The sequence below is a fragment of the Rathayibacter tritici genome (assembly GCF_002932875.1).
GTDB classification, from domain to species: Bacteria; Actinomycetota; Actinomycetes; order Actinomycetales; family Microbacteriaceae; genus Rathayibacter; species Rathayibacter tritici.
The window spans coordinates 1-47,683 of sequence record NZ_PSWS01000025.1 but is presented as its reverse complement, the minus strand read 5'-3'; the positions used below and the strand labels follow the sequence as shown (position 1 = coordinate 47,683).

Genomic DNA, 47,683 nt, shown 5'->3' with positions numbered 1-47,683 from the left:
GGGCAGCGGGGGGCGGAGGCGGGCGGCCTTACCTAGCGGGCGGATGGCCTGGTTGCAGAGCCGAGCCTCTCGCGCCGGTACGGGGTCACGCGGATCAGCGCCTGTCCCCCGATATGCCCCCAAGAAAGGGCAGAGATTTGCCGAGCCAGCAGCCGCTAGACTTGGCCTCTTTAGAGGAGAATAATGTGAATGATAAAAGTCGCATGAGACTGGCTATAATTATTGCATTGCCATTGTGCGCCTCGGGGCTCTACGTGTCACCTTCCGCATTCGCGAGCGAAGTGAAAAGCGGAGACCTCATTGTCGAACTAGAGGCGACCGGCGCCAGCGTCGCCACTTCACATCCCGATAAAGCCGTCGAAATGGTCGAGGGTGAAGCACGTGAGGGAGAGACTGTACAACTCGTCGACGTGGATGGTGAAGCCGCTCTCGTTACTGTGCAGTATCGTCCGATCGGAGATCTAGCGGGCAGGGCCGAACCCGCCTCGAGCAATCAGGCCGACGACAGTGGCACAACGACAGCTCCCGCACCAAGCATGACGACCATCGACGGCACCATCTTCTCCTCCGGAAATTTCGGTGGCACCGTCGATCGCGGCGAGCGACTCGAAGCCGCACCGGATTTTGCCTCGGCAATCACTCCAGAGTCGGCGAGTTTCGATTGGGACAAATCGGGAAGTCCGGAATATAGCGTGCTTCGCGACGGTGACGAGATCGGAAGCTCTACTGACGGCAAATTTACCGATTCCAGCTTGCAGCCCGGGCTCTCATACGATTATCTTCTCGAGGGAGAGGCGGACGAGTTAGGTAACGTTGCCAGCAGATCACTAACGGTCAGAACTCTTGGCGAAAGTGACAATCGAAGCGATCAAGTTCTCCAGCCGCTAGGCTATCAGCCGTACACAACAGCGTACGACTATAAAACCTTCATCCCGAATGACAAAGTTAATAACTTCGCAGCCCAGCTTGGATGCGGGCTTGAAAGCGATGAGTTTTTCATGGGGGACAACAGGAATTTTATCGGCCCCGGCGCAGGAGCGCCATACAGCACTCCATCGTACCGGACACAAATGTTCCTCAACGTCAATTGGGACAATACGGCTCCCTACGATCTAACGTACGTCAAGAGCGTCGGACCGACCAGGAAGCTCAATTCCAGCGGAGATGTGATTGAGACTCGTACAGCGTCAGACGCAGGAATGGTGTTTCAGAATCCTACCCGCTCCGGCAACCTTGTGACCTTCGGAGTCTCTCACGAGGTCGGAGATCCCTTCTGCGTCGCCGGCGCTGTGCGCTATTCTCTGACGTGGGTCAAAATATATCGTAGCGGATCGGTTTCGATTGAGGGCTCTCGTCAGCCGGTGCCCTCCCATGAGGCGTACGCTCGATTCTCCAGCAGCGATGGAAGCGAATCATGGAAAACCCTTTATCAAGCCACTGGAACTAACTTCAATTGCCTCCTTCCGGCGATCTGCACGTCCGAAAATATCAACGAGACGGTATCAGGCTAAGAGCAATCAATGAGTAGAGTCGTAAGTTATCGAAGATTTCAATGGCTTGCAGTCTGCATAGTTGCGGGGTTGCTCGGGTGTCTGCCCTTCTTTATAGGTGGGGTATTCAAAGATAGTGAAATCGCGACTTCTGTTATATCGTCAGTGTTCGCAACAGTGGTTGTGCCAGCGCTGCTATCAGCTCCGCGACTTGCTTCAGCCAAAAATGGGCGTCAGCAAGGCGCGGAGCTTCCCTGGAGACCATGTGCGCGCGCGTCAGTTATTTGCTCGATTCTGACCTTTGGGATGGGCTTTGTCTTTGACCACATCATGCCCGATCGGTACTGGGTTGACGGTGTCGGTATTGCGATCAGTGTGTCGATTCTTCTTTTTGCGACTATGCTTGCGACGCGAGGGTTTCGGACGCAATTTTCGTGCCAGTTGGTCGTATACGGGACTGCATCGATTACTGTGGTGTATGTGCTCTGGCAGGTATCTCAGCTGATAGTTGCTTCGTGACTTTATAGATGGAGCGGGTAACTGGCCGCAGCGCCGGGATCTGCGGCATCACCCGCTCGACGACGACGCCCCAGCCCGCCTCCCCCGTCAGGGTGCCCCAGGAAGTCAGCCCGCCCGCGACGAGGAGCGTCCAGCCGGTGGCGGTGAACGCCGCCCAGCGCACGCCGGCCGCCGCGAGCGCGGAGGCGCCGACGAACAGCGGGAGGTCGAGAACCGCGACAGGACGGGGATCGAGGCTGCCGAGCGTCGCCGTCTGCAGGGCGGAGACGACTGCGCCCGCGATGCACCACCCAGCGCCTGCACGGCGAAGTACGCGCGTCTCCAGAGCCTGCCTGCACGGTACTTCATAGCGGAAGCAGAGGAACGACCCAGGGCGCTGACGGGCTCCGCGGCCTAGGCTCGGAATCAATTTCCGCCGCCTCCACGAGAAGCGGCCCACCCCGACGCCAAGGACGACGCCGATGAACCGCACCACCGTGATCACCGCACTCGCCTGCGGACTCCTCCTCACCGCAGCCACCCCCGCTGTCGGCGCGAGTTCGGACACCGCCGACAACTCCGCCCGCTCGACCGACGAGCTCGCCGCCACCGACGAGGACACTCTGCTCATCAACGGGCGCGCCTTCCTCCTCGAGTAGTCCCGTACCGCGGCCAGGATGGCGGGATGGACATCACGATCCGGCCCTACCTCGAGTGTGACGCGGCCGACACTCTGGCCGTGTTCCTCGCGGCCGTCACCGAGACCGCTGCGGCCGACTACAGCCCGGAGCAGATCACCGCCTGGGCCGGCCGTCGCGACCTGCCGACCTGGAACGCTGCGATGCAGGCCAGGAACGCCGTCGTGGCAACGATCGGCGATGAACTCGTCGGCTTCTCCGATGTGAGCGCCGCGGGCTGGATCGACATGATGTTCGTCTCGCCCCGCTTCCTGCGCCGCGGAGTCGCCTCCCGCCTCCTCGCGCATCTCCTCGCGCGCACCGAGGCCGCCCCCGAGCTCGCGGCCGACGTGAGCATCACCGCGCGCCCCTTCTTCGAGCGCCACGGCTTCGTGGTCGTCGCCGAGCAGCATCCCGTGCGCGCCGGCGTAAAGCTGACGAACTACCGAATGGCAAGACGCCTCCATCCCTCGCGCGGACCGTTGCGTTGAGTCGCCCGAGAAGGCTCGTTCTCACGCCCGAGAACGAGCCTTCTCGGGCGAGTGAGTGATGCGGACGGGAAGAACGGAATGACCCTGCCGCTGCTGGCGGTGTCGCTCTTCGGAACCACGGAGACGGATCCGTTGCCCTCCGCGACACGGTCCTTCTCAGGCGGGTCCGGGCGCTGCGCGAGGTGGCCGCAAACTTCCGCGTCAACCTCGCGATCGTCACGCGCTACGACGCCCACGCCTTCGGACAGTCGCGCCGGCGTCACGATGCGGCGATGTCGTAGCCAAAGCTCGGCACTCCGGTCCTCAACGAGCCGAAGAACCTTGCCGACTGTGCGGCCTTGACTGAGGATGCGATCGGCGAGGTCGGGTCTGAGTCGCGACGCCAGTGGCCGTCCTCCCGAAGAGGAATGTAGCCGTCAGCCCCGGTCTGCGCGTCGGGAGATCTCGGTGATAACGACCTTCTCGCCCGCGTTCACGTCTCCGTCCACGGCCACCACCCGCCGAGCCTCGTCGAGCACGTCCGAGAGGTCGCCGTCCGCTGAGGCCGTCTGCTCCCAGACGCGCTCCGGGTCGATGTCGACGACACGGGCCAGCCGCTCTTCTATCGCCTCGCGCGCCTCCCGCACCAGGCCGACGAGGTATCGATCAGGAGGACTTCGTCATCGGAGACCTTCTTATCAGCCGTGATCACGAGCCCGGCAGTCCAGAGCATGAGCTGCGGGTGGCGGGTCCGTTTACTCAGCTCTGTCGCGACCTCAATCACCCGCGCCTCGTTGCGGAAGACGGCCTGAGCGTGACGACCGGCGAGGACGGTCGTCCAGAGGTTCAGGCCGACTGCGAGTGGGACGCCGACCGCCGGGATGGCAATCTTGATGACGTTGCGCTGCAGGAGGTGCTTCCCGACGACCGGAAGTCTTTTGGCCGCGGCGAGGGCAGGTCCGGAGTAGAACCCTTTGACGAACGGTTGGATCAAGGCCGGTGCGGCCTTCAGCACTCCCTTTCTGACGACCTCGCCACCTTTGATATTGGAAAGCTACCCGGATGAGCTTCCACAGGTCCTCCGGGTCTGTCGGATTGAGACGCATCCCACAGAGGACGGAGATTTCCCAGGCCAGATGGAGTTATAGCTGAGGGAGAAAGGCGACGTCGACCAGGACACTCGTCACAGCGGCGGGGGCAGTGAGCGGGCTCGCTCCTCCAAGGCTGCCGATCGTCGGGGCGACCGTCGCGGTATAGGCGCCCGCCGACAGTCCGCCCTCGATGGCGGCGTAGTTCGCCGCCGTCTGGATGCGCCGGTCGACGATCCCGTCCGCCGGGACGCCCCTGTACTTTTTCTGGAAGTACTCAAGGTCGACTTTGTCGGTGTCGGTCCTCAGCGACTGGGCAATCAGCATCTCGAACCAGTTGCAGGACTTCACGTCGTCCGCGGTCAGGCTCGACAGGAAGTCACGCAGATTCCCCGTCTCCTTCTCACCATCGGCGCGCAGCCTCGTCCTCCTCGGTCGGTACATCAGTGCTCGGATTCTTCGGCATGTGGGCTTGCCCAGGAGTGATTGACAGATGTCCATCAAACTGCCACGGACCGGAGACATCGGGCGTACCCGCGGGTGCGGCGTTCTTGCCGTCGAGTAGGAGCTGATGGTATTGGCAAGCATCTCGCTGGTCGAGGCGTTCTGCGCGTCGATGATCCGCACTGCGCCATTGCCGTTGCCCGAATACTCGGCGCGGAGGAAGGCCCTAGGAGAGGTGGTGGACCCGTCATTCTCCGTTCAAGGTGATCAGTCGCGGTGGCGCTCGAGTACGAGGTCGAGTCCGCTATCGGGTGGTAACCCCAGGAGGCGTCCAGGTCGTCCCAGGACGCCTCCTGCCGACCGTCGAGCGCGCGGGTGCTGTCGACGCGAGAGAGGATGCTGTCGGGCACGTCGACCCTGGCAAGGACGCAGGCGACGTCCGCGAGATCCTCTCCGGGGCTCTCCGAACCTTCGGTCTGCATCGAGAGGGTCGTGCCGTCGTCGCCGAGCACGAAGTACGCGCCAGGGGTGACGTCACAGGTGTCGAGGGCACTCTCGATGGCGGTGGGTCCGGTCGAGCCGACGACCTCGCCGACCGCGGGCAGGACCCAGAGTCCGAGAACAACTCCGATCAAGAAGCCGCCTGCCGCCGTCCGTAGCGGGAGCGAGGCGGTCCGGCTCGGGAGCGGGACGTTCGAATTCGGGAGCGGAATGCTTCGGCACGGTGCCGATGTCGTCGATCACGGTCAGTACCCCCGGCGGCGAGAGCAGGTTGTCGGACTCCACGCCGTTGGACGTCGTCGCGATGTACCGATCGCCGACGGTGGAGCGCCGGGTGAGGACCGCGGCCTCGGTGCCGGTGCGGTCGTTGTGAGAGTGGAAGACCGAGCCGTTGTCGATGCGGGCGACGATCGTGCCGACGGGCTCGGAGGGCAGGAGGCCGGTCGGCTGGACGGAGTACTGGACCGGGATGATGTGCTCGTTGCGGGCCCGTGTGCGGTGACGGAAATGCGGCGGGTGTAGGGCACGGTGCCTCCTCGGCGATGGAGCCGGCGGCGGTTGCTGCTGCGGTGCTGTGCAGACCGGCAGTAGAGCCAGTCGACCTACATCGGTACAGCGATAAGGCCCCTTATCGACAAGGGCTACGCGGTCGGTACTCGACAAGCTAGTTTCGACTCATCAGCCCGGATGGGCACCAGACGAGGAGGCGAGATGATCGATACCCTGTTGTCCCTGTCCGACATCGCCGCGCTCGCCGGCGTCACACGCCCGACCGTCTCCGTCTGGCGCTCTCGCGGTCGCGGCGGCACCGCACCGTTCCCCGCGCCGGTATCGGGCCGCACCGGTTCGGAGCGCTTCGCCGCGAGCGACGTCTCGGAGTGGCTCGCCGTCACCGCGAAGGGCAACAACCCCGAGGCGTCCGCCGACGCCCTCTCCTTCGGCCGGACCGCGAACCGCGAACCCGATGCCTTCGACGCGCTCGTGGCTCTGCGGGCGCAGCTGGGCGAGGAGCTGAGCGCCGTTGACGACCTCCTCGCTGCAGCGCGGGCAGTCGACCCCGGCGACGCCTTCCTCCTCTCCGAGATCGAGGCCCTGGGGGCCCGACTGGAGCCGGCCGCGCAAGAAGCCGATGCCGCTGTCGAGGCCGCCTGGACGCCCGGCACCGCCTTCGATCGGGCCCGACCGGCTGCTGCCGACCGCACGAATCTGGCTCCGGAGGCGGCGGCTCTCGTCGCCGACATCGCCCTCGTCCTCGCAGGAGGCGACACCGCCGGGACCGTGGTCGACCCGACCGGCGTTTGCGGAGCGCTCGTCCTGTCCGTCGTCATCCGCGCGGGCGACGGGGGCGAGGTCGAGGTCGTCCTCGGCGCACCGTCCGACGCCGGCGCCGGACGCAGCGCCCGCCGGCGGCTCTCCTCCCACGGCGTCCGCTGGCGCGACCGCAGCCGCGACGAGGAGTTGAGCGGCAGCGCGGTGGAGACGCTCGTCGCGCAATTCCCGCACGAGGGCGCGATGACGACCGCGGCCGGCCCCGTCCTGGAGGCAGTCGACGAGCTCCTCCTCGGCATGCCGACCACTCAGCGCGGAGTGATCATCGGGCCGGCGGCCGCGCTCTGCGATCGCCTACCCGCCCCCACCGCGAATCTCCGGCGCTCCGCTCTGCGCGACGGACGGGTCCGGGCGGTAGTGCGGCTCCCGGAGGGCCTCCTGCCCGCCCATCCGCGCCAGGCTCTCGCCCTCTGGATCGTGGGCCCCGCCGACGGCAGGGTCGAGGAGGGGCGGCAGTGGACGCTGCTCGCGGACGTCGGCGAGCAGCCCCTGGACGCGGCGGTGCGGGCGCTCGTCGTCGGCGATGTCTACGCCACGATGGGCCGGGCCGCCGACCTGAAGGCACGCGCCTTCGCCGTCGGACGCGTTGAGCCTGCTTCCGCGGTGCTCGCCCGGTCCGGCTCCCTCCTCACGCAGCGAAGTCGCGGGCCGAGGGTGGGCCGCGTCCCGTTCGACGCCGCCGCGGCACGAGCCGTCCGCATCGAGCAGCTGCTGGCGATCATCGGCGAGGACGCCGCGGACCTGGCCGCCGAACCGGTGGCGGCCGACACCGAAGTCGCGGCGCTCGCTTCCGACTCGATCGGCGGCCTGTGCACCTCGAAGTCCCTGCGCTACCGCGCGGGCACCCGCCTCGCCGACACCGAGATCGGCACCACGGGCCACGTCGTGCTCGGCGTGCCCGAGCTCCTCGGCGAGACCGGTCGGGGCTCGCGGCGTGTCGGGATCCTCGAGTTCGAGCGAGCCCACGCGCGATCGGTGCGCACGCAGCCGGGCGACGTCGTCTTCTGCACCTCGCCGCTCGCCGCAATCGTCGATGACGAGGGCGGCTCCGTCGTCGCCTACCCCGCCCGCATCCTCTCGATCGTCGACCCCTCATCGGGACTGGTCCCCGACCTGCTCGCAGCCGACATCGCCGCCCGGCCGCCGGGCTCCCGCCGATGGCGCGACTGGACGGTGCGCCGGGTCTTCCCCGAGCGCATCCCGCCCCTGGTATCGGCGCTCTCCCGCATCATCGAGCTGCGGACCGAGACTGAGCGCCGCCTCCGGGCCCTCGACGAACTCGAAACCCTGATCGCGGACGGCGCCGTGCACGGCAGCATCCGCCACCCTCTTCTTCCCACCCGCACCGAGACCGCCGTCGACACTGTCGACGGCACCGCACAGAAAGGCAGCTGATGGCACCCCGCATCGCCAAGACCGCCGTCCCCCTCGCTCCATCGACGATGAAGGAACTGAAGGACACGCTCTGGAAGGCCGCCGACAAGCTCCGCGGGTCGATGGACGCTTCGCAGTACAAGGACGTGATCCTCGGGCTCGTTTTCCTCAAGTACGTCTCAGACGCCTTCGAGGAGCGACGCGCCCAGATCCACGCGGAGCTGACCGCCGACGGCCTCGATGACGACCAGATCGCCGAGCTGATCGACGACGTCGACGAGTACGTGGGCCGCGGAGTGTTCTGGGTGCCGTCGGAGGCGCGGTGGGGTCACCTCGCCGAGAACGCGAAAGGCACTGAGGCGTACGGCTCGACGACCGCGCAGTCCGTCGGCGAGCTCATCGACGGTGCCATGGGGCTGCTCATGAAGTACAACGAAGGACTCACAGGGACGCTCCCCCAGATCTTCAACCGCGACAACGTCGACCAGCGCCGCCTCGGCGAACTCGTCGACATCTTCAACTCGGCGCGCTTCACCGGCGAGGGATCAACGCGCGCTCGCGATCTGCTCGGCGAGGTCTACGAGTATTTCCTCGAGAAGTTCGCCCGCGCCGAGGGCAAGCGCGGCGGCGAGTTCTACACGCCGTCGAGCGTGGTTCGGGTGCTCGTCGAAGTGCTCGAGCCGCACGAGGGCCGGATCTACGACCCGTGCTGCGGGTCGGGCGGCATGTTCGTGCAGACCGAGAAGTTCCTCGAGGCGCACGACCGCGAGGGCAGCGACCTCTCCGTCTATGGGCAGGAGCTCAACGAGCGGACGTGGCGGCTGGCGAGAATGAACCTCGCCATTCACGGGCTCAACGGCAATCTCGGCCCGCGCTGGGAGGACACCTTCCGCCGAGACCAGCACCCGCAGATGCAGGCCGACTTCGTCCTCGCGAACCCGCCGTTCAATGTGAAGGACTGGGCCCGCAACGAGGAGGACCCGCGCTGGACCTACGGGGTGCCGCCGGCGAACAATGCGAACTACGCGTGGATCCAGCACATCGTCTCGAAGCTCGCGCCCGGCGGCAGCGCCGGCATCGTGATGGCGAATGGATCGATGTCGTCGAACTCCGGCGGCGAGGGCGCCATCCGCGCGCAGCTCGTCGAGGCCGATCTGGTGCAGTGCATGGTCGCTCTGCCGACGCAGCTGTTCCGGAGCACTGGCATCCCGGTCTGCGTCTGGTTCCTGGCAAAGGACAAGACGCCGGGGCCTGGAGGCGTCACCGATCGCCGCGGCGAGGTGCTCTTCATCGACGCGCGGAATATGGGCTACATGGTTGATCGCGCTGAGCGGGCGCTGAGCGACGAGGACATCGCGACGATCGCGGGGACAGTGCACTCTTGGCGCGGGACACGGTCTGCCGGCGGAGTCGCTTACGAGGACAAGGCCGGATTCTGCTACTCGGCGAAGAACGCCGAGATCGCGGCGAACGACTACGCGCTCACGCCAGGGCGCTACGTTGGAGCGGCCGAGCTGGCCGATGACGGTGAGCCGCTGGAGGAGAAGATCGCGCGCCTGCGCGGTGAGCTTCTTGCGGCGATGGACGAGTCCGACCGCCTCGCGGCGGTCGTGCGCGAGCAGCTGGAGCGTGTGCTGTGAGCGAGTGGTCCACAAGCCCGCTTCACGAGGTCCTCGAGTTCCGCGAGGGCCCCGGAATCATGGCAAGCGAGTTCCGCGACTCGGGGACGCCACTGATCCGTCTTGCTGGGCTGAAGTCAGGCGCGTCATTACTCGCTAGATGCAATTACATCGATGACGAGCTCGTCGCGCGACGCTACCCGCACTTCCGACTTGAGCGCGGTGACGTCCTCCTGAGCACTTCGGCCTCGCTCGGCGAGGTGGCGACAGTGAAGGACGAAGGCGCCGGTGCGATCGCTTATACGGGAATCATCGCCTTTCGCCCAAAAGGCGAGCTGATCGACGCGCGCTTCATCGAATGGATCCTAAGATCACCGGGTCTGAAAGACCAGATTGAATCGATGGGTGTCGGCAGCGTTATGAAACACTTTGGCCCTTCGCACCTTAGATCGATGCACGTGACATACCCAGATAAGCCATCGCAGCGAGCGATCGCGGAGGTGCTGGGCGCACTTGACGACAAGATCACGGCGAACCGGAACGCCGTCGGTCAATTTGATCAGCTTGTCGCTTTCCTCTTCAAACGCGCCTCTGAGGCCGGGCCTCACATCACACTCTCGAGCCTGGCGTCCTTTGTGAATGGTGGCGCGTATACGAAGGGTGCCAGTGGAAGTGGCCGAGTCGTGGTTCGAATTGCCGAACTGAACGGAGGCATTGGAGGTTCTACCGTGTTCAGTGATGCGAAAGTGCCCGATGATCAGACCGCGCGATTCGGCGACCTGCTTTTTGCCTGGTCTGGATCGCTCACAATTCATCGTTGGTATCGAGACGATGCAATAATCAATCAGCACATCTTCAAAGTCCTACCCAAAGACGAGAACCCTCGTTGGCTGGTGCATCAAGCCCTTCTCGCCGCACTCCCCTCGCTTAAGGCAATTGCGGCGGATAAAGCGACGACGATGGGGCACATCAAACGCGAACATCTCGACACGTTGGTGCAAGTGCCCGATCCACAAGCGACGACGTATATCGGCCCGCTCCTCCAAGGCGCCTGGGACCTTGCTCTGGCGACGGAACAGGAGAGTCTTCGACTCATCGCACTCCGCGACGCCCTCCTCCCCGCCCTCATGTCCGGCAAGCTCCGCGTCAAGGACGCCGAGCGCGCCGTCGAGGACGTGCTCTAATGGCCGGGTTCTCTGAGGCCCAGTGGGAGGATCTCGCTCTCGACCGGCTCGGCGAGGAGCACCTGATGTGGCACCCGCTCCGCGGGGAGCAGATCGCTCCGGGGACGGGCGAGCGCGACTCCTGGGCCGAGCTGCTCATCCGCTCGCGCCTGATGACGGCGCTACAGAAGCTGAACCCCACGATCCCGCTCACCTACCTGGCGCAGGCGGCGGCCGAGATCGCGACGCCCTCCTCCCAGGACGCGATCACCGAGAACCACCGGATCCACCGGTTTTTCGTCGAGGGGTACCGCCTGTCCTATCTCGAAGCGGACGGCAGCGAACGCAACGTCACGGTGCGGCTCCTCGCCGCGGAGGCCGACGACAACGACTGGCTGGCGGTCAATCAGGTCACGATCCAGCAGGGCGACTACAAGCGTCGGTTCGATCTCGTCCTCTACCTGAACGGCATGCCGGTCAGCATCCTCGAGCTCAAAAGGGCCGGCAGCGACGCCACCAAGGTAGCCGCCGCACACGCACAGCTGCAGACCTATCTACGCGATTTCCCGCTCGCGTTCCGCTTCTGCGTCTTCACCGTCGCCTCCGACGGGCTCGAGGCACAGTACGGCACCCCGTTCACTCCGCTCAACCACTTCGCGCCGTGGAATGTCGATGAGGAGGGCAAGCCCGTCGGCCGCGACGAGCGCGAGGACGGCAACGTCGTCACTCCGCTCGAGCGCGCACTCGACGGCCTCTACAACCAGACGCGGTTCCTGCAGATCCTGCGGCACTACACCGCCTTCGACCAGGGCGCCGAGGGCCTCGAAAAGCGCATCGCCAAGCCGCACCAGTACTTTGCGGTGGCGAAGGCTGTCGGCCGCACGATCACCGCGGTCGACAGCAACGGTAAAGCCGGCGTCGTCTGGCACACGCAAGGCTCGGGCAAGTCGATGGAGATGGAACTGTATACCAACCTCGTCGCCCGGCACCCACGCCTCAAGAACCCGACAGTCGTCATCATCACCGACCGCACCGAGCTTGACGGGCAGCTATTCTCCGGATTCGAGCGGAGCCTCCTCCTGCCTGAGAAGCCGAAGCAAGTGACCAGTCGAGCAGAGCTGCGTGAGCAGATCGGTAACCGGCTCACCGGTGGCATCTACTTCACGACGTTGCAGAAGTTCGGCCTCAGCACGGAGGAGAAGCGCGCGAAGGCTTCGCATCCTCTCCTCTCCGATCGCCGCAACGTGATCGTGATCGTCGACGAGGCGCACCGCAGCCACTACGACGACCTCGACGGCTACGCCTGGCACCTGCGCAACGCCCTCCCGAACGCGACCCTGATCGCCTTCACCGGAACCCCCGTCAGCTTCGACGACCGCGACACCCGCGAGGTCTTCGGCGACTACATCGATATCTACGACCTCAGCCGCGCGGTCGAGGACGGCGCCACGGTGCCCGTCTCGTTCGAGCAGCGCCTGATCAAGATCGAGCTGGCCGAGGGAGTGAGTCAGGAGCAGATCGATGCGGCCGCCGACGAGGTGACCATCGGACTCGACGAGACCGAGCGCGCCCGGATCGAGCAGAGCGTCGCCGTCATCAATGCGCTCTACGGAGCCCCCGACCGCATCGACACCCTCGCCGCCGACATCGTGCAGCACTGGGACGAGCGCAGCGAGCGGATGAAGGCGACCATCGCCTCCCCCGGCAAGGCGATGATCGTGGGAGCGACGCGGGAGATCTGCGCCCGCCTCTACTCCGCGATCGTGGCGCTGAAGCCAGAGTGGCACGGCGACAGACCTACCAGCGGTCGCATCAAAGTGGTCTACTCCGGCACGCCCTCCGACCTTCCGCCGATCTCCGAGCACGTGCGCCGCGACTCCGAGAACATCGTCATCAAGAAGCGAATGAAGGACGTCGACGACGAACTCGAGCTGGTCATCGTGAAGGACATGATGCTCACCGGCTTCGACTCGCCACCGCTGCACACCCTCTACCTGGACCGGCCGCTCAAGGGCGCGCTACTCATGCAGACGCTGGCCCGCGTGAACCGCACCTTCCGCGGCAAGCAGGACGGGCTGCTCGTCGCCTACGCCCCCCTGGTCGACAACCTGACGGCGGCTCTCGCCGAGTACACGGCGGCGGACCAGGCCGAGAAGCCCGTCGGCCGCAACATCGACGAGGCCGTGGGCATCGCGCTCGAGATGGTCGCCGAGCTGCGCACACTGCTCGCCGGCCACGACTGGCGAGCCGAGCTCGCCTCGTCGCACCCGAAGGCGTACCTCAACGCCGCCTCCGGCGCGGTGAACTTCCTCCGCTCGCGGTCGAAGTCCACCGCCGAGGGCCAGGAGGATCCGGCCGCGCGGTTCCGCGCGCTCGCGAGCAAGCTCTCGCGGGCGTGGGCGCTCGCCTCGGGCGCACAGAACCTCGCCGCGCTGCGGCCCGAGATCTCGTTCTACGAGGACGTCCGCATTTGGATGGCGAAATTTGATGCCGACGACCGGCATGCGAAGGGCGAGCCGATCCCCGCCGAGATCGAGCGCCTGCTCAGCCAGCTGCTTGCCCAGGCGACCGCGACCGGCGAAGTCCTCGACATCTACGACGCCGCCGGCATGCCCAAGCCTTCCCTCAGCCAGCTCACCCCTGAGTTCGTCGAGAAGACGCAGAAGGCGCGCAACCCGCACCTGGCGATCGAGGCGCTGCGCACACTCCTCGTCGACGAGTCGAGCGCAGCGACCCGCAACAATGTGGTGCGCAGCCAGGCATTCTCTGCGCGCATCGCAGAGCTGATGACGAAGTACACCAACCAGCAGCTGACTTCGGCCGAGGTGATCGCGGCGATGGTCGATCTGGCGCGCGAGATCTCGAACGAGGCCGACCGCGGTAAGCGGTTCGATCCACCACTGAGCAGTGACGAGGTCGCCTTCTACGACGCCGTTTCACAGAACGAATCCGCTCTGACGCTGCAGGGCGAGGACACGCTCGCGCAGATCGCGCGCGAACTAGTCCAAACGATGCGCCGCGACGTGCGCACTGACTGGACCGTCCGTGATGACGTCCGCGCGAAGCTCCGCTCGTCGATCAAGCGGCTCCTCGTGCGCTATCGCTACCCGCCCGATCAGCAGGCCGGCGCGATCAAGCTCGTCATGGAGCAGATGGAGTCAATGGCCCCTCGGTACGCGACGGAGCGGGAGGCGGCACTCTGAGCGACTTCTCGCGGGCGGATCCTGCGGGACCGGTGGCCCTCGCGTTGGCGTAGGCCGACGCACCTTCCGAGATCCTTCGCAAAGAAGGCATCGATCATTCATGTCTCGGTGCGGCCCGTGAACGTGACGGGCAAATGGGGGTCACGAATGGTCGTTGGATAACGAGACCGCGAACGCCGCAGCGCGATGCCGCCCGCGCGACGCCCGGCATCAATCACGACGCGCGGGTCAGGGCGACGATGACGTACCTGGCATTCGAATTACCGACAACACCCGAAGTCTCGTCGCCGAATCAATCGACGACGAGGTTCGACGGGCAAGGTCCTGCCCGGATGCCCGAATCATTGAGATCGCCCACGCACGTCGGCGGACGTGAGTCGCCCGAGAAGGCTCGTTCTCCGCACCGAGAACGAGCATTCTCGGGCGACTCAGCGGGCAACCGGTTGCCACGCGGTGAGCAGCTCGCGCTCTCGCTCGTTGGGCGGGACGGCGCGGCGGCCGGGCTCGTGGACGGCGGCGCGAAGCGTCTCGGGCAGCGGGCGGCGGGCGCGCGTATTCCGCGCCAGTCAGGGTGTCGGATCCACAGCGGCAGCGAGCCGGGTCCCGACCACTGCCCGACTCCGCGCGCCAGCAGCCACTCCTCCGCCGCGGCGACCGGCACGGCGGACGACTCGCCCCGCGCCACCGCGAGGTGCTCCCCCAGCGACACAGGAGTCCCGCAGACATTCATCACGCCCGCCTCCGCCGACGACACCAGCCACCGCGCGAGGTCCCGCACGTTCAGCACCGATGTCAGCAGCGCCACAGCGCCCAGCACCACCCCAGGTACAGCCGGATGCGCGAACCGCCACGGCCCGTACGACGAGCGCCCGGTCGCAGGGCCCGCCGATCAGGCCGGCGCGCGCGATCAGGGCGGGCGCCGCTCCCGCCAGGACGGCCTGCTCGCAGGCGACCTTCGCGGCGCCGTAGGAGGCGGGGTCGTCGGAGGGGGCGAGCAACTCCGCGTCCTCCATCGCTCCGATGACCGAATTCACCGCGGAGACGCTGGTCGTCGAGACGAGCACGGACAGGCCGCAGCGCAGGCCGCGGGCGGCGCGGTAGACGTGCGCCGGAGTCGAGGAGAGGTCGATCACGGCGTCCCAGGACGTGCCGCCGAGAGCGCGTCGCCACGATCGGCCTGCACCGACACGGCACCCGGAGGCACGCCCGAGCCGCGTGCGACGCAGGTCACCTCGTGCCGCAGCGCCTCCGCGGCGCGGTGCCCGCCGAGCCAGCCCGTTCCTCCGAGGATCAGCGTTCCCCGCATGCTCGCACGAGCGCGCCGAGGCGCCGGGCACGGGCACCTCCTCACACCACGACGAACGCGTCCAGGATCAGCGTCGTCCCGGTCGAGGCCGGGTTCCGCGTCGACCCGCGGCGGATCGTCACGGTGTGCTCGCCAGCGGCCAGCACGGGGCTGGTCCAGACGGTGCGGGCCGAACGGATCGTCGCGCTGTAACGGTCGACGGTCGCCACCTGCACGCCGTCGAGCAGCACCTCGTTGATCCCGGACGAGGGGGTCAGCCGACTCAGCCAGCTCACCCTCGTGCCCGAGAAGAGCAGCGTCGCGGAGGCGTTGGACGTGCTCGAGTACGCGATGCTGCCGCCGCTGTCAGCAGCTCCCGAGAGCGTCGACCACGTGCCGACGGTCGTGATCGCGGCGGCTCCGTTCTCGTAGGTACCCGCGGCGGGAAGCGCGGTGGGCGTGGGCGTGGGAGTAGGAGTCGAGGTGGCGGGAGTCCCCGCCGTCACCACGAACGCGTCCAGGATGAGGGTCGCCCCCGTCGCCGCCGGGTTCCTGGTGGATCCGCGCCGCACTGTCACTGTGTGCTGACCGGCGGGCAGGGCGCCGCTGGACCAGACCGTCACTCCCGAGCGGGTCGTCGCGCTGTAGCGGTCGCCGCTCGCCACGACGACGCCGTCGACCAGCACCTCGTTGATTCCCGAGGACGCCGTGAGGCGGCTCACCCAGCTGACGCCGGTGCCCGTGAAGCGCAGGGTCGCCGAGGCGCCGGCCGAGCTCGAGTAGCCGATGGCGCCTCCGCTGTCGCCGCCGCCGGAGAGGGTCGACCAGGTGCCGGTCAGCGTGACGAACGCGGAGTCGTTCTGGTAGGTGCCTTCGCCCGGAATCACCGGCGCGGGCGGATCCGGCAGCACCACCACGGGCTCCTCGGCGAGCCAGCGCCGGAAGGTGTCGAGCATGTCCTTCTGCGTGAAGCTCGGGACGATGTGACCCGAGGGAGCACCCTCGGACGAGTGCAGGGTGAGCACCGACTCCTTCGCCACCGGCTGCGCCAGCGCGTGCAGCTTGCCGCCGTGGGCCGCGATCGGCACGAGCTGGTCCTCGGGCGATCCGGTGATGCGCAGGCGCGTGCCGGACCACGATGCCTGCGGGAGGAGCGCGGGGTCGGTGGCGGGGATGGTGGCGGCGTCGAAGCCGTAGGCGGGTAGGGTCCGCGTAGGTTCGCGGGTGGCGATGTCGTTCATGTCGTAGACGCCGCTCGCGTGGTACGCGCCGCGGATCTCGGGGACGAGTCGGTTGCCGTATGCCCAGCAGAGCAGTGCGCCGCCGCCGGAGTTGGAGCGGAGGAAGCTCGCGCCGATCCGCCAGGTCTTCTGGAACCAGGCGACCGCGTTGGTCTGCGCAGTGATCGCTGCGCGGCTGGTCCAGACGCTGCCGCCGTAGTTGGGGCAGATGCTGATCACGCCGTCGTCGACCGCCTGGTCGGCCGTGTACTGGAAGGCGCCGGACAGGGCCGCGTAGGAGCTGCCGTTCGCGTGGTAGTACCAGTAGACGACCTGGCCGACCCGCGCCGAGGGCACCGCGGTGTGCGGCACGAACAGGCGGGTGCGGTCGCCCGCGATCGACACGTCGATGATCTGGTACGGCTTCCGGCCGAAGCGCGAGGAGGCGGTGTCGCTGCGCCCCAGCTCGCCGGGCAGCAGAGGGATGACGCTGTAGTCGGGAGCGGCGGAGGCCGTCATGGCGGAGGCGACGGCGGCTCCGAGGCCGAGCGCGGCTCCGGTGAGGACAAGGCGACGGCTGTGCCGACGCCCGGGTGCGGACGAACCGCGTGCGGAAGAACGCGGTGCGGAAGAACGCGGTGCGGAAGAACGAGGTGCGGACATGGGAAGACCCCCGGGGGAGGAGAGGCGACCCGGCCGGGCGGGCGCCGGACCGGAAGGATCAGGAGGAGCGAGCGGTCACCGGGGACCGCCGGCGCCGGAACTGCGATCCGGAAGGGACCGCTGAGGGCAGGCGTGGCGCCCCGAAGCAGGAGCGGACCAGGACCGGACCAGGAACGACCCAGGACCGGACCACGGTGCTCGGGCACACGCACGGGCATCATCACCCGTACCTCGCCTCCGGCACCAGCCCTGGCTCGAGGACAGCGGGCCGATCGGACACGATATCCGCATGGCGCCGCGTAGGGGACCCTTTTGGGGGGTAACCGCGCGCCCCCGCGCCGCAGCGCGCCACGAACGATGCCACGGGAGAGCGCCATCTCGCGTCACTACCCTGCCGTTCTCCGCCAGCACCCCTCGGGGTCGCCCCGAGCGGTGCCGGTGACGCGCACGCGCCATCCCCGACACCCAAGAACCTCGACATCGCAATCCAGCAGCGGAATGCGCACGTCAACACGCCATCTACAGCCTCGCCTTGTCTGAAAGACACCTGATATCCGGTCCCCAGCTCGCTGTTCCATCCCTGCACGTCTGCCCAAAAAGGAACTCGTCGGCCTCCTCGGACGTCCCGCCTCAGGGGGACAAGGCACCTCCCGAGCCCGATCTATCGTGATCTCCGCTCCACCCGGAAGGCCCGGCGAAGCGCTCCGGGGGGAGGTCGATCAGCGATGACTACGCACGTTCTCGACCGTTCTCGCCCGCCCCTCGCACTCGCCCTGGTCCTCCTCCTGCTCGCCGCCGCCCTGGTCGTCCTGCCGGCGTCGAGGGCCCAGGCCGCGACCGTCCTGGTGCAGGAGGGGTTCGGCGGCACCAGCGTCGCCGACTCCGCCTGGCAGCCGCTCGACTCGGGCTGCATCACCCGCGCCACGGTCGCTCCGCCCTCGAGCGGATCCCGCCTGGGCGTCTGCGCGAACCGGACCGCGGCTCCGGCCGCGAGCACCGACCCCGGCTTCCTCCAGCTGACCGACAACCGCACGAACTCCAAGGGCGGCGCGGTGCTCAACCGGCCCATCCCCGCGACCGGCGGGCTCGACGTCCTCTTCGACCAGTACCAGTACGGCGCGAGCCTCTCCCTGGCCGGCGCCGACGGCATCGGCTTCTTCCTGACCGACGGCTCCAGGAGCCTCACGATGGCCGGAGCCGCGGGTGGCGCGCTCGGCTACGGCCAGAACACGACGACCGGTTCGAGCGTCGACGGTGTGAACGGCGGCTACCTCGGCATCGGCCTGGACGCCTTCGGCAACTATTCGAACACCGCAGCGGGCGGCAACGGTCTGGGCGCGGGCTGCCCCACCACCCCGACCGCCCCGGGGCAGCAGGCGAACCGGATCGTCGCCCGCGGTCCCGGCCAGGGCCTGGTCGGCTATTGCTATATCCGCGGCTCCGCGCCGCCCTCCTTCGGCAACCTGCGGCCGACGACCGTGCTCGCCAACACCGCCAATCCCGCCGCCTCGGTTGGTCGGACCATCCGCATTACCGTGTCGCCCGCCACCTTCCCCGAGGTGGTCGTCTACTACGGCGGGTCGGCGGGGACGCCTGCGGCGAACCTCACGGAGGTGATGCGGTTCACGATGACGACCGCCGCACCCTCGACCTACAAGCTCGGCTTCACGGCTTCCACCGGCGGATCCAGCGACACGCACCTCATTCGCAACGTCAGCGTCTCGACCATCAACGATCTCGGTGCCCTGAACCTGGTCAAGCAGATCGACCGCACAACGACTCAGCCCACCAGCTACAGCGAGGGCTCGAGCATCCCCTACCAGTTCGTCGTCACGAACACCTCGACGCTGGCGACCCTGACAGGCGTCGCCGTCGCTGACCCCAAGGCGACGGTCTCGTGCCCCGCGACGACACTCGCGCCGCTGGCCTCCGTGACCTGCACCGGCTCGCACGTGGTGACCGCCGCCGAGGCACTCGCCAGCACGCTCGTGAACACCGCGACAGCCAGCGCTCAGAGCGGCACCACCGCCATCACCAGTGCCGCCTCCTCCGCCACCGCCCCGATCATCGCTCCCGCCCCCGCCCTCACGCTCGCCAAGACCGGCCTGCTCACCGACAGCAACGGCAACGCTCAGGCCGATGTCGGCGAGCGGATCAGCTACTCCTTCCTCGCACGCAACACCGGGAACGTCACCCTGCAGGGCGTCGCCGTCACCGACCCCCGGGTGTCCGGCATCACGCCCACCTCAACGCAGCTCGCGCCCGGAGCGAGCACGACCTTCACCTCGGCCGCGTACACCGTCACGCAGGCCGACATCGACAAGGGCACCGCCGTCAGCAACACCGCGACCGTCAGCGGCCGGACCCTCGCGGCCACCCCCGCCACGGTCAGCGCGACCTCGACGGCGACCACGCCGATCCGCTACGCCCCCTCGATCTCGCTGACCAAGGACGGCGCCCTCACCGCCGGAGCCACCGCGGGCTCCACCATCGCCTACAGCTTCACCGCCACCAATAGCGGCAACACCGCGCTGACCGCGGTCGCAATCAGCGACCCGCGAGTCACCGTCGCCTACGGCGCCTGGCCGGGCACCGCGGGGCAGCTCGGGGTCGGCCAGTCGGTCAGCGCCTCCGCCAGCTACACGCTCACGCAGGCCGACGTCGACGCGGGCTCGGTCCTGAACACCGCCACCGCCACCGGCACCCCGTCGACCGGTGCCGCGGTCACCGCCACCGCCTCGAAGACCGTCGTGATCGCCCGTACGAACGATCTCGCTCTGACCAAGACCGCGAACCCCGCCTTCATCAGCACCGCCGGCACCGTCATCACCTACACCTTCCGCGCGACCAACACCGGCACCACCACCCTCACCGCCGTTGCGATCACCGACCCCAAGAGCGGACTCTCCGCTCTCTCCTACTCCTGGCCGGGCACTTCCGGACGACTGCTGCCCGGCCAGGTCGTCACCGCGACCGCCACCTACACCACCACCACCGCCGACGTCTCGGCCGCCACGATCACCAACACCGCCACCGCGACCGCGACCGGCCCCACCGGCGGGGCCTTCACCCGCACCGCCTCGGTGAGCATCTCGGTGATCCCGGATCCGGTGGCCGACACCGCGACGGTCGTGCAGGGCGGCTCGGTCGTGCTCGACGTGCTCGCCAACGACGGGCCCGCCGCGACCGGCGCCACCTTCTCGCGCGCGCAGCTCTCGGCCACGCCGAAGGCGATCGGAGGCGCGGCGAGCCCCGCACCCGCCACTCCCGTGCAGGGGTCGGTCACCTGTGTCGCCAGCGGCAGCACCCGCGGCCAGTGCACCTACCGTCCGATCGCCGCCTTCGTCGGCAGCGACGTCTTCGACTACTCGCTCTCGGGCCAGTACGGCACCTGGAACGTGCGGGTCACCGTCACTGTCACTGCGCTGAACCGCGCTCCGATCGCCCGCCCCGACCGCGTGGTCGCGACCACCGGCGGCCCCGCCGTCACCGTCGCTCCGCTCGCGAACGACACCGACGAGGACGCGGGCAGCACTCTCGCTCTGGCGGGCACGAGCGTCCCCGGCGGGCTGCGCGGCACCTTCTCCTGCTCCGGATCGACGTGCACCTACGCGCCCGCGGCCGACGGCTGGACCGGCAGCGCCACGATCGCGTACACGGTCTCGGACGGGGCGCTCACGGTGGGCAGCACGATCACGGTCTGGGTCGATCCGGCTCCACTCATCCGGCGCGGCTTCACCGGCAGTGACGCGACGAGCGGAGCGATCGGCCTCGGCGCGTGGATCCGCTCCTCGGTGGTCGCCACTCCCGTCGCGAGCTGCACGGCCGGCCGACCGAGCACTCTCGTGAGCTGGTCGGCCGCCGCCGGAGCGACCGGCTGGACGCTCGAGCGCCGCCTCGCGGGCGCGACTCCCGGCCCGTGGACCGTGGTCGCGACGCCGGGCGCCGCCGCCACGAGCTTCACGGACGACCGTGTCGGCGAGGGCCGCAGCTACCAGTGGCGGGTCCGCCCGGATCTGCAGCGCTGGCTCGGAGTCGCCTCCGCCGCCTCGACCGCCGTCGCCCAGCCGGCCGTCACCACCGCCGGAGGCTGCTGATGCCTCCCCCTCGACACCCCTCTCGTCCTGCACGCGTCTTCGTGAGGGAGACCACGCCCGCTCCGGGCACCACCCACCAGAAAGGAACGGTCGCCATGACCACCACAGCACCCACTCGCCGTAGCCCGTGGAAGAAGGTCGCCCTCACCGGCGGCGTCCTCCTCGCCGCGGGAGCCCTCGCGGGCGCCGGCGCCTTCGCCGTGTTCACCGATTCCGGGACCGCGGTCGGCAACGTCGACGCCGGCCAGACCGACATCTCGGTGACCGGAGCGTTCACGGTCGCGAACATCGCGCCCGGCGACACGGTCCAGCGCCCGATCAGCCTCGTGCTGCCGAACGCCACCAACGACGGTGACCTCGTCTCGACGGTCCGCTTCTACCAGGACGTCACCAACGACGTCGTCGGCTCGGACACCACCGACCCCGGCCGCGTCGGCGCATCCCTGGTCACCGGAGCGAACGGCCTCGACTACCGCCTGCTCACGTGCTCGACCGCCTGGGTCCCCGCCGCCGCACCCGCGGAGAACGGCCCGTACAGCTGCGCCGGCACGCAGACCGTCACCGGCACCGGCAAGCTCTCGACCATCGGCGGAGTCGCCAACGCGGCGAACTTCACCCCGGCGAACTTCGGCATCACCCCCACCGCGACCGGGACCTTCCCCTCGGACGCCGGCGATGTGTCGCTGAACACGCTGATCGAGCTCGTCCTGCCGACCGCCGCCGACAACGCGTACGAGAACGCCTCCGCCACCGTCACCTTCACCGCCGCCGCAATCCAGCGCGCCGGCATCCAGAAGTAGACCGTTTCGTACTGCCTCCGTCTCGCCCGGCCGCCGCCGGTGCGGGGCGGAGGCCTCCCCCTTCGCTCCCGGAGCCGCCACCATGACCCACGCCCGTGCGTACGGCGCCGTCCTCGCCGCGGTGCTCCTCGCCCCCGCGGCGAGCGCCGAGCCCGTCGGCGTCCTCGACGTGCGCGAGCTCTCCCCGGCGGGCTCGCTCAGCGAGCTCGCTCCCGGCGATCGTGCGGACTGGGCGGTCGAGGTGACCAATACCGGGTTCACCCCGCAGGAGGTGTCGGTGGCGTTCGTGGTCGACGGAGGGATGCTGGCGCAGGATCCGCGCGATGGCCTCCAACTGAGCGTCGAGCTCTGCGACTCGGCGTTCACCGTCGAGCAGATCGTCGACGGTCCTCGCACGATCCAGCGCTACCTCTGCCCCGCCGACGCGGTGCCCCTGGGTTCCGGGCCGGCGGCGACGCTCGGCCGGCTCGACGCCGCGCGTCCGCTGGATGGCGGAGTCACCGAGGGCGTGCACGTGCGAGTGCTGTTCCCGGAGTCGGCCGGCAACGCGATGGAGCTCGCGGGGGCGTCGCTGCGGGTGATCGTGGGAACGTCGGATGCGGGCGAAGGCGCCAGCCCCGGCGCCAGCTCCGGCCCTGGCCCGGCGGGAGGCGGCCTGGCCGTCACCGGCCGCGACCTGGGCGCCGCACTCCTGGGCGGGATACTCGCCCTCGGCGCAGGCACGCTGCTGGCCGCAGCGGGGCGGCGCCGCAGGAGGGAGCGGGCATGACGTTTCTCCGCGCTCTCCTCGGCGGCCTGGTCGCCCTCGTCGCCGTCGCCGGCCTCACCGTTTTCGCCCTCTCGGCCCTGGGCCTCGTGCGGCTCGTGCCGGTGCTCTCGAACTCGATGGCGCCCGGGATGCCGGTGGGCTCCCTCGCCCTCACCCTGCCCGTCGATCAGGCCGAGATCCGCGCCGGCGACGTGATCGTCTTCACCGACCCCGACGATCCGGGCCGCCGCGTCATCCACCGCGTCACCCTGGTCTACTCCGAAGCGGAGGCGGCCGCCCTCCGCGGCCGTGAGCCGGGCCAGCTGGCGCTCACCACCAAGGGCGACAACAACGAGTCGGCGGATCCGTGGATCGTCACGATCGCCGACCAGCGGATCTGGCGCGAAAACTCCGTGGTACCGCTGCTGGGGTGGCCGAGCATCGCCCTCGCGCACCCGGAGGCACGCTTCGCTCTCTTCGCGGCGGGCGGCGCGGTCGTCGTCGGCGCCCTCCTCCTCGCCATCTGGCGCCGCCCCGAGGAGGTGCCCCGATGAGCGGCGCGCACCGCCCACTCGACGTCGTGCCCGAGCCGGAGCGTCCGCCCGAGGAGCACGGACGTCACAGTGCGCGGCCGTCCTCCCGCGACCGCGGAGCGCCGCGGCACGCCCCCGAGGTGCGCCGCCGCGTGCTCTCCCGAGCCGGCCTGGCGGGCCTTTTAATGGGCGCCCTTGTCCTCGGTGCCGCCGCGACCGCCTCCGCCGTCTTCCTCGACCGGGCCTCCGCGGGCGCCCGCGTCGCCTCCGGGACGGTCATCGCCGAGTTCGACGCCACCGGAGCGACGACCGTCCCGGTCCCCGTCTCCGGCCTCGTCCCCGGCGGAACGGCCCGTCGCCTGCTCGACCTGACGAACGCCGGAACCGTCGCGATGTCGGCCCTCCAACTCCAGACCACCACCGGCACCGACCTCTCGGACGGCCTGCAGCTCACGATCGAGCGTTGCTCGCAGTCCTGGTCGGCCGACGTCGCCACCTGCCCCGGCACCGCGACAACCGTCGCCGCCGACCGCCCTGCCACCGCCCGCCTCGACCTGCCCGGCTCGCCCGCCTTCGCGGTCGGCGCGACCGACCACCTCCGCCTCACCCTGCGCCTGTCCGACTCGGCGCCCCCCGCCGCGCAGACCACCACCGCCACCCTCACCATCACCGTCCTCGGCCTCCAGGGCCCCGCCCGCCACCTCTAAGCGGACGGCGCCGCTGAGTCGCCCGAGATGGTCCGCGACACGCCGGAGCGGACGACCATCTCGGGCGACTCAGCGCCACACAAGGGGGAGGGGGGTTAGCGGTAGACGCTCCACTCTTTTTTGATGATGCGGCGCTCCTCGCCGTCGACGGCGACGATCCACTCGCCATCTTTTTTTGCCACGACCCGGCCGCGCAGGTACTGCGGCTCCCAGCCGTCGGCCTTATTGACCCACTTCACGAATCGCGCGAACCGCCCCGGCGCCACGTCGTCTCTGGACATCTCTGGACTCCCCTCATCGTCACCGGCACGCCCGTCGACCTCCGCCGAGGAGAGCCCATCGCCCAGCGCGAGGGGTGGACCTCCCTGAGAGGTCTCTACACCGGTACCACGACGCTAGGACGTCCCCCGCGACGAAGACGAGACCGTTGACTGATCGGCGATCCTCTGGCAATGCGGTGTCAGGAGTCGAACAGCACGTGCGGCCGCCCGGCGTCGACGACCACGCGCGCCCGCACGCCGTACACCTCCGCGATCAACGCTGGAGTGAGCACCTCCTCCGGAGTACCACCCGCCACGACGCGCCCCTCGCGCAGCACCAGCACCTCATCGCAGAAGAGGGCGGCGAGGTTCAGATCGTGCAACGCGACGATCGTGGTCACCGGCAGCGCCCGCACCAGTGCGAGCAGCTCCAGCTGGTGACGGATGTCGAGGTGGTTGGTCGGCTCGTCCATCAGCAGCTCGCGCGGCTCCTGCGCGAGCGCCCGGGCGATGTGCGCACGCTGGCGCTCGCCGCCCGAGAGCGTGTGCCACAGGTGGTCGGCCTTCGCCCCGAGCCCCACCTGCTCGAGCGCGCGTTCGATCGCGCGCAGGTCCTCCGCCGTGTCGCCGCCGAGCAGTGAGCGGTGCGGGGTGCGGCCGAGTCGGACGACATCGCGGACGGGCAGGTCCGCCTCCGTCTCGGCCTGCTGCGTCACTGTCGCAACGGCCCGGGCGACCTCGCGGCGGCGGAGCGAGCGCAGCGGCGCGCCGTCGAGGGTGACCACCCCCGCATCCGGAGCCGCCGTGCCCTGGAGCAGCCGCAGCAGCGACGACTTACCCGACCCGTTGGGTCCCAGCAGCCCGACGGTCGCGCCGGGCCCGGGCCGGAGGGAGACCCCGTCGACGACCAGGCGACCGCCCCGCCGCCAGGCGACCCGGTCGGCCTCGAGCGTCACGAGCGGCCCCTGCGCCGCAGGAGGAGCAGCATGAACACCGGCACACCCACGAGCGCCGTGCCGACACCCACGGGCAGCGGAGTCGGCGCGAAGACGACACGCGAGCCGGCATCGACCCACACGAGGAACACCGCGCCGAGCAGGATGGTCGCGGGGATCACCCGCGAGTGCCGCTGCCCGAACACCAGGCGGGCGGCGTGGGGCAGCACCAGCCCCACGAATCCGATCGCTCCGGCAATGCTGACCAGGGTCGCCGTCAGCAGGGCCGTCACCACGAGCAGGAGGAGACGGGTGCGGCCGACGTGCACACCCAGTGAGGCGGCCACGTCCTCCCCGAAGGCGAACGCGTCGAGCGTGCGCGCCGCGGCCAGGCACACCACCGAGCCGAGCAGCACGACTCCGCCGCTCAGAGTCACGTCGTCCCAGCGCATGCCCTCGAGTGAGCCGAGCAGCCAGAACATCACGCCGCGCGTCTCGTCCGAATCGGCGAGCGCGAATACGATCAGCGAGGTCAGCGCCGAGAACAGCTGCGTGCTCGCGACTCCTGCCAGGATCACCCCCGAGGTGCCGCCCGCCGAGAAGCGGGTGAGCAGCAGCACGAAGCCGAAGGCGACCAGCGCGCCGACGAAGGCGCCGCCGGAGAGCCCGACCACTCCTCCGCCGACCCCGAGCACGCCGACGAGCACCGCGCCGGTCGAGGCGCCGGAGGAGACGCCCAGCACGAACGGGTCGGCCAGCGGGTTGCGCAGCAGCGATTGCAGGATCACCCCGCACACCCCGAGCCCCGCGCCGCAGGCCGCGGCCACCAGCGCGCGCGGGAGACGCTCCTGCCAGACGATCGCGTCTTCGGCCGCGCGCACGGGCACAGCGGCGAGCCCGAGATGGTTGAGGAGGATGTCGCGGACGTTCACCAGCGAGACGTCCGCCGGGCCGAGCGTCACCGCGACGCCGACCGACAGCGCCAGCGCGAGCAGCCCGCCGCCGACCAGACCCGCGGCGATGAGGCCCCGCGGCGTTCGGCGGACGAGGACCGCGGTCAGAGTGAGGCCCCGTTCGCGTCCCACCAGGCGTGGATCTTCTCGAGCCCGTCGACGAAGCGGATCGAGGGGTTCAGCTCGGCACCGTGCAGCGCGATGAAGCGACCCTTCTGCACCGCAGGCAGAGTACTGGTGAGCGGGTCGGACTGGAGGAACGCGGTCTTGTCGGCGAGCCGGTCGCCGGGGAAGCGGTCGCGCTGCAGGTCGCCCAGCACCAGGACGTCGGGGGCTGCCGCGACGACGCTCTCCCAGCCGACAGCGGGCCAGTCCTCGGTGCGGTCGGCGAAGACGTTGGTCATCCCCGTCGTGGTGCCGAGCATCGAGGCGAAGTTGTAGCCACCCGACATGTAGGGCGTCTTGGTGTCGGCGAACCAGAAGGCGACGCTCCGGCCGCCGAAGTCGACTCCCTCGGTCGCGGCCGCGGCGCGCGCCTGCAGCTGCGCGACCAGCGCGTCGCCGCGCTCCTGCACATCGAAGACCTCGGCCAGCTCGTGGATCTCCTGGTAGAGGACGTCGACGGTGAGCGGGACCGTGCGGACGCCGCTGCCGCCGTTCACACTCGCGCCGGAGTCGCAGTCGGAGGGGGCGAGATAGGAGCCGATGCCCGTCTCGGCGAGACGGTCGCGGGAGGCGACGCCCTCGGGGGCGAAGTGGCGACCGAAGGAGGCGGTGACGAAGTCGGGGTCGGCGCCGAGCAGCACCTCGTAGGTGGGTGCGTTGTCGGCCAGACGCGGCACGCTCTCGTTCGCGGAGGCAAGGGTGTCGAGCACGGGATCGGTCCAGGAGGCGGTGCCGACCATCCGGTCCTCGAGCCCGAGCGAGAGCAGGATCTCGGTCGAGTTCTGATCGAGCGAGACGACCCGCTGCGGGGCAGCGGTGACGGTGGTGCTGGTACCGCAGTTGTCGAGGGTGACCGGGTAGGAGGTCTTGCCCTCCCCTGCGGCGGCCGTGCTCGGGGCGTCGACCTGCTCGGAAGCGCCGCAGCCGGTGAGGGCGAGCAGCGTCAGGGCGGCGAGGGCGAGGGCGGCGTGACGCCGTCGGTGCGTGGACATGGATCTCCCGTGGTTCGTCTGCGTGCCGCGGCGAAGAGGGCGGGACCGGGCGCGGTAAGCCTAGCCTTGCCTCACCTCGACCCGTCGATTCGCGACAGGTGTTCCGCGCCATCGCCGCTTATTCGGTGTCGCGCCGCACCCCGCCGCTGCGCCTGGCGACCTCTGGAGAGTCCTCGATCCGCTCGACGTGACGGCGCAGAATCCACTCGATCGCAAGGACCCCGAACCGGCCCGGGCGTGCTCGGCGCTGAGAAACTGGCGGGATTCGGGGTCCGAGGACGGCGTGCGCCGGTCCCCGTGGAATCGGCAGACGCCCACGGACGAGGTTCCCCTCAGAGCGCAAGAGCGCGATCCTGGACACCGACGATCGATGGCGCTCGCGCCGCCATCCACCGGCCGCACCGGAAGGACCCCTGTGCCCCGCCATTTCTCCGCGCCTCCCGGCCGGCCCGCGCTGGTGCGCAAGGCCGACGCCTCCGGCTACCGCCCCGAGATCGAGGGGCTGCGCGCGGTCGCGTCACTCCTGGTCGCCACGTTCCACATCTGGTTGGGCCGCGTCTCCGGAGGCGTCGACGTCTTCTTCGTCGTCGCCGGCTTCCTCACCACCCTGACCCTCCTCGGCCAGATCCGCCGCTACGGGCGGGTGCGGCCGGTCGCCTTCCTCACCCGGCTCGCCTCCCGGCTCTTCCCGGCGGCCGCGGTGGTGCTGGTCGTCGTCGCGGCGCTCTCGCCGCTGCTCCTGCGCCCCTCCCAGCTGCTGCAGACCTTCACCGAGGTGCTCGCGTCGACGTTCTACGTCGAGAACATCGCGCTCGCGCGGGCCGGAGTGGACTACCTCGCGCAGGACGATTTCCACTCGCCGGTGCAGAACTTCTGGGCGATGTCGGTGCAGGGGCAGTTCTATCTGATCTGGCTCGGCCTGGTGCTCGTCGCGACCCTCATCGCCGTCGTGCTGCGCCGGCGCGCGCAGCTGCCGCGGATCCTGCTGGTGCTCGTCGCGGCGCTCACCGTGCTCTCGTTCGCCCTCTCGGTGGTGCTGGTCGGGGTCGACCAGCCGACCGCCTACTACAGCACCCTCGCGCGCTCGTGGGAGTTCGGCCTCGGCTCGCTCGCGGCGCTCGTGCTCCCGGGCCGCGTGCTGCCGGCCGCTCTGCGCACGGTCGCCGGCTGGCTGGGGCTGATCGGAGTCGTCTCCTGCGGCTTCGTGCTCCAGGTCTCGACCGCGTTCCCCGGTGCCGCCGCGCTCTGGCCGACCGTGTCCGCGCTGCTCGTGCTCGTCGCCGGCAGCGGACCCGCTCCGGAGTTCGGGGTCGCCCGCCTGCTCGCCACGCGCCCGCTGGTCTGGCTCGGCGGCATCAGCTACGGCCTCTACCTCTGGCACTGGCCGCTCCTGGTCTTCTGGCGCGAGAGCACCGGCGAGGACCCGGGCGCGCTCGCCGGGCTCGGGATCGTTGCCGCCGCGACCCTGCTCGCCGCCGCCTCGAAGCGCTTCCTCGAGGATCCGCTGCACCGCCGCGCCCCCGTCGAGCGCCCGCGCCGCCTCCGTCCGCTCGCCCCGGCCGCCCTGCTGGCCGCCGCCGCACTGGTCGGAGTGACAGGACTCGGCGGCACGAACGCCGCGATCGCGGCCGACCTCTCCCGCGCGCACGCCCTCCCCGTCTCGACCGAGGGCTGCGTCGGAGCGGCGGCGCTCGCGAACGCCTGCCCCGACTCCTGGAGCACCAGCCTCCCCGCGGTCGACGCCTCGGAGGACGGCTCCGTGCTCAACACCGACGAGTGCAGCACCGGCAACTCGGGCACCGAGCTCAAGGAGTGCCGCTTCGGCGACCCCGGCGGCCAGCGCGTGCTGTTGATCGGCAACTCGCATGCGGCCTCCTTCTTCCCCGCGTTGCGCGGAGTGGCGCAGGAGCGCGGCTGGGACCTGCACAGCTACTACAAGACGGGCTGCGTCTTCTCGACCGCCGAGCGCCGCGACGACTCGGAGTCCGCCCGGCGCTCCTGCGACGTCTGGAACGGGAAGCTCCAGGAGGCGCTCGCGGCCGCGGACCCGTACGACCTCGTGGTCACCGCCTACTCCGCGAAGAAGTCGGTGTTCGTCGACGCGTCAGGCACTCCCGACGAGCAGGCCGGCATCGACGGGTTCCACGAGTCGTGGGCGCCGCTGATCGCCCGCGGATCCACGGTGGTCGCGATCCGCGACAACCCGGTGCTGCCCTCGCTCTCGCTGCTGGCCTGCGCGGAGCAGCCCGGCACCGCTGCCGAGTGCAGCGTCCCGCTCGAGGAGGCCTTCGCCGACCGCGAGCTGATGGCCGCCGCCGCCGACGGCTGGCCGGGCGCCGCCTCCGTCGACCTCACCCGCTGGTTCTGCGATGACCGGGGCTGCCCGCTCGTCATCGGCGGAGTGAAGGTGTACCGCGACCTCGGCCACCTCACCGAGTCGTACGCGCGGACGCTGACCTCCTACCTCGGCGAGGCGCTGGATCCGCTCCTCGGCTGACGTCCTCTCGCGCCCACTCCGGACACATGCAAGACTGCTTATATGAGCAGGGATCCGAGCCGCTGATGGGCCACTCGCACGGCAGTCCGGCCGGCTCCGCGGCGGCCAGACACCGGCGCCCCCTGCTGGCCGCCTTCGCGCTGACCGCGGCGTTCATGGTCGTCGAGTTCGCGGTCGGAGTCGCGACGGGCTCGCTCGCATTGCTCTCGGACGCCGCGCACATGGGCACCGATGTGCTCGCCCTGGGGATGTCGATCGCGGCGATCTCGCTCGCCGCGCGCCCCGCCGCGAAGGGCCGCACCTACGGCTCCTACCGCCTCGAAGTCCTCGCCGCCCTCGCGAACGGCCTGCTCCTGTTCGCCGTCGCCGCCTTCGTGATCGTGGAGGCGGTGCGCCGCTTCGCCGAGCCGCCCGCGGTACCCGGCGGCCCCCTCCTGATCACCGCCGTCGTGGGCCTGACGGTCAATCTGGTGAGCCTGCGGCTGCTGTCCGTCGGCGCGAAGGAGAGCATCACCCTCCGCGGAGCCTCGCTGGAGGTGCTCGGTGACGCGCTCGGTTCGGTCGGAGTGATCGTGGCGGCGATCGTGCTGCTCACGACGGGGTGGGCGTGGGCCGATCCGATCGTCGGCGTGCTGATCGGGCTGCTGATCCTGCCGCGCACCTGGTCGCTGACCCGTCAGGCGCTGGGGATCCTGATGGAGTCGGCGCCCGCGCACGTGGACCTCGCCGCCCTCGAGCGCGACGTCTGCGCCGTCCCCGGTGTGCTGGCGCTGCACGACCTGCACGTGTGGACGATCACCTCGGGGATGGAAAGCGCCACCGGCCACGTGGTCGTCGCGCCCGACGCCGACTATCGAGCGGCGCTCTCGCGGGTGCTCGCTGTCCTCCGCGAGCGCCACGGCATCGACCACGCGACGATCCAGTGCGAGCCGGAGGCCTTCCCCGAGACGACGCACCGGCCCTGAGCGGCGTCCCCACACCCCAAAAGTTGTCGCACTCGAGGGCGAGTGCGACAACTTTTGGATTCTTGCGGCCGCAGCGGTTCTGTGTGAGCTCGTCAGTGTGCGGCGGCGTCGGCGTGGGGCATGCGGAGGCGGGAGACGCCCAGCACGACGCCGGCAACGATCAGCCCGAGCACGAGGCCGAAGACCATCGAGACGGCGGTGTCGGCCAGCCACACGACCACCGGGCCGGCGCCCTCGACGGCGTGCGTGACGGCGTGGACGACGTCGTAGGGTCCGTGCCACACCGTCTCGGCGAGGTTCGCGACGACCAGGTGACCGCCGACCCAGAGCATCGCGAGCGTCCCGATGATGCTGATCGCGCGGAACACGGCCGGCATCGACGCGACGATCCTCGCTCCGGTGCGCCGCACGCCGCGGGCCGCGTTCTTCATCAGGCGCAGGCCCACATCGTCGATCTTCACGAGGAGGGCCACGGCGCCGTAGACGAGCAGGGTCATCCCCAGCCCGACGACCAGCAGCGCGCCGAGCGTGGGCCAGATGCCGAAGTCAGGGTCGAGACCGTCGAGCGCGATCAGCATGATCTCGGTGCTGAGGATGAGGTCGGTGCGGATGGCGCCGAAGACGAGCTTCTTCTCGTCGCGCGCCTCCGACTCGTGGCCACCGTGCGAGACGCCGAACCACTCCAGCACCTTCTCCGCCCCCTCGAAGCAGAGGAAGCCGCCGCCGAGGATCAGCAGGTACGGCAGGACCTGCGGCGCGAAGGCCGAGAGCAGCAGGGCCAGCGGAATGATGATGACGAACTTGTTGAACAGGCTCCCCAGCGCGATCCGCCCCACCACCGGCAGCTCCCGCGCGGGCGTGAGGCCCTGCACGTACTGCGGGGTGACGGCCGCGTCGTCGATCACGACGCCCGCCGTCTTGGCGCTCGCCTTCAGAGCGGCGGTGAGGATGTCATCGACAACCGCCAGCAGGCCGACCGACATGTGCGTCTCCTTGAGAGTCCGGGGTGAGAGGGCTCACAGTATCGCGCGCGGGAGACCGTCTCCGCTTTCTCCCGTGCGCGATCTGCAGGCAACCGTGCGATCAGCAGGAGTTCCGTGCGATCAGCAGGAGTTCCGTGCGATCAGCAGGAGTTCCGTCGGTGGGAGCGCTCTCCGCCGCTGATCGTGGTCGCACGAACCAGGAAAGTCCTGCACATCGCACCTCAGTTGCTGACACGAGGTCGGGCCATCAGTGTCGGCAGCGGCCGCCTCGATCGGGCGGAAGTTCCGGACCTCAGAGCCGAGACTTCTGATCCGAGCCGCTTCCGCTCCTCGGCGGCCGGGTCGATCAGAAAGATGGGGGCCGTCCGCACCCGACCAGCCTCTGGAGGCCCTTGTGAACGACTCGATCCCCGATGACCCCCGCACAACCCGCATCGACGATGGCTGGAGCAACCCCGCCGCGGAGAGTGTGCACCGACGGGTCTTCGTGAAGGGCGCGGCATGGGCGGTTCCCGTGGTTGCCGTCTCCCTCGCGACTCCGGCTGCGGCTGCCTCGGGGTCGCCGACCTTGACGTTCACGGAAGCGTCCTACAGAGGCTCCGCCTGCACGGCGATCACCGGCGTGCAGGTCTCGCGTACCACCGACGGAAGCACGGCGGACGCGGGCAAGACCATCACCGTGACCCTGAAGGACGGCTACACCTTCGCCGGAGGGAAGACCACCTACTCGGGGACAACGGACTCGAAGGAGCTCCTCACCCTCCCCGACATCACGGTGCCAGCCGACGGCGGCACCAGCCGCTTCGGGGCATCCTCCGATTCGCTCAGCACGAGCGCGCCGGTCAGCGCCCCCGCCTCCACCGCCGCCCGCAATCACCAGTGGAACACCAGCGATGGTGGGGCAGTCGAGGACTACCCGAACATCCCGAAGGACTCGAAGGCGGTCGGTTACGGCTTCTTCCTCACACCCGACAACGAGCTCTGGTGGAAGACGCGAAAGACCGCGATCGCCAAGAGTGTGACCTCTGCGGTCGGCGAGCACGTCGACTCCACAACCGCCGATTACGTCACGTATACGACCGCAGACGGAAATTTCCAGTGGGACACCACGGGCGAGGACGGAACGCTCGAGACCTATCCGAAGATCCCCAAGAAGTCGAAGGCGGTCGGTTACGGCTTCTTCCTCACACCCGACAACGAACTGTGGTGGAAAAAGCGCGAAACTGCAATCGCGACGAACGTGACATCCGCCGTCGGCGAGCACGTGGACTCCACTATGGCGGACTACGTCACCTACACCACAGCCGACGGGAACTACCAGTGGAACAGCGCGGACGGGGGAACACTCGACACCTTCCCGAATATCGCGAAGAACTCGAAAGCCGTCGGCTACGGCTTCTTCCTCACTCCGGACAATGAACTCTGGTGGAAGACCCAGGAAACCGCCGTGGCGAAGAATGTGACCTCCGCCGTCGGCGAACACGTCGACTCCACCATGGCGGACTACGCCACCTTGACGACCGCCGACGGCAACTATCAGTGGAAGAGCGGCGGCAAGGAGGGGACGCTTACGACGTTTGCCAAGGTCCCGAGCAACTCGAAGGCGGTTGGTTACGGCTTCTTCCTCACACCCGACAAGGAACTCTGGTGGAAGACCCGCGAGAGCGCCGTCGCGAAGAATGTGACCTCCGCCGTCGGCGAGCACGGCGACTCCAGCATGGCCGACTACGCCACCTACACCACCGAGCCCTCCTGTAGCTGAGGCACGAAGGGCCGCCCGGTCGACGATCGGGCGGCTCTGCCGTGCCGCGACGGAGCCGCCCGCGGGGACAACGACGTCGCTGGGGATCACCCTCGGGGATCCCCGGAGGCATCTGGAGTGGTGGTGCTTCCGGCAGAGCGGCGGCGCATCGGGGCCTCGGCGTCGAGCGCGGCCTCGACCTCTGTGATTGTGCGCGAGAGGGCCGATGGAGCCGGGAACCGGCCTATCGGGCCGGCGCGAGGGCGTACTGAGAACCTATCTGAGTGAGGACCTGTTCGATCGGCATGTACTGCATGAGGTTCACGTACTCCCCCAGGCCCGCTCTCTGGATGATGCCGTACAGCCGTCCGTCCTCGCTGATGACGGGCCCCCCGGAATCACCTTGTTCGAGGCCTTGAGCGTTCGTTGAGCGGGCCATCAGGCCCTCGTCGTGTCCCCAATTCACAGGCCTGTTCGCCTCCGACACCCAATTGCAATTCACTCCCGTGTCCACCCCGCTCGTGCAGAAGCGCTCGCCCGGCGCGGGGCTGCCCGGCGGTCTCATGGGCACCGCTCGTTCCCCGCCCCTCGTGCTCATGATGACCTTGCCCGCAGCACGCGGCTCCACCGCGCTCCCGGCGAAGCACGACTGGATGGATCCGAAGCATGCCCTCGGCGCTGGAGAGGTGTAGGGCGGGATCACAGCGAGTTCGACGTCGTTGGTCGCGGACATCCACACAACACTGCCGACGTTCTGGTGGTTCAGGCCGATACTCGCGCCGATTCCCGAGGAGCAGTGCTTGGCGAGGAGGACGTATCGCGTCGCGGCCACATACGGAGAGACAAGGGAGCCCGGCCCGACCCGTGAGAGCACTGCGCCGACCGTGCACTCGCTCCCACCGGGCAACGTCAGCGCCGTTCCGGCGACGATGGGGAAGCGGGCTCGCACCTGATCCTCGGCGCTCGCAGGGGTGGCGGAGCCGACGAGCGCGGCGACCATCATGAGGATGCTCATCAGACAGAGAGTCTTTTTTCGCGTGCGATCGGCGCGATGAGACGTCATTGCTGTACCTTTCAGAAAAGATCACCGTCGCTGCGCCTCAGCGAAAGAGAGGCGTGGCTTCGAAAATCGTGAGTGACGTCTCACTGGTCGGGATCGCGCTCGGGCGCAGAAGATCGACTATCCGGAGACACGCCGGGCGAATACCCGGTCCGCGATGATAGTAACCCGAATTCCTTCTCGCCCTCATCCTCGTCTCGTGAGTGTTCTCGCACTCTTCACCACGTGTTGACACTTCCTTGCGTGGCATTCGAGGAGAGCGGGATCCGCGTGGAGGCGCAGGATTAATAATGTCGCGGCGCGCCCGCATCGAAGGCAGACCTCGGGTCACGTCGGAGCTCAGCCTTCGAGTCCTGTACATCGGACGGATGTCCTGCAGATCGGACGAAGCCCTGCGCATCGCACGGAGTCCTGCAGATCGCGCCCTAAGAGGCGGCCGGAGCCGGCCCTGTGCTCTCCCGCACCACCAGCCGGGTCTGCACCAGCGAGACCCCCGTGCGCTCGCCCGATTCGAACTCGCGCAGCAGGATGTCGACCGAGCGTCGCACCGTGTCACCGAAGAACTGCCGCACGGTCGTCAGCGGCGGCCAGAAGCTCGCCGACTCCTCCATGTCGTCGAAGCCGGCCACGCTCACCTCCCCGGGCACGGCTCGTCCGGCCTCGTGCAGCGCGCGCAGCACGCCGAGCGCCATCTGGTCGTTCGCGGCGAAGATCGCGGTGACCTCGGGGTCGGCGGCGAGCCGCTGGCCGAGGCGGTAGCCGGAGTCGCTGGACCAGTCGCCGACCAGAACCTCCGGCACCGGGGCGCCGCGCTCGATCAGGGTCGACTCCCACGCCTCGTGGCGGCGCTCGGCGGAGGAGGAGCGGTCCGGGCCAGCGATGTGGTGCACGGTGCGGTGGCCGAGTCCGAGCAGGTGCTCGACGGCCTGGCGGGCGCCGGAGACCTGGTCGGTGTCGACCACGGGGTACTTCTCACCGCCCGCGGAGTCGACGACCACCACGGGCAGGTCCGGCGGGAGGACGATGTCGGCCCCGTCGAGCAGGTGCGCCTCGACGATGACGATGACGCCGTCCACCGCCTCCTCGCTCAGCCGGTGGAATGCGACCGAGACCTCGCCCGGGGTGGGGTGCGAGACGGGGATGAGGGTGATCGAGTAGCCCGCGTCGGCGGCCGCGAGCGCGATGGCATCGAGGGTGCGCATGTTGCCGAACGAGGACAGCATGGCCATGATCACACCGATGCTGTGGAAGCGGCCGGTGCGCAGCGCCCGCGCCGCGCTGTTCGGCCGGTAGCCGAGGGCGCGCATCGCCTCGAGGACCCGCTCGCGCGTCTGGGCGTCGACGTTCTGTCTGCCATTCGAGACCCGCGACACCGTCTGGCCCGAGACGTTCGCGCGCCGGGCCACCTCCGCCATCGAGACACCGCGCCGCGGCCGGCTGGTCGGAGAGGGGCGATCGGTCTCGAGTGACATGGGCTTTCCTTTATAGTGCGCCGCCCGCCGGAGGTGGGGCACAGCGCACCGAATCGCGACACCACCGCTGTCGCGGATGGCGACGTGACCATGCTGCGGTGACGTCCCACCGTGTCGACCTCGACATGGCAGCCCAGCAGGCCACCGGCGTCGGCGCGCAGCCGATCGACAGCCTCGTGATCACGGGCTGAGCCTGACACCCGCGAGAGTCCAAAAGTTGTCGCACTCGACGCCGAGTGCGACAACTTCTGGACAGTGGGCACCTGGTCAGGAGCGCGCTCGACGCCGGCCCGGCGAAAACGGTCGGCGGTGGAGGGCATGCGTCCATCCTGAGGGAGCGGCCTCGTCAGCGCTCGAGGGCGGGCGGATGGTCGCCGTGCCGGTGGACGATGCGCCAGCCCTGATCGTCGAAGCGGCGGTAGACGTGGGTGACGCGGATGACCACGGGCTTCAGCTCGCCGCCGTCGAGGCGGGTTTCGCCGGTCTCGTGACCGACCGTGTACGCCAGGTCTCCCGACGCGTGCACGACGTCGTAGTGCGGTCGGAGCACCCCCGCGGCGAATCGCCCGGCGACCCAGCCGAGGGTCTCGTCGATCGCCGGCCGCCCACGCTCGATCGTGCCGAAGGCGCCGAAGAGGGTGGAGTCGGCGGAGTCGGCCCAGCAGCGGCGGTAGGGCTCCGGGTCGCCCGCGGCCATCGCGGCCAGGCCCGCCTCGACCGCGGCGAGGGCGGCGACGAGGTCGACGGGCAGATCGGAGGAGTCGGGCCGGGCTGAGGAGTCGTCGTGCATGAGGGGACTCTAGTCAGCAGAAGGACCGAGGGGTGTCCGCTGACGCATCCTTCCTTCTCGCCGAGCGCCTCCCCTCCTGCCGCGTCCGCTACGCGATGCCGAGTCTGAACTCCGGAAAGCACGACGGCGACTGCTTCGCATTCCGGATAGCGGTGTGTGCCCTCCGGAGGAGAAGCGTATTTTCGAAGAACAGTCGGCGGCCCGACCGTTCGGGTCCACCAGCCTGCGGAGCAGGCGCCCGCACCATCGGGACGACGGCGTCCGGGCCCCACATTCCGGGGCCAGATATCCCCGGACCGGTACCCCAAGGCCGCTACTCCGGGACCGACAACCATCCCTCACGACTCGACTCCACCGACGATGCAACCCGGGTCTGCGTTCGACTCGCACGTCCCCTCTCCCCTCGAACTCGCACTCCCCCTCCCGGCGGCACTCGCCGGGACAGCCACCGTCGCGGCCGTCTCCGCGACACAGCACAGAACGGCGGCACACATCATGGGCGCTCTCCTCTACGGCACTCCCCCCACCTCGCACGAGATCGACGACCGCGCGCTCGCGCATCTCCAGATCGTCATGATCAACAAGTTCCGTCGGGAGGAGGCGTTCGCGTTCCAGCTCGATGCGTCAAGCGCGCACGGCACCGGCCGCCAGACACTGTGGCTGCACCCGACCATCCCGCTGCAGTTCTCGTTCCACGGCAGCCGCATCCCGGCGATCAACTCGACCTGGGTGAGAGCCCTGATGGAGGAGGCCAACAGCGGGCGCGGCCTGCGCATCGTCGCCGAACCGGCGCAGCAGTCCGAGTCCTCCGGGCTCACGCACGCGGCCTGAGCACGCCGTGCCTGAGCGCGCCGTGCCCGGAGGCGACCCCGACCGTTCGGAGCCGATTGAGGTCACCGACTTCGTCGAACTCGCCGGTGCGATGCCGGACGAGGTGGGCTTCGAGTGCTCATCGACGGTGGCCGGAGTGAGCGGCGCGCTCCGCGTGACGCCGGACTCTCTGGTGCTGCGGAGCGCGGCCATCGGCGCCTCGACCCAGGTCGGCACCCACGACATCCGCTCGTGGCGGGCCACCCCGGCCGGAGCCACGTTCTCCCTCGCGGTCGAGACCGGAGCGCGGCACACCGTGGTGCTGCTCAGCCAGTTCCAGGCCGCCACAGTCCAGGCGATGACCCGTGCCGCAGGGCCAGCGGCCAGTTTATCCGCCTAGCGAAATTCCCGGATGGGGCACACTGTCGCCGACGCCCACCGTGCGATTCTGGTGCCGATGGATCAGAACGACGAGGTCACTCGCTCCGATATCGGCGGGCGCGACATCGAGCAGGCGCGGGCCCTGTTCGAGCAGTTCTACAACGGACACCGCTTCGTCGTCGAACCCAGCACGAACTTCTCGTACCGCTACACCTCCGTCGGCGACGGCGACGTCACCCTCCGCGGGAGCCAGTTCGCCGGATCCGTGCAGGGTTCCATCCAGACCGAGGGCGAGTACGTCGTCTCGTGGCTGACCGCGGGCGAGGGAGTCACTGATCTCGACGGCGACGCGGTGACCCTCGGATTCGGGCGGCCGGCGATCTTCGTCAACGGCCGGCCCAGCCGGTTCGAGTTCCACGACTACCGGCAAAACCTCATTCACTTCGACAGCTCCTACCTCGAGCGCATTGCGGAGGAAGTGGAGGGCACGAGCGGTCCCCTCCTCTTCGACACCACCGCCCGGCCCGAGGGCGCGGCGCTGCGGCGCTGGTCGGCGACGGTCGCCACGGTCGCGCGGGTGATCTACGACGCCGACAGTTCGCCACTCCTGCGCCACGAGGCCGACCGCGCGGTCGCGGTGGCGCTGCTCGAGACATTCCCGCATGCGTCACTCGACACCCCCGGCGACCTCGGAGTGCCCCGCTCGGGGCGGCTGCGGTTGGCGATCGAGTTCATGTACGCGCACGCCCACGAGCCGCTACGGACCGAGCGGATCGCCGAGGCGGCGGGCACGGGCCTGCGGACGCTGCAGAGCGAGTTCCGCCGTGAATTCGGTTTCACCGCGGTCGACTACCTGCGCCGCATCCGACTCGACGGAGTGCAGAAGGAGCTGCGGACAGGCGAACCCGGAGTCGTGAGCGTCAGCGAAGTCGCGCGACGCTGGGGCTTCGCGCACCTCGGCCGGTTCTCGGCCTCCTACGCCCATCGCTTCGGCGAGCGCCCCAGCGCCACGCTCGACTCCTGAACGCTCAGAGGTAGTCGGTCCCGCCGTCCGTGTCGTCCTCGTCCTCGCCGCGGGGCTGCACGGTCGGCCGAGCGGGCTGGAGTCGGCGAGTCTTTTCGCGCATCGACTCCACCGCCTCCGGGTCGTCGAGGTCGACACCGCGGTCGAGAGCCGGGCTGGTGAAGAGCTGGCTGGCCGGTCCGACCAGGAACCGGGTCTCCCCGCGCAGCCCCTCATCCGACAGGGACGGGACCACGACGAGGTCCGACTTGCCCACGTTGGCCAACGCCTGGGCGTACTCGACCACCGCCGAGCACACCTGGTCCCCCAGCAGCACGTATCCGCTCGCGTAATACAGCTTCTGCATCTCGTCCTCCCCAGGATCGCCGGACCGCCACTCCGGCCGGCGCGTCCTCCGACGGTAGGACGGCGGCCACCCTGCTCCCTACCCCTTGACGGGGTGGACCAGAGGGGTGCGGATCCTCTCCTGTGCTCACGCGTTGCCGCTGAGGCCGCCGCCCGGGGAGCACCGTCCGATTCGCAGGGGATGCGCACGGGAGAGCGCTCTCCTCGGCCCAAAGAACTCCGCGATGTCGGGATCCCCTGCGAATCGCACCCCCGGAGTCCTGCGCTCTCGGAACGTCAGCCCCGGTCGCGGACGGCACGCGCCAGCGACTCGAGGCGCTCGCGGTACTCGGGCCACCACTCCCGGGGAACCGGCGGCAGGTTGTCGCCGGGGGCGCGGAGGCCGACCTGCCCGTCGATCAGCTCGCGGACGATGTCGGCGTGACCCGCGTGCCGGTGCGTCTCCGCGGTGATGTGGACGAGGATCCGATGCAGCGAGACCTCGCGCGTGGTCCACCAGGGCACGACGCCCGGAGCCTCGAGCGGCAGTGCCGCGACTGTCGCATCGGAGTGGGCCCACACGCGGCGGTACAGCGCGACCACATCGGCGAGCGACTCGTCGGCCGTCGCCCACATGTCCGAGTTCGGCTCCGACTCCTCCTCCATCCACGGCATCGGCTCGGGGAACGGCCGCCCGAACACGACGCCGAGGTAGCCCGCCTCCGTGCCGGCCACGTGTTTCACCAGGCCGAGCAGATTCGTGCCCGTTGCGACCAGCGGCCGGCGCACGTCGTACTCGTCGAGCCCGTCGAGCTTGTGCAGCAGGGCGTCACGCCCCTCCTGCAGGTAGCGGAGGAGGGTCTGCTTCGCGTCGTCGCTCATTCCCCCAGCCTGCCGCGCCCGCCGTAACCACGCCAGGGCTGGGCCCGTGTTCATAACGAAGGAAGGATCGCCCCGCGGGCACCGGGATCCACGGATCCACGGGCCGCCGAAGCGATCCTTCCTGCGTTATGAACCGAATGAGGCCGGAATGCGCGCCCCCACTCGCTGAACCTCGGTCCCGACGAGGCGCTGGGAGGAGGCGTTCACCGCGGCGGCCGCGCCGACCAGTTCGAGCGCCGCCTCCGTCTCGCGCGTCGCGCAGTCCGGGCCCACCCACAGCTCGACGCGGCCCGGCTCGACGATCCGCACGCCCTCGCGCCCGGTGAAGGCCAGGCGCGCGGCCGGGACCTCGAAGCGCACCTCCGCCTCCTCGCCCGCCTCGAGCGGAACCCGCAGGTAACCGAGCAGCTGCGCCACCGGCCGTGTCACGCTCGCGAACACATCGCGGGCGTACAGCTGCACCAGGTCGGTACCCGCCCGCGCGCCCGTGTTGCGCACCCGCACGATCACCGTGAAGGACCCGCCGGTCGGAGCCGACTCCGCCACCGCCAGGTCCGTGCGGGCGAAGGTTGTGTACGAGAGCCCGTGGCCGAACGGCCGCACCGGCGTGCTGTCGGCCGAGGTCACGTCCGAGGGGCCGCCGAGGATCGGGTGCAGGTACGAGAACGGCTGCGCCCCGGCCGAGCGCGGCAGCGAGACGGGCAGGTGCCCGGAGGGAGTGACGCGGCCAGAGACGACCCCGGCGATCGCGCCGGCCCCCTCCTCCCCCGGGAAGAACGCCTGCACCACAGCGGCCGGAGCGTTCGGCCCGTCGAGCGCCCAGCCCACCGCAGAGGGGCGGCCGGTCAGCAGCACGAGCACGACCGGAGTGCCGGTCGCCACCACGGCCTCGACCAGCTCGCGCTGACGACCCGGCAGCTCCAGGCTCTCCATGTCGTTGCCCTCGCCGACCGTGCCGCGGCCGAACAGGCCCGCCCGGTCGCCGACGACCACGATCGCGACGTCGGAGTCGGTGGCCGCCTGAACTGCCTCGGCGATCCCGGAGGCGTCGTCGCCCTCGACCGCGCAGCCCTCGGCCAGCACCAGCTCCGCCGAACCGAACTCGTCCGCCAGCGCGTCCGCGACCGTCGGGATCTCGAAGCCCAGCGGCACGCCCGGGTGGTGCGCCAGCACGTGGTTGGCGAAGGAGTAGCAGCCCATCAGGGCGGGCGCGCTGTCGGCGTTCGGGCCGATCAGCGCGAGGCGGCGGGGCGGAGCGAGCGGCAGCACGCCGTCGTTCGCGAGCAGCACCACCGACTCCTCGGCCAGGCGGCGGGCGATGTCGCGGTGGGTGGGCGAGTCCAGGTCGATCGACTCGGGGGCGTCGTCGAAGCGCGCGTCGAGCAGGCCGAGCCGCTCCTTCTGCGCGAGCACCCGCAGCACGGCCCGGTCGACCAGAGCTTCGTCGGCCTCGCCGGCCCGGATGCGCGCGGCCAGCGGAGCGAGGAACGCGTCGCCGGTGGGCAGCTCCACGTCGATCCCCGCGGCGAGCGCCCGTTCTGCCGCCTCGCCCAGGTCGGCAGCGACCGCGTGCATCAGGTGCAGGAACGCGACGGAGAAGTAGTCGGCGACGACCACTCCGTCAAAGCCCCAGCGCTCGCGCAGCACACCGGTGAGGTAGGCGGGCGTCGCTCCGACCGGGTCTCCGTCGATCTCGGCGTAGGAGTTCATCACGGAGCGGGCGCCGCCGTCGCGGATCGCCATCTCGAACGGCGGCAGCAGGACGTCTGCGATCTCGCGCGGTCCGGCGTGCACCGGCGCGTGGTTGCGCCCCGCGCGGGAGGCGGAGTAGCCGATGAAGTGCTTCAGCGTCGCGTCGACTCCGGCCGACTGGAGTCCTTGCACGTAGGCGGTGCCCAGCGTGCCGACGACGTACGGGTCCTCGGCGATGCACTCGTCGACGCGGCCCCAGCGCGGGTCGCGGATCACGTCGAGCACGGGCGCCAGGCCCTGGTGGATCCCGAGCTCGCGCATCGAGCCGCCGATCACGGCGCCCAGCTCGGCCACGAGCTCCGGGTCGAAGGAGGCGCCCCAGGCGAGCGGAGTCGGGAACGTCGCGGCCTGCCAGGCGGCCAGACCGGTCAGGCACTCCTCATGCACGATCGCGGGGATGCCCAGTCGCGTCTCCTCGACGAGCCGCCGCTGCTCGCTCCACAGCCACTGCGCGCGCTCGAGCGGATCGACGGGGCGCGTGCCGTAGACGCGGGTGAGCTGGCCGATCCCCTCGCGGGTGGCCTCGGCGTATCCGGTCGAGGTCGCCATCTCGCCGGCGAGCGGAGCGACGACCTCCCCGCCCTGGTCGACCCAGTAGCCGACGAGTTGGGCGAGCTTCTCCTCCAGCGTCATCCGGTCCAGCAGCTCGGTGGTGCGGGCGGACGGAGCCTGGGGGTCCTCTGGTGCGTGCGGTGCGGTCACGGTGCGACCCTTTCTGCGGGTGGGGCGGCGGGCGCAGGAGCCGCAGCGGGAGCCGGAGCGGGAGCCGGAGCGGCGGGCGGAGCGGCGGCAGGCGCGCGGAGCGATCCGCTCATCCCTTCACCGCCCCCGTGAGCCCACCGACGATGCGGCGCTCGAAGACGCTGAAGAAGATCAGCGCCGGGATCATCGACAGCGACACGAAGGCGAGCACCTTCGCCGTATCGACGGAGTACTGCGACGAGAACGCCTGCACCCCGAGCGGGAGCGTGAAGGTCGACTCGTTGTTGAGGATGAACAGCGGCAGCAGGTAGCTGTTCCAGCTCGCGATGAACGCGAGGATCCCCGTCGTGATCACGCCCGGCATCGCCAGGCGCACGACCATCCGGAAGAAGAATCCGATCCGGCTGCAGCCGTCGATAAAGGCCGCCTCCTGGATCTCGTCCGGGATCGCGCGCAGGAACGGCACCAGGATGATGATGGTGGTCGGTAGGCCGAACGCAATCTGCGGCAGGACAACTCCGGCGAGCGAGTTCATCAGGCCGAGGCTCTTGATCACCAGATAGAGCGGAGTGATCGCTACGGTCATCGGAAACATCAGGCCGGCGGCGAAGAGCGCGTAGAACACGCCTCGCCCGGTGAAGTCGTAGCGGGCCAGGACGTAGCTCGCCATCAAGCCGAGTACGACCACGCCGAGCGTGGTGGCAAGTCCCGCAATCGTGGAGTTGCCGACCTCCTGCCAGAACACGCCGCCAGTGATCACGTCGAGGTAGTTCTGCACGTTCCACGGCGAGGGCAGGCCTGCCGGATCGGTGGTGATCTGCGCGTTCGTGCGGAAGCCACCGAGGATGATGTACGCCACCGGAGCGAGCATCAGCGCGATCACGACGATCGCCACGACGTAGGCGATGGTGGTGCCGCGGCCCAGCGGCTGCTTGCGCCGCTTCACCGCGAGCGGCCGAGGCGTCTGGGGAGTGATCGGCGGGGCGGTCATCGTCGTGCCGGTCATCGCTTGTCTCCCGTCAGTGCGCCCGCCGTGTCGCGCCGAAGCACGAAGCGCTGGTAGAGCAGCGCCACCACGAGCGAGATCAGGAACAGGACCACCGCGACGGCGTTCCCGTATCCGTAATTGCCGGCGTTGCGGCCGTTGGTGACCAGGTAGATCGCCATAGTCGAGGTGCCCGCGGTCGAGGACACGTATTGCCCCCAGATGATGTAGACCAGGTCGAACAGCTGGAGCGCGCCGATGATCGAGAGGAACGCCCAGATCCGCAGGGTCGGTGCGAGCAGGGGCAGGGTGATCCGCCGCTGCACCTGCCAGTAGGAGGCGCCGTCGATGGCCGCGGCCTCGGACAGCTCCTCGGGGATGCCCTGGAGGCCCGCGAGGAAGAGGATCACCGCGAAGCCGATGTACTTCCAGGTGATGATCAGCATCAGCGTCCAGATCGCGATCGCCGGATCCGAGAGCCAGTCCTGCTTCAGCGCGCCGAGGCCGACCTTCTCGAGCAGGCCGTTGACCGCTCCGCTGGTCTGGAGCATCAGGCTCCAGCCGGTGCCGACGACGACCTCGGAGATCACGTACGGCACGAAAATGAGGACGCGGATGATCGACTGCCCGCGCAACTTGCGGTTCAGCAGCAGCGCCAGGAGGATCGCGACCGGACCCTGAAGCACCAGTGAGAGCACCACGATGATGCCGTTGTGCGCGAGGGCGTCGTGGAAGGTCGGGTCCTGCAGGATCGTCAGGTAATTGCGGAAGCCGACGAAATCCGTCGGCGCCCCGTAGCCCTGCCAGCTGAAGAAGCCGTAGTAGGCCGCCATCACGACCGGGAAGATCACGAAGGCGAGGAAGACGATCAGCGCCGGGCCGACCAGGAGCGCGATCTCGAAGCGCCCCGCCCAACCCACGCTACGGCGGCGCCGCCGCACCGGAGGCGTCGAAGTGACGCCTCCGGTGCGCTCGGTCCCGCGGGGCTCATCCACTCCGAGGAGCGGGCTCTCGCGGAGTGCCACAGTGACTAGGCCTTCGCTGCGGCGGCGTTGACGGCCTCGACCAGCTGCTCGGGGTCGCTTTTGCCGGCGAGAAGGTCGACGACTCCGACGTTCAGCGCGTTGCCGACGTTGAGGCCGTACACGGTGTCCAGCCACTGCGAGACGTACGGCGCCGAGTTGTACGCCGCGAGGATCTGCTGCAGGTACGGCTCGGTGACCGCCTCCTGCGCCACGGTGTTCACCGGGGGCGCGTTGAAGGCCGCGTAGTACTCCTTCTGCACGTCGGCGGTGGCCAGGTAGTTGAGGAAGTCGACGCACTCGTCGGGAGCACCCGCCGAGCAGGAGTAGCCGTCGACGCCGCCCATGATCGCGCCGGCCTCGCCGTCACCGCCGTCGATCTCGGGGAAGGGGAACCAGCCCAGGTCGGGCAGCGGCTTCTCGTCGGGGGTGAGGGAGGCGATGACGCCGGGGTTCCAGGCGCCCATGAGCTCCATCGACGCCTGGTGGTTGGCGAGGAGTCCGGCCGAGCTGCCCGCGCCCTGCTGGGCGGCGGTGGTGAGGAAGCCCTCGTTGAAGGGCTCGGTGCCCGAGAAGTCCTGCAGGTCCTTGCCGGCGCGCACCCAGCAGTCGTCCGAGAAGTCCTTCGTGTCGGCCGCCTCGGCCATCGTGTCGGCGCTGCACTCGCGCAGCGCGAAGAAGTAGTACCAGTGCGCGGCGGGCCAGGCGTCCTTGGCGCCGAGCGCGACGGCCTGAGCACCGCTGCCCTTGATCTTCGTGATCGCGGAGTCGAGCTCGTCGATCGTCTTCGGAGTCTCGGTGACGCCCGCTGCGGTGAAGAGGTCCTGGCTGTAGAAGAGACCTCCTGGGAGGACCGCGACCGGCATCGCCCAGACCTTGTCGTCGAGGGTGTTCGCCGAGAACGAGCCCTCGGGGATCTCACTGCGCGCCTGGTCGGAGATGCCTCCGGTGAGGTCCTTCAGCTGGCCGCCCGCGACCATCCCCGCGAGCTTCCCTCCGCCTCGCTGAAGGAAGATGTCGGGGGCGTCGCCCGAGTTGAGCGCGGTCTGAAGCTTGCCGTCGAGGTCCTCGTTCTGAATGGCCTGCGACTCGATGCTCACTCCGGGGTTGGCGGCCTCGAAGTCCGTGATGGTCTTCTCCCAGAACTCCTGGCCGGGGCCCGTCGTGGAGTTCTGCCAGAGGGTCATCGCGACGGTGCCGTCGCTCGATCCCGAATCCTGGGCCGAGCAGCCGCTGAGGGCCGCGACCGTGCCGAGCAGGGCGGCTGTCACCACTGCGATCTTCCTGAACTTCATCGTTCAACCGTTCTCTTCATCGAGGGCGCCGCCTGGTGCACCGGCGCCGTGAGGGTTTCCGCCTGCGCGGGTGGAGCCAGTGTCCGCAGTGGTTGCGAAACTGGTCAAACGTTTTCGAAATGGTTTTCGAAGGGGGGATTATCGTCGGGGTCATGACTGCGCGACCCACCATCCACGACGTCGCCGCCGCGGCCGGAGTGTCGGTGGCGACGGTATCCAAGGCCGTGAACGGCCGCTACGGGGTCGCGCCCGCCACTGCCACGCGCGTGCTCGAGGTGGTGCGCGAGCTCGGCTACGAGTCGAGCCTGGTTGCGAGCAGCATGCGCTCACGACGCACGGGCGTGATCGGCGTGCTCGTCGCCGGGTTCGAGCCGTTCAGCGCTGAGATCCTCAAGGGCGTCGGGTCGGTGCTGGCGGAGTCGCGCTTCGACCTGCTCGCCTACTCCGGCTCGCACGAGGGGGAGCAGGAGGGCTGGGAGCGGCGCTCGCTCAGCCGCCTGAGCGGCACCCTCATCGACGGCGCGATCCTGGTCACGCCGACCGTGGTGAGTGCCCCCTCCGACATCCCGCTCGTCGCCGTCGATCCGCACACCGGCCGCGCCGATCTGCCGACCGTCGAGTCCGACAACTTCGGCGGCGCCCTGCTGGCCATCCGCCACCTTGTCGCGCTCGGGCACCGCCGCATCGGCTTCGTCGCCGGCCGCGGCGACCTCCGCTCGGCGCGGCTGCGCGAGGCCGGCTATCGGGCAGCACTGGCGGAGGCGGGCATCGCCTTCGACGAGCGCCTCCTGCGGGTGGGCAACTACCACCGCGACACCGCGCGACGCCCCGCCTCCTCGCTACTGTCGCTCCCGGATCGTCCGAGCGCCGTCTTCGCCGCGAACGACGTCTCTGCGCTCGCGATCATCGAGACCGCCGCGCACCTGGGGCTCGCCGTCCCGCACGATCTCTCGGTGGTCGGCTTCGACGACGTCCCAGAGGCCGCCCGCTTCGACCCGCCGCTGACGACCGTCCGCCAGCCGATGCAGACCCTCGGCGCGACCGCTACCGAGATGCTGATCGCCCTCATGTCCGGCCGCGAACCCCGCTCGCTGCACGTGCAGCTTCCGACGCAGCTCGTGCGCCGGGCGACGACGGGGCCGCCGGCATGAGCGATGACCTGGAGGACGACGGCCCGGCCGCCGTCCACGTCGCACTCGTCGACGCGCGAGAGCTGGTGGATCTCCCCGCGCTCGAAGCACTGCTCGACGAGCGCTTCGGGATCGAGGACTCGACCGGCCTCGTGCACTCGCGCCAGGAGTGGTCTCAGAGGAGCCCGCGTGAGTACTCTCATCGCCCTGCGGCGAGGACCGCGGAACCCGTGCCCCCATCTGGACATTCTCACCGAGAACACCGTTTCTCCTCTGTTCACGGACCTGAAGTTCAGGGAGGAGCCGCTTCCTCATCGCGACTCACAGCGAGAGAGTCGCCACGTCCTGCGACCGGCGTCTCCTGCTCGAGAAGTGAAACCTCGGAGAAATCGACTCACTCGACACGGCACGCCCGACGTCCTCACGGCGAGCGGACTTCCGGGGGAATGGAGAGTAAGAACGTCGCAGTGCGGCCGGAGTTGCCGTCGTAAAGTGCTGTACCCGGCGTCGCACGCTGCCGGATTCGCAGTCATCGACCTCGACCGCTCACAAAGCGGCTCATCGTAATTGAGGGTGTAGTCGGGGTCTGAAGCCGCCAGTTTCGAGCAGGCTGCGGGCGATGTAGTTGGTGAGGTTGCGGAAGCCGAGGGCGGA

At 69.3% G+C, this 47,683-nt stretch carries 40 protein-coding genes; 19 read left to right on the top strand and 21 right to left on the bottom strand.

All coding sequences use genetic code 11. From position 1 onward, the window contains the following. The first annotated feature begins 185 nt into the window (after positions 1–185). The gene (locus C5D07_RS15220; RefSeq protein ID WP_146076721.1) at positions 186–1,511 is read left to right on the top strand and encodes a hypothetical protein; all 1,326 of its coding nucleotides are present in this window, start codon (positions 186–188) and stop codon (positions 1,509–1,511) included. 445 nt (positions 1,512–1,956) lie between these two features. Here C5D07_RS15220 and C5D07_RS04045 read toward each other — a convergent pair whose 3' ends face one another. Further along, positions 1,957–2,418 (bottom strand): hypothetical protein, encoded by a 462-nt coding sequence (locus C5D07_RS04045; protein ID WP_146076722.1) that lies wholly within the window; start codon positions 2,416–2,418, stop codon positions 1,957–1,959. 52 nt (positions 2,419–2,470) lie between these two features. Here C5D07_RS04045 and C5D07_RS15665 point away from each other — a divergent pair, with 52 nt between their 5' ends. Together C5D07_RS15665 and C5D07_RS04040 are read left to right on the top strand one after the other, a co-directional pair. Continuing rightward, entirely contained in the window at positions 2,471–2,647 is a 177-nt protein-coding gene (locus C5D07_RS15665; protein ID WP_157593828.1) for a hypothetical protein, read from the top strand. A gap of 26 nt (positions 2,648–2,673) precedes the next feature. Then, the gene (locus C5D07_RS04040; protein WP_104258741.1) at positions 2,674–3,156 is read left to right on the top strand and encodes a GNAT family N-acetyltransferase; all 483 of its coding nucleotides are present in this window, start codon (positions 2,674–2,676) and stop codon (positions 3,154–3,156) included. A 416-nt stretch (positions 3,157–3,572) separates the two neighbouring features. Here C5D07_RS04040 and C5D07_RS15900 read toward each other — a convergent pair whose 3' ends face one another. The 3 genes from C5D07_RS15900 to C5D07_RS04030 all read right to left on the bottom strand — a co-directional run bounded on the left by C5D07_RS15900 (position 3,573) and on the right by C5D07_RS04030 (position 4,850). After that, positions 3,573–3,782 carry a hypothetical protein gene (locus tag C5D07_RS15900; protein ID WP_211286322.1) on the bottom strand — a complete coding sequence of 70 codons (210 nt, stop codon included), beginning with the start codon at positions 3,780–3,782 and terminating at the stop codon, positions 3,573–3,575. Beyond that, positions 3,758–4,129 carry a hypothetical protein gene (locus C5D07_RS04035; protein ID WP_211286320.1) on the bottom strand — a complete coding sequence of 124 codons (372 nt, stop codon included), beginning with the start codon at positions 4,127–4,129 and terminating at the stop codon, positions 3,758–3,760. Before C5D07_RS04035 ends, C5D07_RS15900 begins: the two co-directional genes overlap by 25 nt. Before the next feature lie 148 nt (positions 4,130–4,277). Further along, complete coding sequence (locus tag C5D07_RS04030; protein WP_146076723.1) at positions 4,278–4,850, bottom strand: hypothetical protein; 573 nt, start codon at positions 4,848–4,850, stop codon at positions 4,278–4,280. A gap of 1,029 nt (positions 4,851–5,879) precedes the next feature. On the opposite strand from C5D07_RS04030, the gene C5D07_RS04020 reads away from it, so the two are divergent. From C5D07_RS04020 to C5D07_RS04005, 4 genes are read left to right on the top strand one after another with little or no spacing between them, the layout of a single operon-like run. After that, positions 5,880–7,892 carry a hypothetical protein gene (locus C5D07_RS04020; RefSeq protein ID WP_104258738.1) on the top strand — a complete coding sequence of 671 codons (2,013 nt, stop codon included), beginning with the start codon at positions 5,880–5,882 and terminating at the stop codon, positions 7,890–7,892. Further along, positions 7,892–9,511 carry a class I SAM-dependent DNA methyltransferase gene (locus tag C5D07_RS04015; RefSeq protein ID WP_211286318.1) on the top strand — a complete coding sequence of 540 codons (1,620 nt, stop codon included), beginning with the start codon at positions 7,892–7,894 and terminating at the stop codon, positions 9,509–9,511. The genes C5D07_RS04020 and C5D07_RS04015 overlap by 1 nt, the downstream gene beginning before the upstream one ends. Continuing rightward, positions 9,508–10,674 (top strand): restriction endonuclease subunit S, encoded by a 1,167-nt coding sequence (locus C5D07_RS04010; RefSeq protein WP_104258737.1) that lies wholly within the window; start codon positions 9,508–9,510, stop codon positions 10,672–10,674. The genes C5D07_RS04015 and C5D07_RS04010 overlap by 4 nt, the downstream gene beginning before the upstream one ends. Further along, positions 10,674–13,856 (top strand): type I restriction endonuclease subunit R, encoded by a 3,183-nt coding sequence (locus C5D07_RS04005; RefSeq protein WP_104258736.1) that lies wholly within the window; start codon positions 10,674–10,676, stop codon positions 13,854–13,856. Before C5D07_RS04010 ends, C5D07_RS04005 begins: the two co-directional genes overlap by 1 nt. 566 nt (positions 13,857–14,422) lie before the next feature. Here C5D07_RS04005 and C5D07_RS04000 read toward each other — a convergent pair. From C5D07_RS04000 to C5D07_RS03995, 3 genes are read right to left on the bottom strand one after another with little or no spacing between them, the layout of a single operon-like run. Further along, complete coding sequence (locus tag C5D07_RS04000; protein WP_068256435.1) at positions 14,423–14,989, bottom strand: Rossmann-fold NAD(P)-binding domain-containing protein; 567 nt, start codon at positions 14,987–14,989, stop codon at positions 14,423–14,425. Beyond that, positions 14,986–15,162 (bottom strand): Rossmann-fold NAD(P)-binding domain-containing protein, encoded by a 177-nt coding sequence (locus C5D07_RS15660; protein ID WP_157593829.1) that lies wholly within the window; start codon positions 15,160–15,162, stop codon positions 14,986–14,988. Before C5D07_RS15660 ends, C5D07_RS04000 begins: the two co-directional genes overlap by 4 nt. Before the next feature lie 41 nt (positions 15,163–15,203). After that, a complete protein-coding gene (locus C5D07_RS03995; protein WP_104258735.1) occupies positions 15,204–16,880 on the bottom strand; it encodes a hypothetical protein in 1,677 nt (558 codons plus the stop codon). 869 nt (positions 16,881–17,749) lie between these two features. On the opposite strand from C5D07_RS03995, the gene C5D07_RS16240 reads away from it, so the two are divergent. The 5 genes from C5D07_RS16240 to C5D07_RS03970 all read left to right on the top strand — a co-directional run bounded on the left by C5D07_RS16240 (position 17,750) and on the right by C5D07_RS03970 (position 23,909). Beyond that, positions 17,750–21,121, top strand: coding sequence for a DUF7507 domain-containing protein (locus C5D07_RS16240; protein WP_068256441.1), 3,372 nt, complete (start codon positions 17,750–17,752; stop codon positions 21,119–21,121). A gap of 95 nt (positions 21,122–21,216) precedes the next feature. Further along, entirely contained in the window at positions 21,217–21,921 is a 705-nt protein-coding gene (locus C5D07_RS03985) for a TasA family protein (RefSeq protein WP_068256444.1), read from the top strand. An 82-nt stretch (positions 21,922–22,003) separates the two neighbouring features. After that, entirely contained in the window at positions 22,004–22,690 is a 687-nt protein-coding gene (locus C5D07_RS03980; RefSeq protein ID WP_068256447.1) for a hypothetical protein, read from the top strand. After that, positions 22,687–23,223 (top strand): signal peptidase I, encoded by a 537-nt coding sequence (locus C5D07_RS03975; RefSeq protein WP_068256450.1) that lies wholly within the window; start codon positions 22,687–22,689, stop codon positions 23,221–23,223. The genes C5D07_RS03980 and C5D07_RS03975 overlap by 4 nt, the downstream gene beginning before the upstream one ends. Continuing rightward, a complete protein-coding gene (locus tag C5D07_RS03970) occupies positions 23,220–23,909 on the top strand; it encodes a peptidase (RefSeq protein WP_104258734.1) in 690 nt (229 codons plus the stop codon). The genes C5D07_RS03975 and C5D07_RS03970 overlap by 4 nt, the downstream gene beginning before the upstream one ends. Positions 23,910–24,004: 95 nt before the next feature. Here the strand turns inward: C5D07_RS03970 and C5D07_RS03965 are convergent, their stop codons facing one another. From C5D07_RS03965 to C5D07_RS03950, 4 genes are all read right to left on the bottom strand, one after another. Further along, a complete protein-coding gene (locus C5D07_RS03965; protein WP_068256455.1) occupies positions 24,005–24,190 on the bottom strand; it encodes a hypothetical protein in 186 nt (61 codons plus the stop codon). Positions 24,191–24,369: 179 nt separating this feature from the next. Then, positions 24,370–25,125 carry an ABC transporter ATP-binding protein gene (locus tag C5D07_RS03960; RefSeq protein WP_104258733.1) on the bottom strand — a complete coding sequence of 252 codons (756 nt, stop codon included), beginning with the start codon at positions 25,123–25,125 and terminating at the stop codon, positions 24,370–24,372. Next, positions 25,122–26,189: a FecCD family ABC transporter permease gene (locus C5D07_RS03955; protein WP_068256460.1), complete on the bottom strand. Its 1,068-nt coding sequence runs from the start codon at positions 26,187–26,189 to the stop codon at positions 25,122–25,124. Before C5D07_RS03955 ends, C5D07_RS03960 begins: the two co-directional genes overlap by 4 nt. Then, positions 26,162–27,214 carry an ABC transporter substrate-binding protein gene (locus C5D07_RS03950; RefSeq protein WP_104258732.1) on the bottom strand — a complete coding sequence of 351 codons (1,053 nt, stop codon included), beginning with the start codon at positions 27,212–27,214 and terminating at the stop codon, positions 26,162–26,164. Before C5D07_RS03950 ends, C5D07_RS03955 begins: the two co-directional genes overlap by 28 nt. 415 nt (positions 27,215–27,629) lie before the next feature. On the opposite strand from C5D07_RS03950, the gene C5D07_RS03945 reads away from it, so the two are divergent. Both C5D07_RS03945 and C5D07_RS03940 read left to right on the top strand, forming a co-directional pair. Next, positions 27,630–29,711 carry an acyltransferase family protein gene (locus tag C5D07_RS03945; RefSeq protein ID WP_167542400.1) on the top strand — a complete coding sequence of 694 codons (2,082 nt, stop codon included), beginning with the start codon at positions 27,630–27,632 and terminating at the stop codon, positions 29,709–29,711. Between the two features lie 65 nt (positions 29,712–29,776). After that, positions 29,777–30,676, top strand: coding sequence for a cation diffusion facilitator family transporter (locus C5D07_RS03940; RefSeq protein ID WP_068256466.1), 900 nt, complete (start codon positions 29,777–29,779; stop codon positions 30,674–30,676). Between the two features lie 92 nt (positions 30,677–30,768). Here the strand turns inward: C5D07_RS03940 and C5D07_RS03935 are convergent, their stop codons facing one another. Further along, the gene (locus tag C5D07_RS03935) at positions 30,769–31,659 is read right to left on the bottom strand and encodes a DUF808 domain-containing protein (RefSeq protein ID WP_104258731.1); all 891 of its coding nucleotides are present in this window, start codon (positions 31,657–31,659) and stop codon (positions 30,769–30,771) included. 394 nt (positions 31,660–32,053) lie between these two features. Here C5D07_RS03935 and C5D07_RS03930 point away from each other — a divergent pair, with 394 nt between their 5' ends. Continuing rightward, positions 32,054–33,421, top strand: coding sequence for a hypothetical protein (locus tag C5D07_RS03930; protein WP_068256472.1), 1,368 nt, complete (start codon positions 32,054–32,056; stop codon positions 33,419–33,421). 223 nt (positions 33,422–33,644) lie between these two features. Here the strand turns inward: C5D07_RS03930 and C5D07_RS03925 are convergent, their stop codons facing one another. From C5D07_RS03925 to C5D07_RS03915, 3 genes are all read right to left on the bottom strand, one after another. Next, entirely contained in the window at positions 33,645–34,415 is a 771-nt protein-coding gene (locus C5D07_RS03925) for a chymotrypsin family serine protease (protein ID WP_068256475.1), read from the bottom strand. A gap of 470 nt (positions 34,416–34,885) precedes the next feature. After that, positions 34,886–35,932 (bottom strand): LacI family DNA-binding transcriptional regulator, encoded by a 1,047-nt coding sequence (locus tag C5D07_RS03920; protein WP_104258730.1) that lies wholly within the window; start codon positions 35,930–35,932, stop codon positions 34,886–34,888. Between the two features lie 346 nt (positions 35,933–36,278). Beyond that, positions 36,279–36,722 carry a YybH family protein gene (locus C5D07_RS03915; protein WP_084416104.1) on the bottom strand — a complete coding sequence of 148 codons (444 nt, stop codon included), beginning with the start codon at positions 36,720–36,722 and terminating at the stop codon, positions 36,279–36,281. Positions 36,723–37,082: 360 nt separating this feature from the next. Between C5D07_RS03915 and C5D07_RS03910 the strand changes: the two genes are divergently transcribed. Genes C5D07_RS03910 through C5D07_RS03900 form a run of 3 tightly spaced genes read left to right on the top strand, consistent with a single transcriptional unit; the run spans position 37,083 to position 38,937 of the window. After that, entirely contained in the window at positions 37,083–37,553 is a 471-nt protein-coding gene (locus tag C5D07_RS03910; RefSeq protein WP_237358208.1) for a DUF7882 family protein, read from the top strand. Positions 37,554–37,560: 7 nt separating this feature from the next. After that, a complete protein-coding gene (locus C5D07_RS03905) occupies positions 37,561–37,932 on the top strand; it encodes a hypothetical protein (RefSeq protein WP_068256480.1) in 372 nt (123 codons plus the stop codon). Between the two features lie 12 nt (positions 37,933–37,944). Further along, complete coding sequence (locus C5D07_RS03900; RefSeq protein WP_104258729.1) at positions 37,945–38,937, top strand: AraC family transcriptional regulator; 993 nt, start codon at positions 37,945–37,947, stop codon at positions 38,935–38,937. A 4-nt stretch (positions 38,938–38,941) separates the two neighbouring features. On the opposite strand, the gene C5D07_RS03895 is transcribed toward C5D07_RS03900, so the two are convergent. From C5D07_RS03895 to C5D07_RS03870, 6 genes are all read right to left on the bottom strand, one after another. Next, positions 38,942–39,283, bottom strand: coding sequence for a hypothetical protein (locus C5D07_RS03895; protein ID WP_068256485.1), 342 nt, complete (start codon positions 39,281–39,283; stop codon positions 38,942–38,944). 275 nt (positions 39,284–39,558) lie between these two features. Next, on the bottom strand, positions 39,559–40,143 hold the full coding sequence (locus C5D07_RS03890) for a DinB family protein (RefSeq protein WP_068256488.1): 585 nt from the start codon (positions 40,141–40,143) through the stop codon (positions 39,559–39,561). Positions 40,144–40,269: 126 nt separating this feature from the next. Continuing rightward, entirely contained in the window at positions 40,270–42,597 is a 2,328-nt protein-coding gene (locus C5D07_RS03885) for a beta-xylosidase/alpha-l-arabinosidase (RefSeq protein WP_068256490.1), read from the bottom strand. A 109-nt stretch (positions 42,598–42,706) separates the two neighbouring features. Continuing rightward, the gene (locus tag C5D07_RS03880) at positions 42,707–43,603 is read right to left on the bottom strand and encodes a carbohydrate ABC transporter permease (protein ID WP_084416105.1); all 897 of its coding nucleotides are present in this window, start codon (positions 43,601–43,603) and stop codon (positions 42,707–42,709) included. Next, on the bottom strand, positions 43,600–44,607 hold the full coding sequence (locus C5D07_RS03875; protein ID WP_068256493.1) for a carbohydrate ABC transporter permease: 1,008 nt from the start codon (positions 44,605–44,607) through the stop codon (positions 43,600–43,602). The genes C5D07_RS03880 and C5D07_RS03875 overlap by 4 nt, the downstream gene beginning before the upstream one ends. Before the next feature lie 5 nt (positions 44,608–44,612). Then, positions 44,613–45,899 carry an ABC transporter substrate-binding protein gene (locus tag C5D07_RS03870; RefSeq protein WP_104258728.1) on the bottom strand — a complete coding sequence of 429 codons (1,287 nt, stop codon included), beginning with the start codon at positions 45,897–45,899 and terminating at the stop codon, positions 44,613–44,615. 152 nt (positions 45,900–46,051) lie between these two features. Between C5D07_RS03870 and C5D07_RS03865 the strand changes: the two genes are divergently transcribed. Continuing rightward, positions 46,052–47,050, top strand: coding sequence for a LacI family DNA-binding transcriptional regulator (locus C5D07_RS03865; protein WP_068256499.1), 999 nt, complete (start codon positions 46,052–46,054; stop codon positions 47,048–47,050). Positions 47,051–47,683 lie beyond the last annotated feature (633 nt).

Bases quoted from the DNA above. Each gene is read 5' to 3' on its own strand.
- C5D07_RS03915 (WP_084416104.1), bottom strand. From the start codon at position 36,722: ATGCACGACGACTCCTCAGCCCGGCCCGACTCCTCCGATCTGCCCGTC.
- C5D07_RS15660 (WP_157593829.1), bottom strand. From the start codon at position 15,162: ATGCGGGGAACGCTGATCCTCGGAGGAACGGGCTGGCTCGGCGGGCAC.
- C5D07_RS03890 (WP_068256488.1), bottom strand. From the start codon at position 40,143: ATGAGCGACGACGCGAAGCAGACCCTCCTCCGCTACCTGCAGGAGGGG.
- C5D07_RS15665 (WP_157593828.1), top strand. From the start codon at position 2,471: ATGAACCGCACCACCGTGATCACCGCACTCGCCTGCGGACTCCTCCTC.
- C5D07_RS03965 (WP_068256455.1), bottom strand. From the start codon at position 24,190: ATGTCCAGAGACGACGTGGCGCCGGGGCGGTTCGCGCGATTCGTGAAG.
- C5D07_RS03985 (WP_068256444.1), top strand. From the start codon at position 21,217: ATGACCACCACAGCACCCACTCGCCGTAGCCCGTGGAAGAAGGTCGCC.
- C5D07_RS03920 (WP_104258730.1), bottom strand. From the start codon at position 35,932: ATGTCACTCGAGACCGATCGCCCCTCTCCGACCAGCCGGCCGCGGCGC.
- C5D07_RS03895 (WP_068256485.1), bottom strand. From the start codon at position 39,283: ATGCAGAAGCTGTATTACGCGAGCGGATACGTGCTGCTGGGGGACCAG.
- C5D07_RS03940 (WP_068256466.1), top strand. From the start codon at position 29,777: ATGGGCCACTCGCACGGCAGTCCGGCCGGCTCCGCGGCGGCCAGACAC.
- C5D07_RS04015 (WP_211286318.1), top strand. From the start codon at position 7,892: ATGGCACCCCGCATCGCCAAGACCGCCGTCCCCCTCGCTCCATCGACG.
- C5D07_RS04040 (WP_104258741.1), top strand. From the start codon at position 2,674: ATGGACATCACGATCCGGCCCTACCTCGAGTGTGACGCGGCCGACACT.
- C5D07_RS04005 (WP_104258736.1), top strand. From the start codon at position 10,674: ATGGCCGGGTTCTCTGAGGCCCAGTGGGAGGATCTCGCTCTCGACCGG.
- C5D07_RS16240 (WP_068256441.1), top strand. From the start codon at position 17,750: ATGACTACGCACGTTCTCGACCGTTCTCGCCCGCCCCTCGCACTCGCC.
- C5D07_RS04020 (WP_104258738.1), top strand. From the start codon at position 5,880: ATGATCGATACCCTGTTGTCCCTGTCCGACATCGCCGCGCTCGCCGGC.
- C5D07_RS03950 (WP_104258732.1), bottom strand. From the start codon at position 27,214: ATGTCCACGCACCGACGGCGTCACGCCGCCCTCGCCCTCGCCGCCCTG.
- C5D07_RS03910 (WP_237358208.1), top strand. From the start codon at position 37,083: ATGCAACCCGGGTCTGCGTTCGACTCGCACGTCCCCTCTCCCCTCGAA.
- C5D07_RS03865 (WP_068256499.1), top strand. From the start codon at position 46,052: ATGACTGCGCGACCCACCATCCACGACGTCGCCGCCGCGGCCGGAGTG.
- C5D07_RS03995 (WP_104258735.1), bottom strand. From the start codon at position 16,880: ATGACGGCCTCCGCCGCTCCCGACTACAGCGTCATCCCTCTGCTGCCC.
- C5D07_RS03935 (WP_104258731.1), bottom strand. From the start codon at position 31,659: ATGTCGGTCGGCCTGCTGGCGGTTGTCGATGACATCCTCACCGCCGCT.
- C5D07_RS03900 (WP_104258729.1), top strand. From the start codon at position 37,945: ATGGGGCACACTGTCGCCGACGCCCACCGTGCGATTCTGGTGCCGATG.
- C5D07_RS03870 (WP_104258728.1), bottom strand. From the start codon at position 45,899: ATGAAGTTCAGGAAGATCGCAGTGGTGACAGCCGCCCTGCTCGGCACG.
- C5D07_RS03880 (WP_084416105.1), bottom strand. From the start codon at position 43,603: ATGACCGGCACGACGATGACCGCCCCGCCGATCACTCCCCAGACGCCT.
- C5D07_RS03980 (WP_068256447.1), top strand. From the start codon at position 22,004: ATGACCCACGCCCGTGCGTACGGCGCCGTCCTCGCCGCGGTGCTCCTC.
- C5D07_RS03970 (WP_104258734.1), top strand. From the start codon at position 23,220: ATGAGCGGCGCGCACCGCCCACTCGACGTCGTGCCCGAGCCGGAGCGT.
- C5D07_RS03925 (WP_068256475.1), bottom strand. From the start codon at position 34,415: ATGAGCATCCTCATGATGGTCGCCGCGCTCGTCGGCTCCGCCACCCCT.
- C5D07_RS03975 (WP_068256450.1), top strand. From the start codon at position 22,687: ATGACGTTTCTCCGCGCTCTCCTCGGCGGCCTGGTCGCCCTCGTCGCC.